General features: G+C 31.9%; 28 protein-coding genes, 1 tRNA gene and 1 other RNA gene. 18 read left to right on the top strand and 12 right to left on the bottom strand.

The window, feature by feature from the left end; translation table 11 throughout:
• A partial coding sequence (locus WC223_09600) for a gliding motility-associated C-terminal domain-containing protein (protein ID MFA6924493.1) occupies nucleotides 1-314 on the top strand: 314 nt, incomplete at its 5' end.
• Between the two features lie 36 nt (nucleotides 315-350).
• On the opposite strand, the gene WC223_09605 is transcribed toward WC223_09600, so the two are convergent.
• Nucleotides 351-1610, bottom strand: coding sequence for an ATP-binding protein (locus WC223_09605; protein ID MFA6924494.1), 1260 nt, complete (start codon nucleotides 1608-1610; stop codon nucleotides 351-353).
• A 387-nt stretch (nucleotides 1611-1997) separates the two neighbouring features.
• Nucleotides 1998-2071, bottom strand: a tRNA-Arg gene (locus tag WC223_09610).
• A gap of 114 nt (nucleotides 2072-2185) precedes the next feature.
• On the opposite strand from WC223_09610, the gene WC223_09615 reads away from it, so the two are divergent.
• The 3 genes from WC223_09615 (at nucleotide 2186) to WC223_09625 (ending at nucleotide 6203) form a co-directional block, all read left to right on the top strand.
• On the top strand, nucleotides 2186-4507 hold the full coding sequence (locus WC223_09615; GenBank protein MFA6924495.1) for a T9SS type A sorting domain-containing protein: 2322 nt from the start codon (nucleotides 2186-2188) through the stop codon (nucleotides 4505-4507).
• Nucleotides 4508-4533: 26 nt separating this feature from the next.
• A complete protein-coding gene (recO, locus tag WC223_09620; GenBank protein ID MFA6924496.1) occupies nucleotides 4534-5259 on the top strand; it encodes a DNA repair protein RecO in 726 nt (241 codons plus the stop codon).
• A 116-nt stretch (nucleotides 5260-5375) separates the two neighbouring features.
• Nucleotides 5376-6203, top strand: coding sequence for a lysophospholipase (locus WC223_09625; protein ID MFA6924497.1), 828 nt, complete (start codon nucleotides 5376-5378; stop codon nucleotides 6201-6203).
• Nucleotides 6204-6283: 80 nt separating this feature from the next.
• Here WC223_09625 and WC223_09630 read toward each other — a convergent pair whose 3' ends face one another.
• The 3 genes from WC223_09630 to WC223_09640 form a co-directional block, all read right to left on the bottom strand.
• A complete protein-coding gene (locus tag WC223_09630; GenBank protein MFA6924498.1) occupies nucleotides 6284-7120 on the bottom strand; it encodes a prephenate dehydrogenase in 837 nt (278 codons plus the stop codon).
• Nucleotides 7121-7193: 73 nt separating this feature from the next.
• Nucleotides 7194-8363 (bottom strand): aminotransferase class I/II-fold pyridoxal phosphate-dependent enzyme, encoded by a 1170-nt coding sequence (locus WC223_09635; GenBank protein MFA6924499.1) that lies wholly within the window; start codon nucleotides 8361-8363, stop codon nucleotides 7194-7196.
• A 336-nt stretch (nucleotides 8364-8699) separates the two neighbouring features.
• On the bottom strand, nucleotides 8700-10385 hold the full coding sequence (locus tag WC223_09640; protein ID MFA6924500.1) for a LysM peptidoglycan-binding domain-containing protein: 1686 nt from the start codon (nucleotides 10383-10385) through the stop codon (nucleotides 8700-8702).
• A gap of 283 nt (nucleotides 10386-10668) precedes the next feature.
• Here WC223_09640 and WC223_09645 point away from each other — a divergent pair, with 283 nt between their 5' ends.
• The gene (locus WC223_09645) at nucleotides 10669-13833 is read left to right on the top strand and encodes a tetratricopeptide repeat protein (GenBank protein MFA6924501.1); all 3165 of its coding nucleotides are present in this window, start codon (nucleotides 10669-10671) and stop codon (nucleotides 13831-13833) included.
• Nucleotide 13834: 1 nt separating this feature from the next.
• Nucleotides 13835-15538, top strand: a complete 1704-nt coding sequence (locus WC223_09650; GenBank protein ID MFA6924502.1) for a hypothetical protein — start codon at nucleotides 13835-13837, stop codon at nucleotides 15536-15538.
• A 156-nt stretch (nucleotides 15539-15694) separates the two neighbouring features.
• Here WC223_09650 and WC223_09655 read toward each other — a convergent pair whose 3' ends face one another.
• Complete coding sequence (locus WC223_09655; GenBank protein ID MFA6924503.1) at nucleotides 15695-16951, bottom strand: phosphoglycerate kinase; 1257 nt, start codon at nucleotides 16949-16951, stop codon at nucleotides 15695-15697.
• Between the two features lie 171 nt (nucleotides 16952-17122).
• On the opposite strand from WC223_09655, the gene WC223_09660 reads away from it, so the two are divergent.
• The 4 genes from WC223_09660 (at nucleotide 17123) to WC223_09675 (ending at nucleotide 20964) form a co-directional block, all read left to right on the top strand.
• Nucleotides 17123-18286 (top strand): CapA family protein, encoded by a 1164-nt coding sequence (locus tag WC223_09660; GenBank protein MFA6924504.1) that lies wholly within the window; start codon nucleotides 17123-17125, stop codon nucleotides 18284-18286.
• 229 nt (nucleotides 18287-18515) lie between these two features.
• A complete protein-coding gene (locus tag WC223_09665; protein ID MFA6924505.1) occupies nucleotides 18516-18989 on the top strand; it encodes a DUF1573 domain-containing protein in 474 nt (157 codons plus the stop codon).
• Nucleotides 18990-19115: 126 nt separating this feature from the next.
• A complete protein-coding gene (locus WC223_09670) occupies nucleotides 19116-19523 on the top strand; it encodes a DUF1573 domain-containing protein (GenBank protein ID MFA6924506.1) in 408 nt (135 codons plus the stop codon).
• A 241-nt stretch (nucleotides 19524-19764) separates the two neighbouring features.
• Nucleotides 19765-20964: a pyridoxal phosphate-dependent aminotransferase gene (locus WC223_09675; protein MFA6924507.1), complete on the top strand. Its 1200-nt coding sequence runs from the start codon at nucleotides 19765-19767 to the stop codon at nucleotides 20962-20964.
• 164 nt (nucleotides 20965-21128) lie between these two features.
• Here the strand turns inward: WC223_09675 and gyrB are convergent, their stop codons facing one another.
• The gene (gyrB, locus tag WC223_09680) at nucleotides 21129-23093 is read right to left on the bottom strand and encodes a DNA topoisomerase (ATP-hydrolyzing) subunit B (protein ID MFA6924508.1); all 1965 of its coding nucleotides are present in this window, start codon (nucleotides 23091-23093) and stop codon (nucleotides 21129-21131) included.
• A gap of 181 nt (nucleotides 23094-23274) precedes the next feature.
• Between gyrB and WC223_09685 the strand changes: the two genes are divergently transcribed.
• Nucleotides 23275-24933: a tetratricopeptide repeat protein gene (locus WC223_09685; GenBank protein MFA6924509.1), complete on the top strand. Its 1659-nt coding sequence runs from the start codon at nucleotides 23275-23277 to the stop codon at nucleotides 24931-24933.
• Nucleotides 24934-25407: 474 nt separating this feature from the next.
• Nucleotides 25408-25602: a cold shock domain-containing protein gene (locus tag WC223_09690; protein MFA6924510.1), complete on the top strand. Its 195-nt coding sequence runs from the start codon at nucleotides 25408-25410 to the stop codon at nucleotides 25600-25602.
• Nucleotides 25603-25752: 150 nt separating this feature from the next.
• Here the strand turns inward: WC223_09690 and rnpB are convergent.
• Nucleotides 25753-26125: RNase P RNA component class A (rnpB, locus tag WC223_09695), an RNA gene on the bottom strand.
• Nucleotides 26126-26465: 340 nt separating this feature from the next.
• Between rnpB and WC223_09700 the strand changes: the two genes are divergently transcribed.
• The 6 genes from WC223_09700 to WC223_09725 all read left to right on the top strand — a co-directional run bounded on the left by WC223_09700 (nucleotide 26466) and on the right by WC223_09725 (nucleotide 35110).
• The gene (locus tag WC223_09700; protein MFA6924511.1) at nucleotides 26466-27842 is read left to right on the top strand and encodes a tryptophanase; all 1377 of its coding nucleotides are present in this window, start codon (nucleotides 26466-26468) and stop codon (nucleotides 27840-27842) included.
• A 242-nt stretch (nucleotides 27843-28084) separates the two neighbouring features.
• Nucleotides 28085-28867 (top strand): patatin-like phospholipase family protein, encoded by a 783-nt coding sequence (locus tag WC223_09705; protein MFA6924512.1) that lies wholly within the window; start codon nucleotides 28085-28087, stop codon nucleotides 28865-28867.
• A 574-nt stretch (nucleotides 28868-29441) separates the two neighbouring features.
• Nucleotides 29442-30530 (top strand): bifunctional 3-deoxy-7-phosphoheptulonate synthase/chorismate mutase type II, encoded by a 1089-nt coding sequence (locus tag WC223_09710; protein ID MFA6924513.1) that lies wholly within the window; start codon nucleotides 29442-29444, stop codon nucleotides 30528-30530.
• Nucleotides 30531-30727: 197 nt separating this feature from the next.
• Complete coding sequence (locus WC223_09715; protein ID MFA6924514.1) at nucleotides 30728-32383, top strand: C69 family dipeptidase; 1656 nt, start codon at nucleotides 30728-30730, stop codon at nucleotides 32381-32383.
• Between the two features lie 121 nt (nucleotides 32384-32504).
• A complete protein-coding gene (locus WC223_09720) occupies nucleotides 32505-33329 on the top strand; it encodes a KilA-N domain-containing protein (protein ID MFA6924515.1) in 825 nt (274 codons plus the stop codon).
• Nucleotides 33330-33346: 17 nt separating this feature from the next.
• Nucleotides 33347-35110, top strand: a complete 1764-nt coding sequence (locus WC223_09725; GenBank protein MFA6924516.1) for an ABC transporter ATP-binding protein — start codon at nucleotides 33347-33349, stop codon at nucleotides 35108-35110.
• Nucleotides 35111-35277: 167 nt separating this feature from the next.
• Here the strand turns inward: WC223_09725 and asnS are convergent, their stop codons facing one another.
• The 4 genes from asnS to WC223_09745 all read right to left on the bottom strand — a co-directional run.
• On the bottom strand, nucleotides 35278-36675 hold the full coding sequence (gene asnS, locus WC223_09730) for an asparagine--tRNA ligase (protein MFA6924517.1): 1398 nt from the start codon (nucleotides 36673-36675) through the stop codon (nucleotides 35278-35280).
• Between the two features lie 157 nt (nucleotides 36676-36832).
• A complete protein-coding gene (ccsA, locus tag WC223_09735; GenBank protein ID MFA6924518.1) occupies nucleotides 36833-37633 on the bottom strand; it encodes a cytochrome c biogenesis protein CcsA in 801 nt (266 codons plus the stop codon).
• 19 nt (nucleotides 37634-37652) lie between these two features.
• On the bottom strand, nucleotides 37653-38885 hold the full coding sequence (locus tag WC223_09740; protein MFA6924519.1) for a cytochrome c biogenesis protein ResB: 1233 nt from the start codon (nucleotides 38883-38885) through the stop codon (nucleotides 37653-37655).
• Between the two features lie 119 nt (nucleotides 38886-39004).
• Nucleotides 39005-41138, bottom strand: a 2134-nt coding sequence (locus WC223_09745; GenBank protein MFA6924520.1) for a cytochrome c3 family protein, incomplete at its 5' end; no start/stop codon positions are given.

A 41138-nucleotide genomic window follows, 5' to 3' on the forward strand; every position in this document is an offset into this window, starting at 1 on the left:
GCAAACCGATTATAGTAAAAGATATATTTACAATTTACATACCGAATGCATTCAGTCCGAATAAAGATTTGACAAATGAAGTATTCATTCCGCAAGGATACCGTATTGACCCAAGCAACTTCACGATGCTCATCTTTAACCGCTGGGGAGAATTGATTTACAAAACCAATGATTTAAACAGTCCTTGGAACGGAAGGTATAACAACACAGGCGATTTGGTTGAGGTAGGTGTTTATGTTTACAAGGTTGTTGTGAAAGAAATGGACGATGGTCCTAAACATGAATTTATTGGCAGGGTGAGTGTGATTAGGTAAATGAATTAATAAATAACAATAAATATCGAATACTTTTTATTTTTCAGCCAGCAACCATTCATGTATTGGAATTATTTCAATTATTTTTCCTTCTGTCTTTATTTTTTGTTTTTCGGTTAATGAAATAATAATTAGTTTTTCGGTCTTTAATTCAACCGATGCTTGTATTAAAGAACGAATTTCACGCTTACGCGTTTTTTCATTATCAAGATTGTAGCAAACCTGAATTAATTCTTTTACAAGATGATTTTTATAAATCACAAAATCAACTTCCACGTTTTTTTTATAATAAAACAAATCAAAATTTTCAATTGACTTGCGACGAAATAATTCTAAAAGCACTAAATTTTCGAATAAATATCCTGTGTTTTGAGAGAAATTATCACTCAAAGCTGTTGCAAAAGCTGTATCTATTAAATATGACTTTCTATATTTAATGTTTTCCTGTTTTTTATAAGAAAATTTAGGCAATGTTATTATCAAATATGCTTCTTCAAGGAAAGAAACATAATTTTTTGCTGTATGTTCACTACCTAAATCAAATAACTTTTTAATTCTGTTATAGCTTATTTCACGGGAGAAATTATTTACCAGAAACATTGCTATATCCTTGAAAGTTTGCTTATGCTTTATATTATATCGAAACAAAATATCACGGGTAACAATTGCATTAAATAAATTTTTAGCATATTGAACAACTTCTGCCCCTTTAACTATTTCAGGAAAACCTCCTTTTTTCAGATATTCATCAAAATAACCTTTTAATAATCCTTTATTTTTAGTAGTAAGTGGTTCGGAATTAAACTTTTTAAATTTTAGAAATTCCTTAAAAGAAAAAGGAAACAGCTCTGTAATATTATACCTTCCTGTAAGATGTGAAGCCAATTCGCTGCTCAATAATTTGGAGTTAGAACCGGTTATTATCAAATGCACTCCATTTCGTTGTAACCTATTTGCAAATAAATGCCATCCGTCAACATTTTGTATTTCGTCGAAAAACATATATTCAACATTATCATAAACCTGATAAATTGATTCGAGAATTTCATTTAAGTCAGATGAAGAAAGATTATTTAAGCGTTCATCATCAAAATTAATATAAGCATACTTGTGTTTTTCAAATGAACGATGAGCTAATGTTGACTTACCGGAACGACGAACACCTGTTATTATCTGAATCAAAGAACTTTTCTTATCTATAAGTGATTCCGAGTTGCGATATACCCAACCTTTAGAGCGAAATAATGCTTTTTCTTCTCTTTGGTCCATGATAATTTGTGAAAATGAGTGTTTCATAGTTTATATTTTTTACAAATATACAAATATTCGCAATACAATGCGAATAAATTAAATTTTATTCGCAATATAATGCCGATATTTTATGAAAATCCGTTTTTATATTGTGCAAAATATTTAACATAAATAAAACTAATAATCATTGTTTTCGATAGTTAAAAATGGTTCGAATCCTTTTAAGTTGAAAAAATGGCAAGAAGTAAATCACAGTTGAAAACCTAATATATAATCCTTTCAAAAAAATAATCTATTACTCTTTTTAAGTATATTTTTTATTTCGAACCGCGAGAATCAATGAGGTGGTTAAGCTGATGTGCTACGCAAATGAACCTTTCCGAAGAAATAAAAAAGGACAATTCTTTTTTTTAAAAGAATTGTCCAGTGAGGTGACCCCGGAGGGACTCAAACCCCCAACCCTCAGAGCCGAAATCTGATATTCTATTCAATTGAACTACGGGGCCCTTTTTCTACTGCAAATTTAGTGAAAACTTATAAATTTAATCTTTATTTTACAATAATATTCAAATTATTTAGTTTTGTTAAAAATAAGTACTTCCAAGCAATCTTTAAATAATATGAATTTTGTAAATAAAGTTTTCTTTTTAATATTAATTTTAATAAATTTTTTATTTACCAGAGCGCAAGAAACTGCTATAGGACAATGGAAACAATATTTTCCGTTCAAAAGAGTAGTTTCGGTTACTGAAGCCGGCAACCGGATATATTGTGCTGCTGCTCTCGGTATATTTTATTATGACAAATCAGATAACTCAATTAATTTAATTACAAAAATTTCAGGATTGTCAGATGTAGATATAAAAAAAATAAATTACAGCAAATCAAATGAAGCTTTATTTATTGCTTATGAAAACACAAATATTGACATAATTAAAAATAATAAAATATACAATATTCCCGATATAAAACGCAAATCAATTTCCGGTAAAAAAGTTATCAATCACATTTTTTTTCTTGGTAAATATGCCTATTTATCTACAAGTTTTGGTATAGTAGTAGTTGACCTTGAAAAATATGAAATAAAAGATACCTATAAAATCGGAATTAACGGAAGCGATTTGGAAATTAACGACCTTACTTTCGATGGCAACAAATTTTATGCGGCCACATCAAAAGGTGTTTATTCCGCAAATTCCGACTCTCCTAATCTTTCGAATTATGAATCGTGGACACTTGATACTTTATTTCCTGCTTCAACTTTCAACTTAATATGTTCTTTTAATAATCTTATTATTGCCAACAGACAAAGAACAACAGGAAAAGACACTCTTTATGCCTTTAATGGTAATACATGGAGCAAATATGATACTTCAATAAAAAATACAAGTAATTTATGCATGGAAGTTTGTTATAATAAATTAATTATAGGAAGTTCATGGGATATGATGTATGTTTTTGACAATAATAATCAGGTTTCGGACTTACATTGGGCAGTGGATCCAAGACAAGCAATTATTGATAAAGATAATATATTATGGTCGGCTGATAATTCAAGCGGTTTAATTAAATATGACCAAGATAAAACTGATACTATTTTTCCTAACGGGCCTGTTTCGGAAAATATAGTAGATATTTCAATATCGGGAAATACTATTGCTATAGCTCCCGGCGGAAGAAATGCTTCTTTTGGAAATATATGGGATACCGAAGGAATATCCGTATTAAAAGATAATAAATGGAAAATTTTCAATAGGAATAATAATCCTCAGATGGATACACTTTTTGATATAAATTGTGTTCTTATTGACCCTAACGATGAAACAAAATTTTATGCCGGTTCATGGGGCGGTGGATTAGTGGAGTTTAAAGATAACAAAATTGTGAAAATTTACGACGACCAAAACAGCCCGCTTAAAATTCTTCTGAATGTAAGTCAAAACTCCAGATGGATTGGTATAGGAGGGTTTTGTTTTGATAAAGACCATAATTTATTGGTAACTAATGCAGGTTCAATAAATCTTTTTTGCATTTTAAAACCTGATGGTACATGGCTTTCATATCCAATAAGCAATGAGATGAAGACGAACAGTAATAATTTAACAACACAAATTTTAATAGATACCTTCGAACAGAAATGGATATTGTTACCAAGAAGCAACAATATTGCTGTTTTTAATGATAATGGAACCCCTACGACAACAATTGATGATAAAATTATAGTTATGAATAATCATCAAGGAAATGGTAATATTCCGGGAAGTATTTCATATTGCATGGCAAGTGATTTGAACGGTCAAATATGGCTTGGAACTGATAAAGGCATTGCAGTTTTTTATTCTCCCGATAAAGTTTTTTCAAATGAAAATTTCGACGCTCAGCAAATATTAATTGAACAAGATGGACATGCCCAATATTTATTCGAATTTGAATCTGTATCTGCAATTGCGGTTGACGGTGCAAACAGAAAATGGATAGGTACACAAAAAGCCGGTGTCTTTCTGATGTCCCCAGATGGTCAAAAAGAAATTGAACATTTTACTGTAGATAATAGTCCTCTTCCTTCAAATACAATTACTGCAATTTCAATAAACAATAAAAACGGAGAAGTTATTTTTGGAACCAACAAAGGATTAATTTCATACAAAGGTACGGCAACAAAGGGAGGAACTGATTTTAATAATGTTTACGCATATCCTAATCCTGTACCACATAATTACGAAGGTTTGATTGCCGTTAAAGGTTTAACAACAAATGCAAGAGTTAAAATAACCGATATAAGCGGAGGATTAATATTTGAAACAACCGCAGAAGGCGGACAAGCAGTATGGGATGGGAAAAATTTCAAAGGTGAAAAAGCTCAAACAGGCATTTATCTCGTATTTTGCAGTAACGATAAAGGCACAAAAACTTTTGTTACAAAAATTATGTTTATTAATTAATGTTCTTTCCAAAAAAATCTTCAAAAGTGCTTTTTAAAACCAAAGGAATTGTTCTGCGAAATATAAACTACGGTGAAACCAGCATTATCGTAAAAATTTATACGGAAATTTTCGGATTAAAATCGTATATCGTAAAAGGCGTTAAAGCAAGAAAAGCAAAATTCAAGATAAACCTTTTTCAACCATTGACATTGCTGGATTTAATTGTATATAATAAAACCAAAAGCCATATTCAGAATATAAAAGAAGCAAGAATTGATTATACCAACAAATCAATAAATACCGATATTAACAAAACTTCCGTATTGTTGTTCATTTCAGAAATTTTAAATAAATCCATACGTGAAGAAGAAAAAAATGAACATTTGTTCAATTTTATTTTTAATTCTGTAAAACTTCTGGATGACACGAATGATAATGTTTCGCACTTTCATCTTGTTTTCATGATGCAATTAACAAAATATCTGGGATTTTTTCCGCAAAATAACTTTTCAGAAAAAAATAAATATTTTAATCTCAGGGAAGGTATTTTTACCGAAAATGAGATAATTGCTGCAAACTCTATTTCCCCTGCAAACTCAGAGCATTTTAGCAAACTCATAAATACATCTTTTGATGATTTGAAAACACTGAAATTTGAAAAATCAAAAAAGAAAAAGCTTCTTGAAAATATGATAAGATTTTATGAATTGCATCTTGAAAGTTTTAAAAATATAAAATCGGTAGGCGTTCTGGAAGCGGTTTTTGAATGAATAAAATACGTTTGTCGTTTGTAGTTAAAAATTAAAACAACAACAAACCACAAACGACAAACTTTTTAAATTGCAGTCACAGATTTATCAATAAACTATTAAATTAAAAAAATGCGATGATTTATAAAGAATATAACTGGAAGTCATCTGATAATTTGAATTTGTTTGCACGTAGCTGGAAACCGGATGTTACGCCAAAATTCGTAATTTGTTTTGTGCATGGATTGGGCGAACACAGCGGTCGTTACAATGAATGGGCTGAAAAATTTGCAAATAAAAATTATGCTTTTTTTGCTGTTGATTTGAGCGGGCATGGTAAATCGGAAGGGAAAAGAGGTCATGCAAAAGATTATAATTTATTGCTTGATGATGTTGAAACTTTAATGAAAAACTCCGAACTTATTTTCCCCGGCATCCCGAAAATATTATATGGTCACAGCATGGGAGGAAATATTACATTAAAATATTTTTACGAAAGAAAACCTGATTTAAGAGCAATGATAATTTCAGCTCCATGGCTTGAACTTGTGTTGAAAGTGCCAAAACCACTGCTGTTCGCGGCAAAAACAATATCAAAAATTTTTCCACAATTATTAATGAGCAACAGATTAAAAGCAAGTGACCTTTCGCATGACGAGGCAATTACTGAAAACCGCAGAGAAGACGTTTGTGTTCATAATAAAATTTCCGTAAAACTATTTTGTTTGATAGAAGAAGCGGCAAAACAAATTCTTTTGGAAAAAAATAAAGTCAATATTCCCTTACTGATAATACATGGAACAAATGACAAAATAATTTCTTTCGATGCAGCAAAATCATATTCGCAAACAACAGGAAATACAACCACTTTCAAAGCATGGGAAAATTTCTATCACGAACTGCATAACGATGTCGGAAGAGAAAAAGTTTTTGAATATATTGCAGGTTGGCTTGAAAGAATTTAGTTTTATAATAAATATTTTTTAAAAGAAAAAGTTAACCACAAAGAACACAAAGGTTTTCACAAAGGACACAAAGTATTAAATTATTTCAAAACTTTTTTAATAACATTAGCTTCTTTAATAAGTTCATGAAGTTTATTCCTGTTTTTCCCCTCAATTGAAGTTTTAAATTTATTTAAAAAGTTTATATACGTGGTCAATGCCTTTGACAAATGTTCGCTGTTTTGTTCCAGAATTGGCGACCACATGTCGGGAGAACTTTTTGCCAAACGCACAGTTGAAGCAAAACCGCTTCCCGCAAGATTGAAAATATTTTTTTCACTTTTTTCGATTTCAAAAACTGTTAAACTCAAAACAAATGAAGTTATATGTGAAAGATGTGACACATAAGCAATATGTTTATCGTGCTCTTTGGAATTCATGTATATAACACGCATTTTTAGAATTTTATACATTTCTTTTATGCGGGTTAAAGCATTTTCCGAACTCAGTTCTTTTTCACAAATAATTGAAACTTTACCGGTAAATAAATCAGACAATGCTGCATCGGGTCCGGAATATTCGGTGCCTGCAATAGGATGAGAGGCAACAAAATTATTTCTTCGCTGATGATTTTTTACTGCTTCACAAATTCTCTGTTTTGTTGAACCCATATCAACAACAACTGCATCGTGTTTTATTTTATTTAAAATTCTTGGCAGCAATTGTTCAATAGAATCGACAGAAACTGCAACAATAATTAAATCGCCTGTTTTAAGTGCATCATCAAGCGACATTATTTTATCAACCAAACCAAGCTCTAATGCCCGTTTTGCATTTTCCGGATTATTATCAACCCCGATAATGTTTGTCTGGAATCCACGCAATGAAAGTGCCATTGAACCGCCGATTAATCCCACTCCTATTATAACTATGTTCATGATTAATTGAAAAATTAAATGATTAAAAAAATTAAAAGATTATATAATTTTATTTCAGTAAAAAGTTGAATTTTTAAACATTTGTAATATTTTTATTTAATATTCTGTTAATTGCTTCTTCAAAAACATTTTCCTTGCAGCATAATGAAACCCGCACATACCTCGAACCATTTGTTCCGAAAATAATTCCCGGTGTTATAAAAACATTTGCACTGTATAAAATATCATCAGTAAATTTTTCAACTGATTCAATATTGTCGGGAATTCTTGCCCAAACAAACATTCCGACCTGTTCATCAAAATATTTACAATTCAATATATCAAGTAATTTATGAGCAAGTACTTTTCTTTTTTTATAAATTTCATTTCTTTGTGCATGCCACTCCTGTGGATTGTTCAATGCTTCAATGGCTGCATGTTGAATTCCGAGAAACATTCCCGAATCCATATTGCTTTTTACTTTTAAAATAGAATTTATATAATCTTTGTTTCCTATTATCCAACCAACCCGCCAACCCGCCATATTGTGCGATTTGCTCAGGGAATTCAATTCTATCGCAACATCTTTGGCACCAGCAAACTCCAGCAAACTTTTCGGAGAATTATTTAATACCAAACTATAGGGATTATCATTGCACAACAAAATTTTTTTTTCTTTTGCAAATGCAATTAATTCTTTATAAAATTTATCATTAATGTGTGCACCTGTTGGCATGTTTGGATAATTCAGCCACATTATTTTTACTTTTGATAAATCCGAATTTTTCAGTTTATCAATATTCACCAACCAGTTATTTTTTTCATCCAAATCGTAATACCTGATGCTTGCTTCAACAAGATTTGAAACCGAAGTGTATGTGGGATACCCTGGATTAGGGAGCAATACCTCATCTCCATTATTTAAAAATGCCATGGAAATGTGCATTATTCCTTCTTTTGAACCCATTAAAGGAAGCACTTCGTTTTCATCCACTGAAACATTATAAATTTCTTTATAAAATTTTGCAATTGTATTTCTCAGTTCGGAAATGCTACGGTAATTCTGGTATCCATGATTATCGGGGTTTTTTGCCGATTTGTACAATGCTTCAATTGTATTTTCCGAAGGACATAAATCAGGACTTCCTATACCGAGATTTATTACGTTTTTTCCGTTTTTTTGCATTTCGCGGATTTCATCAAGTTTTTTCGAAAAGTAATATTCACTCACATTACTTAATCTTTTGGCTTCTTCAATTATCATAAATTTAAAATTATAAAGTTTAATTTTTAAAAAAATAATTTATTGATATTAAACCTAACAGGTCTCGAAGACCTGTTAGGTTTTGTGCTTTTTAGCAATCTCTTTTTAAACTTAATAATTTCAGTTTGCCGGTTTCTGAAATCTAATAGTTTAATTAACAAAAAAGTCCCGTAAAATCGGGACTTTTCAGTTATTTATAAATATATATAATTTCTTCAAATCCCTTTTAAAGAATAAAAATAGTAATAATAATATTTTGAAAAAAGTATCATCTGTTTTAGTTTTTGCTTTGCAAAGATAAAATTAAAATTCCATTTCAACAAAATTCGAATTGAACTATAAAACTATTTTCAGCTTAGTACCGGGCTTTAATTGTCGAGTATTGTATATTTTATTAAGTCGTTTAATTTCATCAACAGTTACTCCTTTATAAAGACTAGCAATACTCCATAAAGTATCTCCTTTTTGCACAGTATAATAAATGATTTTTTTGTTTGGTGTATTTTTTATAGGTTTCTGAATAGTTTTAGACACTTCAATTTTTTGGGCAGAATTGTTTTTTTCTAACGATGTATCTTTTTGTATTTCGTGAACTATAAGTTTTTGTCCGGGATGTATTGTTTTAGAGCTTAATTTATTCCACTGCATTAAATCATTAATAGAGCAATTAAACTTATTGCATATAGTTCCTAATCCTTCTCCTCTTTTCACAATGTAATATTCCTGATTATATTGTTTTTGTTTATTTTCTCCTGTCGATTTATTGTTTTTATTTTCTATGACTTCATCTGCTTTATATTGGTTTGTAGAGATTTTTTGTGCATTATTTTTTGCTGTTGAATTGGAATCTGCCAAAGTATGTGAAATACTAATAGTGTCCTGTTTGGTAGATTTTTCTATATATGGAATATTAAGTTTTGCCAATAATTGTTTTTGTTTTTCATTTTCAACCGGAGATGCATAACTATATATTAATTCAGCGTTTTTTATAAAATCACCAATAAGTTCATAAGGAAGAATGATACTTTGTGATTCATCTATATAAGGTATAATACCTTTTTTGTAAACGGGATTCAGAAACTTCAGGTCTTCCTGAGGTATTTTAAGAATTGCTGAAATTTGTTCGAACGTTACTGTATGATTTACTTTTATAGTATCAAGCTGATGGTATGTAATTCGGGGCTCCAAAGGATAAATATTATGCTCTGATGCATAATTCATAACGTAGCTCACTGCAATGAATGCAGGTACATAGCCCTGAGTTTCGCGAGGCAAAAATCTTTTTATATCCCAGAAACTAATTGCTCCACGAGCACGGCGAATAGCTTTATTCACATTAGATGGACCTGAATTATAAGCTGCCAGAACCAAAGCCCAGTCGCCATACATATTGTAAAGGTCTTGCAAATACTCGCAAGCGGCTAATGTTTCCTTGTAAACATCATAACGTTCGTCAATATATGAATTAACTTCCAAATTATACAGTTTGGATGTATTGTACATAAACTGCCATAAACCTGTGGCACCACATCGTGAAATCGCAAAAGGATTTAATGCCGATTCAACTATTGCAAGATATTTTAACTCTAAAGGCAATTTGTATTTATCAAGTGTTTCTTCGAAAAGCGGAAAATACAACTGTGCCAAACCAAGCATACGCGATACTAATTGCCGCTTTTTTACCGTATATACTTGTATATAATCTTTTACACATTTATTATATACATAAGGAAAAGGCGATACTGCATTAAGTTTTGCAATTCTTTCTTTATATTCTTCATCGGTATATGAAGGTGTATAATCGGGTGCGAAATTATGTTTATTAAGAACATTTATATCGGTTGTGAAATCGGAACATTGCAAAAACCTTGATGCTGAAAGGCTGTCAAGCATTTCAAGAATAGGGTCATCATTTATGGGTGTTTTACTTGTATCGCTTTTACTTCTGGTATCTTGAGCAAAAGCACACGTGAGCAATGATAAAAATAAAAATAAAACAAAAAACAATCTAAATATTTTCATATTTCCGATTTTATTATTTTACGAAGCTATTTTATATTAAAAATAGAATTAAGATTTGCTAAGCTATCAATTATTTTTGTAAAAATCTGTATTTTTTTTAAGAAAAACAAATTAAATGTTTTTTAAATTATTTTCAAAATGTTTCCGATTGCCTATTATAAAAGGTTTTAAGATATATTTATAAAAATAATTGTTATTAACTTGTTATTAAGTTGTAATGTTTATTAAAGTGTTAAATTCCCTTTATTAGTTAATTTTGACGAACTTTTTAAGTTGTTTTATTATGATAAAATTACGGATTTTTCTACTTGTTTCAATCAATCTATTTCTTTTCGGATTTCTTTTTTCGCAGCAAACTTTAATTTATACTGCTCCCGATTCGGAATATCGTTTGGCAACAGAGCTTTTCAACAAGCAAAAATATGGTGCTGCACAGGAAAGTTTCAATAAAGTAATTGAAACTATTTCCGATGAATGCGATGAAACAAGAATAAATGCTGAATATTATTCTGCATTATGTTCTTTGGAACTATTCAACAGCGATGCTGAACAGTCGCTGCTCCAATTCATCAGCAATCACGAAGAAAGTCCCAAAGTCAAATATGCATACTTTCAGCTCGGGAAAAACAGTTACAGAAAAAAGCGATACATAGATGTTGTAAAATGGTTTGAAAAAATTGAACCTTCCGATTTAAATGAAAAAGAACAAACTGAATATTATTTTGAATCGGGGTACAGTTTTTTCAATCTCGACAGCATGAGCCGGGCAAAAAAAGCTTTTTCTGAAGTTACTGATACAACATCGAAATTCTATGTGCCTGCAAAATACTATTTTTCTCATATTTCATTTAATGAAAAAAATTATGAAATTGCATTGCAGGGATTTTTGAAAATAAAAAGGGATACCAACTTTGCTCCTATTATTCCCTATTATATTGCACAGATTTATTTTTTGCAGGGTAATTTTAAAAAGGTTATTGAATATGCTCCCCCGATGCTGTTTGATTCAAACAGAGTAAAAAGAACTTCCGAAATTTCCAGAATTCTCGGAGAAGCGTATTATCAGGATGCACAATATCCCGAAGCAATAATTTATCTCGAAAGATATAAGGAAAAAACAAAAAATGATGTAACAAGAAATGATAATTATGAACTTGGTTTTGCTTATTATAATTGCAGGAAGTACAATAATGCTTTGGGATATTTTGAAAATGTAGTAAAACAAGACGACTCGCTCGCACAAAATGCATATTATCTTATTGCTGATTGCTATCTAAAAACCAATCAGAAAAAGTTTGCAATGAATACTTTTCAAATTGCTTCAAAATTACCGTTTGATAAGCAAATTCAGGAAGATGCACTGTTTAAATATGCCAAACTTTGTTATGAACTTTCTTTAAATCCCTACAATGAAGCAATAAATGCTTTCAAAAAATACATTAATGATTATCCTGATTCCCCTAATATAAATGATGCAAATGAATATCTTATCAATATTTTCATAAGTACAAGAAATTATAAAGATGCTCTTGAAACAATTGAAAGCATGAAGGAAATAAATGATAAGTACAAAACAGCATATCAACGTGCCGGATATTATTGGGGAGTTGAATTGTTTAATGATAAAAAAATTGATGATGCGTTGAAATTATTTGACAAATCATTGGTTTACGGAATTGATAAAAACATAAAAGCAAAAACATTATATTGGAAAGGTGAAGCTTTATACCGAAAAACTCAGTACGATTCAGCGATTACAAGTTATAATAAATTTTTATTCGTACCGGGTGCTATAAACCTTGATATTTATTATCTGGCAAATTACAACATTGGTTATTGTTATTTCAGTAAAAAAGATTATAAAGAATCTGCAATATGGTTTCGCAGGTTTATTAAAGACGGCGAAAAAAGCAATCCGAAAGAATATGTTGATGCGCTTCTAAGAACAGGAGATTGTTATTTTGTGGAAAAAGATTATATTAATGCTGTTGACTTTTACGATAAAGCCGCAAATACAAAATCCGCCGATGCTGATTATGCTCTATATCAAAAAGCATTATCTTACGGATTAACCGGAAAAAATATCAATAAAGTTAATACTATTAAAATTTTAATTGAGCAATACGAAAAATCGGCATACATTGACGGGGCAAGATTTGAACTCGGAAAAGCTTATGAAATGCTTAGTGATAATGAAAATGCCTTATTGTGTTTCAAAAAAATAACTGGCGATTATCCTAACAGCATATATTGCAAACAGGCATTGTTAAAAATCGGACTCATACAATATACTTCAGATAAAAATAAAGAAGCACTTGAAACATTCAAGAGTGTCGTTGAAAAATATCCGGCTACTGAAGAATCGAAAGAAGCACTTGTAAGCATACAAAACATATATGTTGATTTGGGTGATGCCGAATCATTCTTTGTTTATGTAAAACAATTGCCTTTTGCCAATGTAACAAATTCGGCACAGGACACCATTTCTTATCAGGCAGTGGAAAAACGATACATGGAAATAGGCAATTGTGATGAAGCAATTACAGGTTTTGCAAACTATCTTGAAAAATTTCCGGACGGTAATTTTGCTTTAAATGCAAATTATTACAAAGCCGAATGCGAAAGAAAAAGCGGAAATCTGACAAGTGCTCTGTCAGGATATAACAACGTTATTAATAAAGGGAAAAATAAATTTACTGAAAACGCTTTACTCAAAGCCGCAGAAATAAATTTAAAAATAAACAATTACAATAATGCTCTCGACAATTACACAAAGCTCGAACAGTATGCCGAAAATAAAAGCAATATTCTGGAAGCACGCAACGGACAGATGAAATGCTATTTCCTGCTTAAACAATATAATGATGCAATTAAATCGGCAAAAAATTTAATTAATACCGAAAAAGTAACCAAAGAATTGCAGGATGAAGCTCATATAATTATTGCAAAATCTGCTTTGGCAATGGATAGTTTAACTTATGCAAGCGGTGAATTTCAATCAATAGCTAAAACAAATTCAAGCGAAAAAGGGGCAGAAGCAAAATACAATATTGCATATATTTATTATCTGCAAGGGCTATATCAGGAGTCCGAAAAATTAGTATATGAACTCATAAATCAGGTTCCGTCTTATGATTACTGGATAACAAAAGGATTTATCCTGCTTGCCGATGATTATGTAAAAATGGGAAATCTTTTTCAGGCAAAACATACTTTAAAAAGTATTGTTGACAATTCCGATAATGCCGAACTTATTCAAACAGCACAGGAAAAATTAAATCTGGTTTTACTTCAGGAAAAAGAAATAGAAAAAAAGAAAGCTGAAGAAGAAGAAATAAAAGTAAAATTAAACAGCGAAAAGAAAAACGATAAGCTTTTTGAAGAACCTCAACCTGATAATAAACCTGAAAATAAAGAAAACGTTAATGACCCAACAAAAAATGAATAATATGATTAAAAAATTATTTTTCTTTTTATTTTCAAATATTATTGTAATATCTGTTTTGTTCAATAATACGTTCGCTCAGAGCAAAGAGGACGTATTTGTAAAAAGTGCTTATAAGCCGATATTATCGGATGCAAATAAAATTTTATCTAATCCGAAAAACGATGACACTGCTAAAGTAAAGCTAAAAACGATTTATTTATTCAACTCTAAAAGATTTGATTTTAAATATAAAGTTGCTGCAATAAATCCAGCAAAAGTAAGCGGAGTACCGTTGACAAAATTATACAAAAGTTTGCTCAAAGTAGGATACGGAAATTACAATACTCCTTATTTTGAAATTTTTGTAAATAGTTTGCGCTCATCTAAATATTCTTTAGGTGCACATTTTAAACATATTTCATCTTCGGCTACCTTTAAAGATTATGGTTTCAGCGGCTACAGCGACAACAATGCAGACATATATGCAAAAAGATTTTACAGCAGATATGTGTTGTCTTCAGATATTGATTTTAAGCGAAACGTAGTGCATTATTATGGCTATGACACAAGTGCTTTTCATAAAAATTTCAACGAAGAATTAAGTAAAGCAGCCATAAAACAATGTTTTGTTTTTATAAAAGGTGAAATAAATCTTACATCAAATCATGCAGATACTGTTCATTACAATTACAATGCAAAACTGCGATATTATAATTTCTCCGATATATTTAATGTAGGTGAAAATAATGTTTTATTAAAGGGTAGTATCAGCAAATACGTGAGTGTTGATAAGCAACTGGAAAATGAAAAATTTATTATTCCGCTTATTATTAATTATTACAATAACACAAATTTTGCAGAAAGTACGTTAAGCAACATTTTGATAAACGTAAAACCACAGCTTGACTTTTCAATAAAAGATTTGAAAATGAATATCGGTTTTAATACTTTTATTGAAGCAGGAGATGAGTCGGAAGCAGGGTTGTGTGCTTACCCTTCAATTGATGCAAGTCTTAAAATAGTTGAAAATTTATTTATTGTTTACGGAGGAATTGACGGTAATGATATACATAATTCATTCAAAACAATTGCTGATGAAAATCCTTTTATTATTACTCCTTTAAAATTAAAAAATACTTACGATAAGTTTGATTTTTATGGAGGAGTAAGAGGTTCCTTAAGTCCTAAAATATATTTCAATGCAAAATTTATTAGCAGAAATCTAAAAAACTTTCTGTTGTTTACAAATGACAAATATGATAGTTTGAAAACCAAGAAAGATGTTTTCAATATGTTTGATGTAATATATGATGGAGCCAAATTAATTAATCTATTTGGCGAAATAGGATATCAAAACTCCGAAAAATTAAGATTCTTGCTGAAAGGAAATTATTACAAATACGACATGGAGCATGAACTAAAAGCATGGCATAAACCATTATATGATTTTACTCTTTCAACAAATTATAATCTGCGTGATAAAATTATAACAAAACTCGATTTAATTGCTTTGGGAAGTCATTATGTTAAAACTTCAGACCCATTGAACCGCGCAAAAGAAGAAAAAGGAATTTTTGAAATTAATTTAGGATTTGAATATCGCTATACAAAAATAATTTCAATTTTCCTCAACTTTAATAACATCACTGCTGCCCGCTATTACAAATGGAACGGTTACCCAAGCCAGCGATTTAATTTCCTCTGCGGAATAACTTATGCGCTGTAATTTTCAGAGTTTATCCATAATGCCCGATTTCTTCTATAATGTTAAGTTAAGCATAAAATGTCGTAAAAACCGAAGTATGATGTAGTAGGAAGTATGAAAAAACATGAACGCCTCGAAAATAGCTAAAAAATCGGGTACTATGGACAAACTATTTAACTATTCCTGTATTGCCTTAACGCCCGGAAGTATTTTACCTTCTAAATATTCAAGCATTGCTCCGCCGCCTGTTGAAACGTAACTAATTTTATCAGCTAAATTGAATTTATTTACTGCAGCAACAGAGTCACCGCCACCTACAAGACTATAAGCACCATTTTCAGTGGCTCTTGCTATTGCCTGAGCAACTGCTATCGTACCTTTCTGAAATTTCTGCATTTCAAAAACTCCCATGGGTCCGTTCCAGAGAATTGTTTTTGAACTTTCAATTATTTCAGAAAAACATTTTATTGTTTCTTCACCAATATCAAGTCCGAGCCAACCATCTTTTCCTTCATTGATTTTTGCAATGCAGGTATTTGCTGAATTATCAAAGGTATCAGCCAAAACCTGATCTGTTGGCAAATATATTTTTACTCCTTTTTCTTTTGCTTTATTAAGGATATTCATTGCCACATCAAGCTTGTCATTTTCACATAAAGAGTTACCTATATCTCCACCTTGTGCTTTAATAAAAGTGTAAGTCATACCTCCTCCGATAATTAAATTATCAACTTTGTTTAATAAACTTTCTATAACAAGAATTTTATCGGAAACTTTTGCCCCACCCATAATTGCTGTAAATGGCTTTTTTGAATTGCTTAAAACTTTTTCCAACGCGTTTAATTCATTAGTCATTAAATATCCGAAGAGTTTATCTTCAGGGAAAAAAACGGCAATTATTGCTGTAGAAGCATGAGCCCTGTGTGCTGTTCCAAAAGCATCATTAACATAAACATCAGCGTAAGAAGCAAGTTGCTGAGCCATTTTTTTCTGCTTTTCTTTCATTTCGATTTTCTTATTTTTAGATTCTTCTTCACTTAATCCTTCGGTTTTAGCTTTGCCTTCTTCTTCTTTATAAAATCTTAAATTTTCAAGCAAAAGAATTTCACCCGATTTCAACTCTGCCGACATTTTTTTTGCCGATTCTCCCAAGCAATTATCTGCAAATTTTATTTCTTTTCCCAACAGTTTATTTAAAACAGGAATAACATGTTTAAGTGAATATTTTGTTTCAGTACCTTCTTTTGGCCTTCCAAGATGCGACATCAAAATAACCGAACCACCATCTTTCAATATTTTATTTATTGTTGGCAGCGCTCCTCTGATTCTTGTATCATCGGTAACGGTGTATGTTTCTTTATCTAAAGGCACATTAAAGTCAACTCTTATTATTACCTTTTTACCTGTGAAATCATAATTATCAATATTTTTCATCTGTTTAAATTTTGTAAGTTATTGAATTATATTTTTTCAAAGTTACATTAAAATTTTAATTTGAAGTATCAAGTTTGATTAATGATTATTATAAACCTCAAATAAACACAACCTTTACCCTCATTTTTTCGTTTTAATCAGTTTAAGCAATTTTCGCTGTTGAGGATTAAGATGAAATTAAAAAATTACTTTTATAAAATTTTCTGTATAGCATTACTGGCTTTTCTAATTACATTAAGCAACAAAAGTTACTTTGTATCGGGTGAAAATTCAAAACTCAGGATAATACAAGATACAACAGTTGTTAATGTTTGTTTAATGTTTGCAGGTGATGTTATGCAACACATGCCCCAGATTTGTTCTGCTTATGATTCAGTTGAAAAAACTTATAATTATTATAAATGCTTTCAGTTTATAAAACCTTTACTAGAAAGAAGTGATGTTGCAATTGCAAATTTCGAATCAACGTTAGGCAATAAGCCATACAGCGGTTATCCCCAGTTCAGTTGCCCCGATGATTTGGCAAAAGCATTAAATGATGTAGGATTTAAAATACTTCTCACAGCCAATAATCATTGCTTAGACAAAAGTCAGAATGGTTTGCAGCGAACTATAAAAGTCATGGACAGCTTGAAAATAGCCCACCTTGGAACATATATTGATTCCACATCAAGGTGTCAAAATTATCCGTTCGTTTTGAATGTTAAAGGAATTAAAATTGCATTATTAAATTGCACTTCGACAACCAACAAATTAACGGCAGTTTCGCCAAACATTGTAAATTATACTGACACAAGTGAAATAAAAAAAGACATTTACAAAATTAAGCAGTCAAAACCCGATTTTATGATAATGTTCGTGCATTGGGGAAATGAATATGAACAAACACCAAGTAACGAACAGAAAAAATTTGCAGAGTTTTGTTTCAGCAACGGCATTGGTTTGATAATTGGTTCGCACCCTCATGTTTTGCAGCCCATTAATGAAATTAAAGTGAATTATCAGAACAAACAAAAAAACTGTGTGGTTTATTATTCGCTTGGAAATTTTGTTTCAAATCAGCGTGAAAGGTACAAAAACGGAGGAATAATTGCAGAAGTAAATATCAAAAAAGATTTGAAAAAGGACTCAGCATACATTTCAACTTATGGTTATTACCCAACTTACGTTCATAAAGAAATGAGTAGTAGTAAAACAAATTTTTATATTCTACCTGTTAAAAATATTCAAAAAGATACAATTAACATAAAATTCAGCCCTTCCGACAAAAAGCAACTGGAAACATTTATTGAAGATACAAGAGAATTACTTGGTTTACAGTTAGAACTCAAATAATAAATATTTTAGGACACTTCCGAGTTGGATTTCTTGTCCGCCTCGATGTCCAGTTTTTAGAAATGCCCTTTTTAAAAAAATGTTTTATCATTCAATTGGCACGATTTTAGCATTTATTTACACTCAAAGTTAAATTTTGTTAAATACAAAATGTTTAATTTTAAAAAAATCATTTATATTTTTAAATTTGAAAAATTAAATTTTTAAAAATCATTAAACAAAAATAATTATGAAAAAACTAACATTAGCTTTAAGCATTGCTCTTTTTGCAATTCTTATTGCAAAAGCACAGGATAATCAGCAAAAACCGCCAAACAATCCTAATGCACCCGAAATGAAATTTGAAAGCACAACTCACGACTATGGTACAATAAAGAAAACTGCAACCAATGATGACCCTATTGGTGGCTGTGAATTTAAATTTACAAATACCGGAAAAGAACCGTTAATTATTCAAAGTGCTACTGCTTCATGTGGCTGTACAATACCTTCATGGCCAAAAGAACCAATATTGCCGGGTAAATCAGGTGTTATCAAGGTTCATTATGCAACCACAAGAGTAGGTGTTATTAACAAGCAAGTTACTGTAAAATCAAATGCTAAAAATTCACCAATAGTATTGACCATTACCGGAACTGTTCTTGACACACAAAATGACAATACTCCGGTTAACAATAACCAGGGAGCACCTACAAATAAATAAAGCAATTTGATATATTGGATAAAATTCATTATTAACCCTGCAAGAACTACAACGCTTGCAGGGTTAATGTGGGATTTAACACATTAATTCATTACTACTTTTTATAAATTTCTGATAAAAAATAAAATGAAAAAAATATTATTAATTCTGTTTTCTTTTTTGTTTGGGTTTAAACTTATGTTTGCTCAGGAAATTACTACACCACCTCCTATTCAAGACCCTAATGCTCCTGAAATTACTTTCGAAAAAATTGTTTACGATTACGGAACAATAAAAAAGGGAAGCAATGGAACATGTGAATTCAAATTTAAAAATACAGGAAAAACACCTTTAATACTATCGGGAGCAAAAGCATCGTGCGGATGCACGGTTCCCGATTGGCCTACAGAACCAATAGCACCCGGAAAAACAGCTGTAATTAAAGTTACTTACGATACAAAAAGAATAGGTGTAATAAACAAGCAGATAATAGTTACATCAAACGCAAAAACTCAAACAGTAGTTTTAACAATAAAAGGTAATGTAACTGAATAAAAATATATTGTTTCTTATTATATATTTTAAATAGAAATCCCGATATTTGTCGGGATTTTTATATTTAATACACCAAGAGAACATAATATTTTTTGTTTAAAGTTTAAGGTCTAAAGTTTAAAGTTATGCATATTGAACTTCATTATATAAGATTAGAACTAACAACAAAAAATTTAAAATAGAAACAAAATAAATAAAAAGTAATAAACTCAAATAACAGAAACTTTAAACAATTACTAACATGCCAGAAATATCAAAAAAAGGACAATTAATGCCCTCATCACCTATAAGGAAACTTGTTCCTTATTCCGATGAAGCAAAAAAAAGAGGCGTTAAAGTTTATCATCTGAATATCGGTCAGCCCGATATTGAAACTCCCGAAGGAGCTATGAACGCGCTAAAGAGTTCCAACATAAAAGTTGTTGAATACAGCCACTCTGCCGGAATTCCTTCATACAGAAAGAAAATGGTAGAGTATTACAAACGCTTTAACATCAATGTTTCAGAAAATGAAATTATTGTTTGCAACGGTGGCTCAGAGGCAATTTTATTTGCTTTTATGTCATGCATTAATGAAGGCGAGGAAGTTATTGTTCCCGAGCCATTATATGCCAATTATATCGGTTTTGCTGTAACAGCAGGAATAAAAACCGTTCCTGTAACATCAAAAATTGAAGACGGATTTGCATTGCCTCCTATCTCGGATTTTGAGAAACTCATTACTCCAAAAACCAAGGCAATTCTTATTTGCAGTCCGAACAACCCAACAGGTTATTTATATTCACAAGAAGAATTACTGAAATTACGAGACATTGTGAAGAAACATGATTTATATCTTTTATCGGATGAGGCATACAGGGAATTCTGTTACGATGGAGAGCAACATTATTCTGCAATGAATCTCGAAGGAATTGATAATAATATAATATTGATTGACTCAATATCAAAAAGGTATAGTGCATGCGGAGCAAGAGTAGGAACACTTATTACTAAAAATAAAGATGTTTATAATACGGCAATGAAATTTGCTCAGGCAAGATTAAGTCCTCCGACATTCGGACAGGTTCTTGCAGAAGCCGCAATTGACACTCCCAAATCGTATTTCGATAAAGTAATTGAGGAATACGTAGCAAGAAGAAATGTTGTTGTTGATTCGATAAATAAAATGAAAGGATGTTTTTGTCCTAAGCCAAAAGGTGCATTTTATGTTGTAGCACGCCTGCCTATTGATGATTCCGATAAGTTCTGTCAATGGATGCTCGAAAGTTTTAATTACGAAAACGAAACTGTAATGTTTGCCCCTGCCACAGGATTCTATTCTACAAAAGGACTTGGCAAAAATGAAATACGAATAAGCTATGTTCTGAACGTTAACGACCTCAGGCGTTCAATGAAATGCCTCGAAGTTGCTTTGCAGCAATATCCGGGAAGAACTATTTAGTTTTCAGTTGTTAGTTTACTCTGGGAATAAGTTTTGAACTTTTAGTATTATGTTCTAAAATCAATGTAAAATTTATTGAACCCTGCAAGGATTTGGAACCCTTGCAGGGTTTTCTTATTATTCAAATATCAACCGCTAAATGCAATCGGAATTATAAACTAAATTTATGCGTCAATATTAGCATATTTTGCATGCTTTTCAATAAATTCTCTTCGTGGCGGTACTTCGTCGCCCATAAGCATTGAAAAAACTCTGTCGGCTTCGGTACCGTTTTCAATAGTAACTTGTCGCAATGTTCGCTTTTCAGGATTCATGGTGGTTTCCCAGAGTTGTTCTGCATTCATTTCTCCGAGACCTTTATATCTCTGTATTCCCACATTGCTTTCCTTACCTTCAACTGAAAAATCAGCTATAATTTGTTTTCGTTCTTCTTCCGTCCAGCAATATTTTTCTTCTTTTCCTTTTTTAATCAGATATAAAGGAGGTGTTGCAATATAAATATAACCGTTTTCAATTAATTCTTTCATATAGCGGAAAAGGAAAGTAAGAATAAGAGTAGCAATATGACTGCCGTCAACATCAGCATCGGTCATTATTATTATCTTGTGGTACCTTAATTTTTCTATATTAAGTTCTTTGGCATCATCAGTGGTACCAATGGTTACTCCGAAAGCAGTAAAAATATTTCTTATTTCTTCGTTATCGAATATTTTGTGCTGCATTGCTTTTTCGACATTAAGAATTTTACCTCTTAAAGGCAGAATTGCCTGATTTTTTCTATCTCTTCCCTGCTTGGCAGTACCACCGGCTGAATCACCCTCAACAAGATAAATTTCACAAAGTGAAGGGTCGCTTTCGGAACAATCGGCTAACTTACCAGGTAAGCCACTTCCAGACATTGCACCTTTTCTCTGAACAAGTTCGCGTGCTTTATGTGCAGCATGACGGGCGGTAGCAGCGAGTATTACTTTCTGAACAATCGTTTTTGCATCTTTGGGATGTTCTTCGAGATATATTTCAAGCATGTTGCTAACAGCTTTTTCAACTGCACCCATGACCTCGTTGTTTCCCAATTTTGTTTTTGTCTGACCTTCAAACTGGGGCTCCTGAACTTTAACAGAAATTATAGCTGTAAGTCCTTCTCTAAAATCATCACCGTTTATTTCAAATTTGATTTTTTCAAGCATTCCCGATTTCTCGGCATAAGATTTTAATGTGCGTGTAAGTCCTCTTCTAAATCCCGTTAGATGTGTGCCCCCTTCATGTGTATTGATATTGTTCACATAGGAGTGAACATTTTCATTGAAAGAAGTATTGTATTGCATGGCAATTTCTACAGGTATTTCACCATCTGCATCTTCCATGTAAATCGGCTCTTCAATAAGTTTTTCTCTTGTTTCATCCAGAAAAATTAAAAACTCTTTCAAACCATCAGTTGAAAAAAAAGTATTCGTTAAAAAATTTCCATCATTATCTTTTTCTCTTTTATCAATAATGGTTAGCTTCACTCCTTTATTAAGATATGCCAGTTCTCTTATTCTCGAAGCTAATATCTCATAATTAAAAACTGTTGTTATAAAAATTGTATTATCAGGTAAAAAAGTAATTTCTGTTCCTGTTTTATTACTTTCTCCTACTACTTTTACGTCGTATAATGGTTTACCAAACTTATATTCCTGACAAAATATTTTTCCTTCGCGGTAAACATTAACTTTAAGATGAGAAGATAAAGCATTAACGCAGGATACACCAACGCCGTGCAATCCGCCCGAAACCTTATAGGAATCTTTATCAAACTTTCCGCCTGCATGAAGTATTGTCATTACTACTTCCAAAGCCGATTTATTTTCTTTTTCGTGTATGCCGGTGGGAATGCCTCTTCCATTATCTATAACAGTAACGGAATCGTCTTCATTTATTGAAACGTTAATTTCGCTGCAATAACCTGCTAATGCTTCATCTATTGAGTTGTCAACAACTTCATAAACAAGGTGGTGTAATCCACGCGTACTAACATCACCGATATACATAGCCGGTCGTTTACGAACCGCTTCTAATCCTTCGAGGACCTGAATACTTTCTGCGTTATAGTTCTCTTCCGCAATCTTATCTTTTTGGCTATCTATCATATTGATTTTCTCCTGTTTAATTATAACTTACCATTTACTACAAAAGTATTAAAAAATAACCACAATTACAAAGAAAAAAATGATATTTTTTCAATATAATTTCACCTATCTTTATTAAGATTTTTCAATACGATTTTTTTTGTATATTAGCAAACTTTATTTATTAAAAAAATATACTGTTATGAGAAAAAAAATATTATTTATTTTGATATCATCTTTAGTTTTAAGTAATGTTTCTGCACAGAAAAGTAAAGATACTACCGACAAAAAAAGGTTTTCCTATAATTACAAAATGATAGAAGCAAAATCAAAATTCAGCAACGAAGATTATTACGGTGCAATAAGAATTTACAGGGAATTTTTTGAAGCTAAAAAAAATGACCCTATTTTGAATTATCATTTAGGTGAATGTTATTTTGAACTTAAGGCAATGGATAAAGCAATGGAATATTTTAAAACGGTTGAAGAAAAAGACCCTCAAGCTGAAATTAACCTTTATTTAAAAATAGGGCAGGTATATCAGTATGTCGGAAAGCTTGACAGTGCTATTATTTATTATAATAAATATTCCGGAAGGATTGTAACTGAAAAACAAAAAAGAAATGACCCCGCATTTAAATACATTAAGCAATGTAAATATGCAAAAGATATGATGGCACATCCCGTAAATGTTGAAATTACTAATTTAGGACCAAACGTAAATTCCCAATATGTTGATGCAGACCCTTCAATTACTGCTGATGGTAAAATGCTAATCTTCTCATCACGACGTCCCGATACCAAAGGCGGAGGAATTGATATTAATAGCGGTCAGTATTACGATGATATTTATTATTCCGTATTTGACGACAAAGCACAAATATGGAAGCCGGCAGAAGGTCTTGATGAACTTAATACTAACGGCTTCGATTCTCCGTTGAGCATTTCTCCTGACGGGAAAACAATTTTCCTTTATAAAAATATTTTGGGAGAAACAAAAAGCGGCGACATTTATTATTCAAAATTGAGTCCAAGCGGCAAATGGTCTACACCTAAGCAGATGTCCGGAAAAATAAATACTTCATATTTCGAAAGCTCAGCATGCTTGAGTGCCGATGGTAATACTTTTTATTTCGTAAGCGAAAGAAAAGGTGGTTATGGAAATGCTGATATTTATAAATGCACAAAACTTGCCAACGATGTGTGGTCAAAGCCCGAAAATCTTGGTCCTACAATTAACACTTCGGGAGACGAAATAGGTGTATTTATTCATCCCGATGGAAGAACGCTTTATTTCTCATCAAAAGGACACAATTCAATGGGTGGATATGATATTTTTCGTTCGGTTTTTGAAAACGGCAAGTGGTCGGAACCTGTAAATTTAGGTTATCCTATAAATACAACAAAAGATGAAGTTCGTTTTGTTTTATCAACTGATGGTAAAAAAGCATATATCTCAAGTTCAAGAGAGGGCGGACTTGGTGATTTTGATATTTACGAAATTGATATGACAAATTACAATGTTCCTGTACCCGAAATTGTTAATAAATGCAATGTTACCATGCAAATCCTTAAAAATTTAAATCTTTCGATTTTCTACGGTATTGTAAAAGATTCCTTGACCGATAAAAAAATTCAGGATGCTACAATAGAAATAATCGAAGAAAAAACTCAAAAGGTTTATGCAATGCTTACTACCAACGAGTTTGGAGAATTCTTTTCTGCAATTCCGGGAGACGTAAACTATGAAATAATTCTTATTAAAAAAGGATATATGAAAATTACAGATAAAATCTTTCTGCCATATTCTAATACTAAACTTCAGATTGTGAATAAAGGTTATATTTTGAAAAATAAATAGAGTTTGGTTCAGAATGTCCGAGTTCTTCGTTATTCTCGTTTTAAAAACCAGTCATTTACTACAGTAAACTCCTGATTTTTAAAACTTCAAAAGCCTCGAACTCGGACATTCTGAACCAAACTCTCGACTTTATGGACAGACACTTCTATAAACATTCTAAGTTAACTTACTACAAACAAATTTATTAAAACTATTGTTATAAAACCGAAGTTAGAAATTTGGAAGCTGAAGGTTAGAAAAATCGCAAATTTCAACCGTCCAACATCTAACTTCCAGTTTAACTAATCCAATACAATATATAATCTCTAATATTTAAAAAATCGTTGAAATTGTCCGATTTTTGCAAAATGATTGATATAACTTCGATATATGGCTGTTTTTTACTACAATATTCTATAAAAAAATCGATTTTTTTGATTTAATTAAAATTTCTTTGTATATTTGCAACATTATTAATTAAATTTTTAAATTTTTATGAAAACAGGTATAGTAAAATTTTTCAACGAAGCAAAAGGCTTTGGCTTTATTAAAGTTGACGATTCTGAACAGGAAATCTTTGTTCACTCTTCAGGACTTATTGACAGAATAAAACAAGATGACAAAGTTTCCTTTAATGTTACAGAAGGAAAAAAAGGTTTAAATGCTGTAGATGTAAAAAGAATATCTTAACATTTTAACTTTTATCAATCACAAATTTAGATTTGGCAATCCTCCTAAAAAATATATTTGCAAATAAAATATAAATAAACAATAAATCTGTTGCAATAGTATTTGTTTCAAATTAATAAAAAATCCCATTCTGTAAAATGAATGGGATTTTTTAATTTCAAATTTATAAGCCGGATTCTGTTTTCGTTTTCACGAATTTCTATCATTTATCTACTTCCGTTGTTACCAGCGGAATTTATCGACCTACCCCTCGGGATTGAACGAGCAGTCCGTAAGCCCCGATATATTTGGTCTTTCAACTCGTAAGGTTTACCCTCTTAGTGTGTTACCACAATAAGCCGTAAGCTCTTACCTCACGTTTTCACCCTTGTCCGTCAGTTGACGGACGGTTATTTTCTGCGGCACTTTCTGTTATTCTGGCATCTCTACCAGAATACCTTCCCGTTAGGAAGTACGATGCTCTATGTTGTCCGGACTTTCCTCCCTCCGCCAGCTGGCGGAAAGCGATAGAAAAATCTGATATTAAGTTTTAATTAAATAAAGTAATGCAAATATAATAAACTTTTCTTACTTATCAAAGGATTTATACTCAATTTTTTTAAATAATAAATTTTTATCTTATCTTTGTAAAACAAATTCATTTAATCTAATAAATGAAAACTCATAATTTTTATCAGATTTCTTACAAAAACATCTTCATTAATATAAAAGAAAGAGATTATTTTAATACTGATTCTCTTTTTCTATGAGGTTGCCTCAAAAGTGAGTTCCATGAAAACCAAATCACACTGATATTTAAGATAGCCTCTTCCCTTATTTTATTTTAAAATTTATTATTTATTAATCTTTAAATTATTTTTATTATGGAATTACCATTTGCAGAATCATATAAAATTAAGATGGTTGAATCTATTAAAAGAAGCACCAGACAAGAAAGAGAAATTTGGATTAAAACGGCAAAATATAATTTGTTTAATTTAAAAAGCGAACAGGTTTATATTGACCTTTTAACAGATTCGGGTACCGGAGCTATGAGCGACAAACAATGGTCGGAACTTATGCTTGGCGACGAAAGTTATGCGGGAGCTTCATCGTATTATAAATTAAAAAATACAATAAAAGAATTATTGGGCTTTGAGTATTTCTTACCAACTCATCAAGGCAGAGCTGCTGAAAATGTTCTGTTTTCAACAATTGTAAAAGAAGGCGATATTATTCCGGGAAATTCTCATTTTGATACTACTAAGGGACATATTGAATTCCGTAAAGCTCATGCTGTTGATTGCACAATTGACGAAGCTTTTAATACTTCAATATTGCATCCTTTTAAAGGAAATATTGATTTGAATAAACTTGAAAATGTTCTTAAAAAAAATTCTAAAGATAAAATCCCTTGCATCATTGTTACGATTACATGCAATTCTTCCGGAGGACAACCGGTTTCAATGCAGAACATGAAAGATGTTTATTCGCTTGCAAAAAAATATGGAATAAGAGTAATTTTCGATGCAGCAAGGTTTTCCGAAAATGCTTATTTTATAAAACTAAGAGAGACGGGATTTGGAAGCAAAACAATAAAAGAAATAGTAAAAGAAATGTTCAAATATTCCGATGGCATGACCATGAGCAGTAAAAAAGATGGTATAGTCAACATGGGCGGATTTATTGGACTTAGAGATGAAGAATTATTTAAAAGGGCAAGTATTTACAATATCATGTTCGAAGGTTTTATAACTTATGGAGGAATGTCGGGCAGAGATATGGGCGCTTTAGCACAAGGTTTAATGGAAAGCACAGAATTTGATTATCTCGAAACAAGAATCAAACAAGTGGAATATCTTGGAAATAGATTGAAAGAATTTGGTATTCCCATACAAGAACCAACCGGAGGACATGCAATATTTGTTGATGCAAAAAAGTTCTTGCCTAATATTAAAAAAGAAGAATTATCTGCACAAACATTAGGGATTGAATTGTATTTAGAAGGAGGTATCAGAGGAGTTGAAATAGGAACTTTGCTTGCTGACAGGGACCCTAAAACCCGCGAAAACAGATATCCCGAACTCGAATTGTTGAGATTAGCAATACCTCGCAGAGTTTATACAAACAACCACATGGAATATGTTGCAGTTGCCTTGGCAAATATTTTCGAAAGGAGAAATGAAATTAAAAAGGGATTTAAAATACTTTCCGAAGCTCCGATTATGAGACATTTTACTGTTGAACTCGAAAGAATATAGGGCACCTCTAAAAACTCGCCTCTCTTCGTTGGACTTTAGAATTTAAACCACAAAGCTCACAGAGATTTTCACAATGTTCACAAAGAAAACCAATTGTAAACAATACTTTGTGTCCTTTGTGGTTATTTTTTTACTTTTGAGCATCCAACGTAATATAGAGTTCGATAATTTTTATTCATCACAAAAAAATTATAATTAAAACGGGTATCGTATTTTTTTATTGAAAAATTGTATATTTGAGCATGTCAAAGAAAGTAAAAAAATACAAACTCGGTTTGGTTTTAAGCGGAGGTGGTTCGCGCGGATTCGCTCATATCGGCGTTTTGAAGGCATTGAATGAAGAAGGATTTTATCCTGATATTATTTCTGCTGTGAGCGCCGGTTCAATTATAGGTGCTTTTTATGCTGATGGTTTTGCTCCCGATGAAATTTTCAAAATCTTTGACGACAGTCGTGCAAAAAAATTCTGGGAAATAACTATTCCCAGACAGGGGTTATTAAAAGTTACCGGACTTATACGAGTTCTGAAAGAAAATCTGAGAGCAAAAAATATCGAAGACCTTAAAATTCCTCTTTTTGTTGCAGCAACCGACCTTAATAATGGCAAGATTGTGTTTTTTTCAAAAGGTGAATTAATCAGAAGTATCATTGCTTCATCAAGTATTCCAATATTGTTCCAGCCGGTAATAATTGACAATATTACTTATGTTGACGGGGGAGTTTTAAATAACTTGCCGGTACAGCCAATTAAAGATTGTTGTGAAACGATAATAGGAGTACATTTAAATCCAACCGGATATAAAAATGATTTTCGCAGATTAAGAAATATTGCTGAACGCTGTTTTCATCTTAGCATAGAAAAAACAGTTAAAAATATTTCTAAAAACAAATGTGATATATACATTGAACCAGAATATCTGGGAAAATTCGGATTGCTCGACATGAAAAAAAGCGAACAACTGTTCGAAATCGGATATAATACCACAAAAAAAACTCTGAAGGAATATAAAATAAACAAACTTTAGGAGTGCTGCTTATAGGATAAAGCAAGAAAGCTGCGGACATAAATGAGTGAACTCAAGATTTATTAGAAGCTACAGGAATACATATTACGTAAAACTATTAAATATTAGGGATTAATTGGCAGATTTACCAGTAATTTACAGATTATAGGACATAATGCTGACCTGCTTGTTATAAAGGTAGAGCAATGATAATTTTAAATGGAAAATAATATAATTGGAATTCCAACTTCAGATGAAACAGCGGTTGTTGATATAACAAGCAAATAAAAATTATAAAAAGAACTTTGCGACTCTGCGTCTTTGCGAGAAAATTTTTAAAACCGAAAGCAAATGGGTTGCAAAAAAAGAGTGTATTTTTAATTTTTGGCAATTAAAAAATAAATTCTTACCTTTACATTTCTAATTTTGCATTTTATTATGAAAGTTACTAATAACAATTCAGTATTTTATTTCTACTTTTTCTATACCCAGATAAAGCGGGACTGAGTTTGTTTTACTATAAAAATTAATACAAAGTCCCGAAAAAACCGGGACTTTTTTATTTTAAATATTTTATAAAATCAAATCAACTTATATGACAATAAAATTAGAACTTGAGCCATTATTGTCTGAAGATATTCCTTCAGCAAGACCATGTATAATTGCTGGTCCGTGCAGCGCAGAAAGTGAAGAGCAAACACTAGAAACTGCCAGAGAACTTTCAAAAATCGGAATTAAAATTTATCGTGCAGGAGTATGGAAACCCCGCACACGTCCCAATACTTTTGAAGGACATGGCTCAAAAGCATTACCGTGGCTCAAGAAAGTCAAAGAAGAAACAGGAATGCATGTTGCCGTTGAAGTGGCAAATGTAAAACATGTTTACGAAGCATTAAAAGCAGGCATAGATATACTTTGGCTTGGTGCAAGAACCACTGCAAATCCTTTTGCCGTTCAGGAAATTGCCGATACACTCAAGGGTGTTGATATTCCCGTTTTGGTAAAAAATCCGATTAACCCGGATATTGAACTTTGGCTTGGAGCAATTGAAAGATTAAATATTGCAGGAATAAAAAAACTTGCTGCCATTCACAGGGGTTTTTCAATTTATGAAAAATCCGTTTATAGAAATAATCCGCAATGGCAGGTTCCTATTGAGTTAAAACGCCGCATTCCCGAATTGCCTTTATTTTGCGACCCGAGTCATATTTGCGGAAGCAAGGAAAAAATATACGAAATTTCGCAGGAAGCAATGGACCTGAACTTTGACGGATTAATTATCGAAAGTCACATCCATCCCGAAAAAGCGTTGAGCGATGCACAGCAGCAGCTCACTCCGAAAGAACTTGACGACATTCTGAAAAAACTCATTATCAGAAAACCAAAAGCAGAAAACGGAAGCATTGTTACTCTTGAAGAACTGAGGGCTGAAATCGACATGATTGACGACAACGTGATGGATATTTTTGAAAAGAGAATGAAAATCGCCGACCAAATCGGGAAATATAAAAAGGAAAAAAATATCGCCATTCTGCAAACAATACGCTGGGGTGAAATTCTTCATAAACGTTTGGAAATGGGCGAAAATAAAGGATTAAGCAGCGAATTTATTGAAATAATTTTCAAGGCAATTCATCAGGAATCAATTAACCATCAGAATAAAATAATGAATGAAGATATTTAGCAATAAATATTTTTTGAATTACAATATGCTTTTTCTATTAGGTTAAAACTGCTGATAACCCTGCGAGGGTTTGAAACCCTCGCAGGGTTTAATTAAAGTTCAGCAACTTTAAACTATTTCCCATAATTCTTGCTCTCTATTTTATAATTCAAAAGCAAAATGTTAGATTTGCAAAACCAACCTTTAATTTAAAAATTATGAAAAAATATTTTATCATATCGGTGTTTACCGGCTTGCTTGCAATATCAGATAATGCAGGTGCGTGCACAAATTTTTTAGTAACAAAAGGAGCAACAGTTGATGGTTCCGCAATGATTTCTTACACTGCCGACTCACACGTTCTGTATGGGGAATTGTATTATAAACCTGCAAGAGATTATAAGCCCGGCTCCATGCTTGATATTTATGAATGGGATACCGGAAAATATCTTGGAAAAATAAAACAGGTAGCACACACTTATTCTGTTATCGGAAATATGAACGAGCATCAGGTCATGATTGGAGAGACTACCTACGGGGGACATGAAGAATTAGTTGATACTACTGCAATAATGGATTATGGAAGTTTGATTTACATTGCACTTCAGAGAGCGAGAACAGCAAGGCAAGCAATAAAAATAATTTCCGAGCTTACTACCGAATATGGTTATTGCAGCGAAGGAGAATCATTTTCGATTGCCGACCCCAACGAAGTGTGGATTATGGAAATGATTGGCAAAGGTGTTGGAAATAAAGGCATTGTTTGGGTTGCAATGCGTATTCCCGACGGCTATGTTTCGGGTCATGCCAACCAGGCAAGAATTACCACATTTCCGTTAAATGACACTTTAAACTGCTTGTATTCAAAGGATGTAATTTCATTAGCAAGAGAAAAAAAATACTTCAGCGGTAAAGACGAAGAGTTCAGTTTTTCCGATGTTTATGCTCCTCTCAATTTTGGTGCTGCCCGTGCCTGCGAAGCGAGAGTATGGTCGATATTTCGCAGAATAAATAAAGATATGGATGTATATCTTGATTATGCGAAAGGAGAAAATTTAAAACACAGAATGCCTTTATGGATTAAGCCCGACAAAAAATTATCGGTTCACGATGTTATGGAATTAATGCGCGACCATTTTGAAAACACTCTGCTTGAATTTTCAAAAGATATCGGAGCAGGACCGTATGAATGTCCTTATCGCTGGCGCCCCATGAGTTGGAAAATTGACAGCGTGAAATACTTTAATGAACGTTCCATTTCAACCCAGCAAACCGGATTTTATTATATTACACAGGCACGCGGATGGCTTCCCGACCCAATAGGAGGAATTAACTGGTTTGGAGTTGATGATGCTTATTGTTCTGTTTTTACTCCAATGTATTGCGGTATCACAAAAGTTCCGGAATCACTCAGGGAAGGAAACGGCTCGATGATGGAGTTTAGTGAAACATCGGCATTCTGGCTCTACAATCAGGTTTCAAATTTTGTTTATACCCGTTATAAGGATATGATTCCTGAATTAAAAAAAGTTCAGGCAGAACTCGAAAACAAATATATTGATAACACTGCAAATGTTGATAAGGAAGCATCTAAATTTTACAAAACCAATAAAGCAGAAGCAATAAAATATCTCACAAATTATTCGCTTGCACAGGGAGCAAATACTTTTAATCGCTGGAAAGAACTATATCATTATCTTTTCACAAAATACATGGATGGTAACGTAAAAACAAAAGATACGACTTCTAAAAAAGTAAATTATAAACATGTAAATCCAAAAGTCAAGCAACCCGGCTATGGGGATGAGTGGAATAGGCGTGTAGCAAGGGAAACCGGCGACAGATTTAAAACAATTGAACAACCAAAGAAATAAATAAGAATAAGAAAAGCCGGTTTTTAAAATCGGCTTTTCTTTTGAAAAATTCTACCTTTGTAATCTTTAATTTTTAAATTACTCTAATGCAGGATTTTTCCATAATAAAAACTAAACAATAATGATCAAAAATCAAAAAATTGAAGTACAAGGAAAAGAAATTACACTTATTAATATACAGCATAAAGATTATATCTCATTAACCGACATTGCAAAATACAGAAATCAGGATGAACCTTTTTCTGTAATTAATAACTGGATGCGTAACAGAAGTACAATAGAATTTTTAGGTTTATGGGAAAGATTGTGTAACTCGAATTTTAAACCTCTCGAATTCGAGAGGTTTAAAAATGAAGCTGGCAGCAATTATTTTGTTCTTTCACCCCAAAGATGGGTTGAATCAACAAATGCGATTGGAATTATTTCTAAATCCGGCAGGTATGGCGGTACATTTGCTCACAAAGATATTGCTTTTGAATTTGCTTCATGGATTTCTTCCGAGTTTAAGCTATATCTTATTGTAGAATTTCAGCGTCTTAAAGAAGACGAAAATGACAGGTTGAAATTAGAATGGAACCTCCAACGAACCTTGGCTAAAGTAAATTATCACATACATACTGATGCAATTAAAGAAAATTTAATTCCTCCCCAAATTTCAAAAACTGAGCAAAATACCATTTATGCGAACGAAGCTGATTTGTTGAACAAGGCTTTGTTTGGTTTGACTGCTTTGGAATGGAGAATTTCAAATCCTGAACTAAAAGGGAATGTCAGAGATTATGCGGAAATTGAACAATTGGTGGTGCTGTCAAATTTAGAAAGCATTAATGCATTACTCATAAAACAAGGCGAATTACAAGGTGAACGGTTAGTAAAACTCAACCTGATTGCAATAAGTCAAATGAAATCATTAATCGCACATAATTCTATAAAGAAATTAAAATAAAATTTCAACTCTGTTTAATGACAAACCATTCAATATTAAAAATTAATAATCTTAATGTGGAATTTTTCCCCGATGGTGAAATTATAAAAGCCGTTGACAATATAAGTTTTGAATTAAATAAGGGCGAAGTACTCGGTATTGTTGGAGAATCGGGCTCCGGAAAATCGGTTACAGCACTTTCGGTTTTGCGTTTGATTTCTTCTCCTCCCGGAAAAATTAGCAGTGGTGAAATTATTTTCCAAAAATTAAGCGGTGAAAAAACTGATTTGCTGAAGCTCCCCGAAAGAGAAATGCAAAAAATACGCGGTAATGAAATTTCAATGATTTTTCAGGAGCCGATGACATCGCTTAACCCCGTGATGAAATGCGGTAAACAAATCGTTGAAGCAATATTGCAGCATCAGAAAATTTCAAAGAAAGAAGCAAAACAAAAAACCATTTCTCTTTTCGAAAAGGTACTTTTACCAAATCCTGAGAATATTTTTAATTCATATCCATTTGAAATTTCGGGCGGTCAAAAACAAAGAGTGATGATTGCAATGGCGTTATCATGTAATCCTTCTGTTTTAATTGCTGATGAACCCACCACTGCAATTGATGTTACCGTACAGAAAACTATTCTCGAATTATTAAAGAAGTTACAGAAAGATTTAAATCTCTCGATTATTTTTATCACTCACGATTTGGCTGTTGTATCTGAAATAGCTCAGAAAATATTGGTAATGTTTAAAGGAAAAATTGTTGAACAAGGTAACACAAACCAAGTTTTTAAATCACCACAACATCCATACACAAAAAGTTTGCTTGCTTGTCGTCCGCCTTTGAATAAGCAACTTTCAAAACTTCCTGTTATTTCCGATTTTCTTGAAATAAATAATAATGGTGAAATAAAAAGCAAAAATTCAACAATTGAAAATATTCTAAATACGTATTCTTTAAATATTGAAGAACGAAAATCATTACAAAATAAGCTCTATTCAGAAGAACCCATATTGCAAATAAAAAACCTTAAAACGTATTTTCCTTTAAACGAAGGAATAATTTTTAAAAGTAAAAATTTTACAAAAGCAGTTGACGATATTTCATTTGATGTTTATAAAGGCGAAACTCTCGGATTAGTGGGCGAATCTGGCTGCGGAAAGACCACTCTCGGCAGAACGATTTTACGGCTTATTGAAGCAACATCGGGGCAAATTATTTATAAAGGAAAGGACTTAACAATGCTTTCAAACAAAGAAATGAAAGCATTAAGAAAAAATATTCAGATAATTTTTCAGGACCCGTATTCATCGCTTAATCCGCGAATAACAATAGGTTCGGCAATAGAAGAACCAATGAAAGTTTTTAGAATTTTAAATAATTATAAAGAAAGAAAAAATAAAACAATTGAAATACTTGAAAAGGTTGGTTTAAATGAATCGCATTTTAATCGTTATCCTCATGAATTTTCCGGTGGACAAAGACAAAGGATTTGCATTGCACGAGCACTGGCATTGAACCCCGAATTTATAGTTTGCGATGAATCGGTTTCTGCACTTGATGTTTCGGTACAAGCACAGGTTTTAAATTTATTCAATGATTTAAAAAATGACTTCGGTTTCACTTATATTTTTATTTCCCACGATTTATCGGTTGTAAAATTTATGTCGGATAGGTTGATAGTAATGAACAATGGTAAGATTGAAGAAATGAATTTTGCCAATGAAGTTTATAAAAATCCGCAATCAGATTATACAAAAAAATTAATTAATTCTATTCCGAAAATAGAAATTGAAAATTAATAATGAAAAAGTAAAAAAAAATTATAAAAAAAAGAAATAGTACTTTTCAGCAAAAAAAAACATATAATAATTTATAAAAAATCAATTCTACTTGTCGATTTTTATATTAAAACAAGATTATTTTGCAATAAGTTGCAAGTTCGAATTCCTAAAAAACTCCAAATTTTTTAAAACTCCGCGTTCTTTGGTGTTCTTGGGAAGGGAATAACATCACGGATATTTGCCATTCCTGTTACAAATAAAATTAATCTTTCAAATCCCAGACCGAAACCGCTATGCGGAGCAGTTCCAAATTTGCGGGTTTCGAGATACCACCACAAATCTTTTGTAGGAAGTTTTAATTCATTAATTCTATTTAAAAGTTTATCATAATTTTCTTCTCTTTGTGAACCGCCAATAATTTCACCTATTCTAGGAAACAAAACATCCATAGCCCTTACAGTTTTTCCATCATCGTTTTGTTTCATGTAGAATGCTTTTATTTCTTTAGGATAATCGGTTAAAATAACAGGTTTCTGAAAATGTTTTTCAACAAGGTATCTTTCATGTTCTGCCTGCAAATCGCAACCCCAGCTCACAGGAAATTCAAATTTCTGTCCTGATTTTTCAAGAATATCAATTGCTTCGGTATATGTTAATCTTTCAAACTTATTATTTATTATTGATTTTATTCTTTCAATTAATTCGTTGTCATAAGTTTTTTGTAAAAATTCAATATCGTCAAAACAATTTTCTAAAACATAGTTCATTAGATATTTCAGCATTTCTTCGGCTAAGTTCATGTTATCGGCGATTTCATAAAATGCCATTTCGGGTTCAATCATCCAGAATTCTGCAAGATGTCGCGGAGTATTTGAATTTTCGGCTCTGAACGTTGGACCAAAAGTATAAATTTCACCGATGGCAAGAGCTGCGAGTTCTCCTTCGAGTTGCCCGGAAACAGTAAGATTTGTTGGCTTTCCAAAAAAATCTTCATTGCAATTTATTGTTCCGTCAGAATTTTTTGGTGGATTAATTGCATCGAGAGTTGTTACTCTGAACATTGAACCTGCACCTTCACAATCGGAGCCAGTGATAACAGGAGTGTGCAGATAAACAAAACCTTTATCATTAAAAAACTTATGAATGGCAAAAGCCAATGCATGACGAATTCTGAAAATTGCACCAAAAGTATTTGTTCTTGGTCGCAAATGTGCTATTTCACGAAGAAATTCAAGAGTATGTCCTTTCTTCTGAAGCGGGTAAGTTTCTGCATCAGCACTTCCATATATTTCTATTTTCTTTGCCTGAATTTCCACGCTCTGTCCCTGACCGACTGATTTTACAAGTGTCCCCTCAACGCAAATACATGAGCCGGTTGTAATCTGCTTTAATATTTCTTCATCAAAATTTGCAACCTCAACAACAACCTGAATGTTGTGAATAATCGAACCATCGTTCAATGCAATGAAAGCAATATTTTTATTTCCTCTTTTTGTTCTAACCCAACCTTTAACACAAACATCGTTATCTATACCAGTTTTTTCGGGTATTTTCAGCAGTTCTTTTATTTTTATTCTTTCCATTTTTTATAAAAATTATTTGTAGTTGCAAAGTTACAACTTTTTAAAAAGATTCAATAATTTTTATGGTTTGTATTTATAACCCTAAACTGGTTATCGATTACAAAAGGTTGATTTTACTGAATACTGATTACTTTTATAAAACAAAATTGTTTTAGCATTAGTTAGTGTAAGTATGAACACTATTTGCAGCAGATGGCAAATAGTTAACACCAAACCAACAAATCAATAATATTATAAACGCTATTGTAAGGATAAAAAGAGGAGATTTCACGGCTTTCTTGTAGTAATGCCTGTAATGTATATAAATAAGATATAACAACCATGTGAGGAACGACCACGTTTCTTTAGGGTCCCATGTCCAATAATTTCCCCATGCTTCTTTTGCCCATAGAGCGCCAAAAAGCAATCCGAAAGTTAAAAATCCAAATCCGATGAATACAATTTTATCTGCCAGTATCAAAGTTTCGGGTAAATACGTTTTCTTGTACAGCCCTATCAATCCTTTAAACGCTACAATCGTTGATGCAAACAAAAGTGAATATGCAAAAATATATACAATAACATGTGGCACAAACCATAAACTTTGCAGTGCCGGCATCAGAGTTTTATCAAAATTTTCGGGATGAATGAGATTAATGATAAGAAAAAGAAAAGCAAATGACATACTGAAAAAAGGTACCCATGACATCTTTCTTATAAAGTACAATATAAGTCCTATTCCTGCAAGAAAAAAAGCATACCACAATCTTGTTTCTCCAAGAGTTTTAAATGGTGGTCGTTCCAGCACAAACCATAAATTACCAATATAAAAAAGAAGAATTGCTGCTCCTGTTATCAGTAATAGATTAGCAACTTTTTTCTTTACAGATAAAAATTTTATTGGCAAATACAATAAAATTAAGCCAGCTATCCAGCAACTGGCAATAATTACAAATGTGCTCGTATAATTTATTATCATATTATAAAAAAATTATTTATCATTTTAATTTATCGTACCATATCATAAAACATGCTCCTGCCATAAGAAAGAATATGCCAATATATACAACGTATAGCCATGGGTCATTTACAAATTCCAATACACTAACTGTTGACCATCTGCCCATTTCATTATCATAACCCGACTGATAAATATACCATCCGTCAACTTTTAATGGTTTATTTACTTCAATAGTTTCGTTTTCCACTTTTCCATCTTTATGATAAATTCTGACTTTTGAAATATATTTTTTCGGTTGTGGTTCATTCATGCCAATTATAAGGTTTGTATCAATCGGTAATATTTGGGAATTAAAAATTATACTTCCACAACTAATCCAACCTGAAGCAATTTTTATGTTATTCTTTTCTTTGTCAAAAACGTCAATATTTGCGGCAGATGTTGCTCCCATATAATCAAGAGGAACATATTCGCTTCCCGATGGTTTGCATGATTTAAGATATTTATTAATAAAAACTTCATAGTGCCCGATAGTGTACCTCAATAAATTATCAACTTTGAAGAGAGTTTTTCCATCTTTATCTGAAATAAATTTCGATTTTCCACGACACATCATTAATTCCGGATTATAAGTTTCCATGATAAAATCAACAAGTTCAATTTTGAATGGTAATTTATGGTGTTGATATTTATTATCGAAAGCTATTCCAAGCTTATCCCCTTCCTGCATATTTAGCGAAAGAACAGTTTTGTCAGATGCACCAAATGAGCCGGCAACAATTATTACAAGCAACCCAAAATGATTAAGAAAAAAACCAAAATTTCTTTTATTAAATGACTTTATGCGTTTTAAAATTGTAAATGAAAGAACAATCAATAAAAAAAATACGGAAAAAATAAATTGTAAACTTTGCGTAATATGTGTCAAGCCCAACTTCTGAATAATAATATTGGAATCCTTAACTTCTTGCGGAATAAATCCCAGTAAAAGAACTTGTATGGCATACACCGAAACAGCAGCTATCGCAGCAGGTGTACTCGACAACCAATAAACATAATCAAATTTTAGAAAAAAATGAAATACTGAAATAATTATTATCCATACTATAAATAAACTAACATTATAAGGAAAAGAAAGCATTCCAAAATAAGCGCCCTTGCTTAAATATTCTATAATAAAACCAACTGCCGGTATAAAGAAAGCAATAATAAAACTTTCAGTAAATCTCCAGGGAAAAACAAAAAGTGGTTTTTTGGTTATTTCGCTCATAGAAAAGTATGTTTTTTAGATGTTAAAATTATATCATTTATAAACACTAAACAATATTTTAATGTGGTTTGACTACAAAATAAAAACGATGTTTAACAAAATAAAAACGATATAAAACTTTAATATTTTCCTGCAATTAAAGAATATATTATTAAAACTACCAAAGTTATTCCTAACATCAGAAATATATAACCGAATATTTTAATAAAAGACAACCACGAACTTGTGATTTCTTTTTTAACAACAACATTTTCCAACATTCCTGATTTTTTTAATTCCCTATATTCTCTGGGTCTGTCTTTTTTATATTCTTCTAAAGGAACATGACCTGTAAATATAACAGTATCCATTGGAAAAGATTCGGGACGAATATGGGTATTAAAAAAATGAATGGTAAAAATAAATCCGACAGCAAGCAACGCTTCGTCGCTATGAATAATCTGAGCAACATTAATCAACCAGCCGGGAAAGAACTTGGTAAAAAATTCGGGAAACCACAGCATCAATCCTGAAAATCCAATAACAGCAACGCCCCAGAATACTGCCATGTAGTCGAATTTTTCCCAATAAGTCCAACGGCCATATTTCGGACGAGGTCCTTTTGCAAAAAACCATTTTATAGTCGCTACAAAATCTTTCACATCCTGTTTGTTAAACATCAGTGAATTATTACCAAATACAAATTCCTTAAATGATAAACGCTTTTTAATTTTCATATTGAATAATGAAAAAAGATGAAAAGCAAAATACCCGAATGTAACAACCGCGGCAAACCTGTGAATATTACCGGCTATATGTACTCCGCCTAAAAGTCCGGATAAAAAACCTGCCCATTTCATGTGTGAAAATTTCAGAATCATGCCGGTTAATGCTAATGATATAAAACTTAAAATCACAAAAATGTGTGTTACTCTTTGGCTTATTGAAAAACGACGATAGTAATTTATTTGTCCGTGAAATTTTGGATGCAGTTTCTTTTTTCTTGCTTCGATTATTGAACGTGGTAACCATAATAGAGTATGAATACCAAAAAAGCCAAATACTCCAATGAGTAAAGAGGTCATTCCCCAAAATGTATAAAAAAGCACGGAATTGTCATTATGAGTTGCATGAGTTAAATATCCTGTAAAAGCGAGAGTGGCATTTGCATGACATTTTTTACATGTTGAAACAATATTTTTGTATCCCACCATGGAATTAGGATTTTTTACATTCAGAATTTTATGAGCTCCATGACAATCGGAACATCTGGCAGCTTTTAAATAACCAAGATGGTAAGCTTTTCCGTGATATGTCTGGGAATAAGTTTCGGCTAATTTTTTATGGCAGGAACCACATTGTTGAGTTACTTCTACCATAAATTTATCATTATCTATTCTGGAAATAACATGAGCTGAATGACAGTCGGCACACATCGGAAATTTATCTTTTTCATTATTTTTATAAATATTATGGTCGCTGTTAACATAATCATTAAATATACTTTTGTGGCATTTAGCACAGGTTGATGGAATATTCTTAGGATTGACAGAAGAACGCATATCATTTTCTTTCAATATGTGATGTGTAGTATGACAATCGGTACATACGGCACTTACAAGCAATCCCTTTTCTTTTAAGCCCTTGCCATGAATGCTTAATGAATAATCAGAATACGCATTTAGTTCTTTCAGATTTGTATGACTGAGTGCTTTCCCGTTATTACGGTGACATTTCCCGCAAAGCTCAGGGATAGAACCTCTGTAGGTTGGTGATGTATCGTCAAATCTTGATTTTATTACGTGAGAACCGTGACAGTCGGTACAATATGGTGCATTTTTATTTTTATTGAAATATGCTTTCCCATGGCCGCTCTCTACGTAAAGATTGGATGCTTCAAGATGACAATTAGAGCAATCAACTTTTCCTGTCGTCTCACAAGGACGTTTCAGGTGTGTCGAAACATCCGTATGACATTTTGTGCAGGAAATATTTTTATGAACGGAAGCTGCCAAATCGGATTGGTTAACTTTTAATGAAACTGTTTTGTTATTAGTTGTTTTATGTAAATTATCTTTTTGATGACATTTTACACATGTCTGGTCTGATATAGCAACTTCAATATTTTTTATATCTACTTTATGTGGCGGATGACAATCGGAACATGCAGGAACAGTACCTGACTTTTTTCCCCATAATTCCCTTTTTATAACTTTTTTATGAACATCTTCAATTCTTGCATGGCACTTCATGCATCTGCTGGCAATTCTTTTA

This window comes from Bacteroidales bacterium (genome assembly GCA_041671145.1).
Lineage (GTDB): Bacteria > Bacteroidota > Bacteroidia > Bacteroidales > JAHJDW01 > JAQUPB01.

What these genes read in the sequence shown, in the direction of transcription:
- asnS (MFA6924517.1), bottom strand. Translation starts at nt 36,675, where the DNA reads ATGGAAAGAATAAAAATAAAAGAACTGCTGAAAATACCCGAAAAAACT.
- WC223_09660 (MFA6924504.1), top strand. Translation starts at nt 17,123, where the DNA reads ATGAAATTAAAAAATTACTTTTATAAAATTTTCTGTATAGCATTACTG.
- WC223_09650 (MFA6924502.1), top strand. Translation starts at nt 13,835, where the DNA reads ATGATTAAAAAATTATTTTTCTTTTTATTTTCAAATATTATTGTAATA.
- WC223_09685 (MFA6924509.1), top strand. Translation starts at nt 23,275, where the DNA reads ATGAGAAAAAAAATATTATTTATTTTGATATCATCTTTAGTTTTAAGT.
- WC223_09640 (MFA6924500.1), bottom strand. Translation starts at nt 10,385, where the DNA reads ATGAAAATATTTAGATTGTTTTTTGTTTTATTTTTATTTTTATCATTG.
- WC223_09625 (MFA6924497.1), top strand. Translation starts at nt 5,376, where the DNA reads ATGATTTATAAAGAATATAACTGGAAGTCATCTGATAATTTGAATTTG.
- WC223_09665 (MFA6924505.1), top strand. Translation starts at nt 18,516, where the DNA reads ATGAAAAAACTAACATTAGCTTTAAGCATTGCTCTTTTTGCAATTCTT.
- WC223_09705 (MFA6924512.1), top strand. Translation starts at nt 28,085, where the DNA reads ATGTCAAAGAAAGTAAAAAAATACAAACTCGGTTTGGTTTTAAGCGGA.
- WC223_09605 (MFA6924494.1), bottom strand. Translation starts at nt 1,610, where the DNA reads ATGAAACACTCATTTTCACAAATTATCATGGACCAAAGAGAAGAAAAA.
- WC223_09655 (MFA6924503.1), bottom strand. Translation starts at nt 16,951, where the DNA reads ATGAAAAATATTGATAATTATGATTTCACAGGTAAAAAGGTAATAATA.
- WC223_09635 (MFA6924499.1), bottom strand. Translation starts at nt 8,363, where the DNA reads ATGATAATTGAAGAAGCCAAAAGATTAAGTAATGTGAGTGAATATTAC.
- WC223_09700 (MFA6924511.1), top strand. Translation starts at nt 26,466, where the DNA reads ATGGAATTACCATTTGCAGAATCATATAAAATTAAGATGGTTGAATCT.
- ccsA (MFA6924518.1), bottom strand. Translation starts at nt 37,633, where the DNA reads ATGATAATAAATTATACGAGCACATTTGTAATTATTGCCAGTTGCTGG.
- WC223_09615 (MFA6924495.1), top strand. Translation starts at nt 2,186, where the DNA reads ATGAATTTTGTAAATAAAGTTTTCTTTTTAATATTAATTTTAATAAAT.
- WC223_09690 (MFA6924510.1), top strand. Translation starts at nt 25,408, where the DNA reads ATGAAAACAGGTATAGTAAAATTTTTCAACGAAGCAAAAGGCTTTGGC.
- WC223_09740 (MFA6924519.1), bottom strand. Translation starts at nt 38,885, where the DNA reads ATGAGCGAAATAACCAAAAAACCACTTTTTGTTTTTCCCTGGAGATTT.
- WC223_09630 (MFA6924498.1), bottom strand. Translation starts at nt 7,120, where the DNA reads ATGAACATAGTTATAATAGGAGTGGGATTAATCGGCGGTTCAATGGCA.
- WC223_09710 (MFA6924513.1), top strand. Translation starts at nt 29,442, where the DNA reads ATGACAATAAAATTAGAACTTGAGCCATTATTGTCTGAAGATATTCCT.
- WC223_09725 (MFA6924516.1), top strand. Translation starts at nt 33,347, where the DNA reads ATGACAAACCATTCAATATTAAAAATTAATAATCTTAATGTGGAATTT.
- WC223_09645 (MFA6924501.1), top strand. Translation starts at nt 10,669, where the DNA reads ATGATAAAATTACGGATTTTTCTACTTGTTTCAATCAATCTATTTCTT.
- gyrB (MFA6924508.1), bottom strand. Translation starts at nt 23,093, where the DNA reads ATGATAGATAGCCAAAAAGATAAGATTGCGGAAGAGAACTATAACGCA.
- WC223_09720 (MFA6924515.1), top strand. Translation starts at nt 32,505, where the DNA reads ATGATCAAAAATCAAAAAATTGAAGTACAAGGAAAAGAAATTACACTT.
- WC223_09675 (MFA6924507.1), top strand. Translation starts at nt 19,765, where the DNA reads ATGCCAGAAATATCAAAAAAAGGACAATTAATGCCCTCATCACCTATA.
- WC223_09715 (MFA6924514.1), top strand. Translation starts at nt 30,728, where the DNA reads ATGAAAAAATATTTTATCATATCGGTGTTTACCGGCTTGCTTGCAATA.
- WC223_09670 (MFA6924506.1), top strand. Translation starts at nt 19,116, where the DNA reads ATGAAAAAAATATTATTAATTCTGTTTTCTTTTTTGTTTGGGTTTAAA.